Genomic DNA, 57,671 nt, shown 5'->3' on the forward strand with positions numbered 1-57,671 from the left:
TCGCGCCGCCCCTCGACCCGCACCTCGAGAGGCTTGCCGGTGACGCGTTCGACCGATTGGATGACGTCCTGCACCGAAGCGCCTTCGCCATAGCCGCAATTGAGCACCACGGAGGAACCGCCGCCGCGGAGATACTCGACTGCGTCGATATGGGCGTCGGCGACGTCCGCGACATGCACGTAATCCCGGATGGGCGTGCCGTCGGGGGTGTTGTAGTCGTTGCCGTAGATGATGAGCGGCCCCTTGCGCCTGCCTATGGCGATGCGGACCGCAGCCGTGATGAGGTGTTTCGGCGCGTCAGCCTCGCCCGCACGGCCATCGGGGTCGGCGCCCGCCGCATTGAAATAGCGCAGGATGGCCGAAGGCATGTTCTGTCCGCGGCAGACTTCGCCAACCATGCGCTCTGCGGCGGCGGTGGCTGCGCCGAGCGGGGAGATCGGCCTGAGGGCAGCCGTTTCGGGAACGGGAATGTTCTCAGGCGTTCCGTAGACAGATGCTGTCGAGGAGAAGACGAAGCGCTCCGGGGTTCCTTCCGCCGCGGCGCGGAGACAGGCCATGAGCGGGCAGAGCGTCCGCTCGAACGCGTCCAGGGGATCTTTGAGCGATTTTGCCACTGTGCCGCGCTCGGGCAGGTGGATGACGTCAGTCACGTCGCGACGGTCAAAAGCAGCGCGGAGCGCCTTCGCATCGGTGAGGTCGACGTGCTCGATCTTCGCGTCCACGTCGCTTCCGTGGTCCGCGAAACCGACATAGGGCAAGCCTCGATCGGAAAGGGACAGCAGCATCTGCCGGCCCTCGTAGCTTGCAGCTCCGACGACAGCGATCATCGCCATGGCGATCCACCCGGAAATTAACGGAGCTCCACCTCTGCCCCGATTATCCGGCGCTGGGAAGGGCAAAGCGGCTTTCAAAGGCCCGATTTTTACAGCGGCTGGCGGCGCCAGGCGTCGAGACGGGCGCGAACCGCGGCAAGTTCCGTCGGGCTGAGGCGTCCTTCGATCTCTGCTGCCTGTTCCGCAGCTCGGGTGTCACCCTGCCTCGCGGCAAGGCGGTACCAGTAGAGTGCCTCTGCTGCATCCCGCCTGTCCTCGGGGAGGTAGGGATTTCTCGGGTCATAGATCGACCCGAGATTGTACATGGATGCTGCAAGCCCTGCATTCGCCGAGCGCGTGAAGCCGAGGATCGCGCGGTTGGTGTCCACGGGTCCGCCTATGCCCTGAATGTCGAGATAAGCGACCCGATGCACGGCGCGGATATGCCCGCGGCGTGCGGCCTCTTCGAACCAGTCACGGGCGAGAACGCCGTTCTGGGGCACCCCGTCACCCGCGAGATAGAGTTCACCGAGTTCGTGCATCGCGACGACAGAGCCTGCTTCCGCGGCCTCGGTCATCAGGGCGATGGCGGCCGACGTTTCCTCGGGAGTCGCGGCGGTGGCAAGAAGCTTCTTAGCCTCCGCAAAGAGCGCGTCAGGATCCTCTTCGGCGGGTGCCGGCTCCGTCGCAGGTAGCGCGCGCGCTTCTGCGGGCAGTGGATCGACAATCACCGGGGTGTTGTCCGACGGGGTGCTGAGCCGGATGGCCGTGATGCCGATAGCCACCATGCACACCGCAATCAGGATCCATCCGAGTGCCGAATTGTTTTCGACCGGTTCGGCCACCATCCGGCGAAGGAAGGCAGAGAGGCGTTCGGTCCATGTCTCCGGTTCTGAGAAGTAATTATCGTCGGCAAAGGCGGTTGTTTGCCGCTGGCTTTCCTCAGTGAACGGATTGTCAAGCGAGGACGGGACATGCCACTCGTCAGGCGCGTCGTAGGTGGGACGGTGATAGGCTTCACGCCCTACCTCCGGCTCGGTCGGGGCAGGTTCGACCGGATCGGGCTGTGCTTGCGCCGGTTCGTCACGAAGCGAGAAACCCTCCGTGAACGCAGGGGTCGCGGGAGCTGTCGCAACGGGGGCGGGTTCGTCGCCGGGTGACGTGTTCGGATAGCCGGGGACCCCGAGGTCGAGCGGATCGCGCAGCCCGTCGTCTGGAGCGGGCTCGGGCACGACCGTGACCGCTTCCGGGGACCGCGGCTTGGCCGTGAAATTCAGCGGATCGTCGAAGACGCGGTCGAACTCATCCTCCGGGTCCGGCGTGTCGTTCCCCTTGGTGAAGTCATCGACATAAGCCTCTTGAGGCAAGGGGGGTGCAGCGAAGGGAACGCTGGCCGTGGTCTCGGTGGACCGACCCTCGAGGCGGTCGACCACGGCATCGAAAGCGCCCTTGAGTTGGCCAAAGCGGCAGTCTGCTTCTTCGGCGGCGGTCTTGATACGCTTGACCGGTGCATCCTCGCCGGAGACGAGGCTGTGGTCTTCCATCTCCCTGCGGAGGGTTTCGAGGGACTGCGCCACGCGGCTGATACCCTCAGCGCTGCGCTCCTCGCCAGCCTCGATTTTCTTGGAAAGCTGGCTCACCGAACTTTCCAGGGTGCGGATCTGGTCCGATGTGCGCTTGATCTCGCTGCCAAGGAGCTGGAGGCGCTGGCTCGTGCGTTCGATGAAGCTCTCGTCGCGGGACTCGGCAGCCTCGCGGGCGGCATCGAGGGCCGCCTGGACCTGGGCGTCGGTTTCCGTGAGCCGGTCGGTGGTCCGATCGATGGCTTCGAGCAACTGGTTGATCTCGCCGCGCAGAGCTTCATCTTCAGCCGAGAGACGGGACTGGAGTTCCTCGATCAGTCCTTCATTGCGAGCAAGACGCTTTTCCGTATCCTCGCGGGAGCTTTCGACCTGCTCGACGAGGGTCGAGAGAGCCTTTTCGAGGGCGACGAGACTTTTGACCCAGGAGTTTTTCTCCGCCGCGCCTTCAAGACGATCGAGACGTTCGGCTATCCCCTCAGCGTCCGACAGGCCTTTTGCTTCTTTCTCAAGGCGCTTCACGCGCTCGAAGACGGTCTCGAGGCCCTTGTTCAGGCCGCCCATCGCCTCACGGGAAGTAACCTCGCTGGTGCGGAGAGATTTTTCCGCAGCCTTCAGCCGCTCATTGAGACGGTTGAGCGTATCGACGACGGCACGCAGCTGGTCCGTGGTGACTCCCGAGACTACTTTTTCTGAGCCGGCGTGACCGGCATCCGATTCCGTGCCCGTGGCGTCGATGCCCTTTTCACGGATCATCTCGGTGATGAACTCGCCCAGGGTCTGGCCACGCTTGCGCGCCAGCTCCTTCGCCACCGAGCGGGCATCGGGGTCGATGCCTTTGACGCTCCAGGGGACATTGGACTTCGCGCTCATGCGACCCTTTTCGGTTTGCGGGGGCGAAACAGCCAACGCCCTGCCACGGCTAGATAAGTTTCCCGATGTTTACGGCGTTAAGCTGATTTCAACCCTTGGTGAAGATGCCTGCTTAACAAACTCCTAAGAAGATGTAGCCGATTCAACCAAGGCGTGCGCAGCATGCAGCACGCTCCTGCAATATTTTGCGACGCTAAGCGTCTTTGCCTTCCGGCCTCAGGCGGGATAGGAGCAGGGCAACTTGTGAAAACGGCGCCAAGCTTAGCACTGCGGCGCCCATTGGAGGACCGATATGCCCGTCTACGAGGCACCTATCCGCGACATGCAGTTCCTGCTGCACGACGTGCTCAAACTGCAGAACTATTCGAACCTCCCCGGCTTCGCCGATGCGGACAGGGACACCATCGACGCCATCCTGGAAGAGGCCGGCAAATGGCACCGCGACGTGCTCGCGCCGCTCAACCGTGTGGGCGACATCGAAGGCGCGCGGCGCAATGATGATGGCTCCGTGACGACGCCGACGGGCTTCAAGGAAGCCTATGAACAGTTCCGTGAAGCAGGCTTCGGCGCGCTTGCCATGGATCCCGAATATGGCGGCTCTGGCCTGCCGGTGACGCTGGCCTATGCGGTCAACGAGATGAGCTCTTCGGCCAACCAGGCGTGGGCGATGTATCCGGGACTCTCCGCCGGTGCATGGCGTGCCATCCACGCCGCCGCATCGGATGAGCAAAAACAGAAATACCTGCCGAAGCTGACCTCCGGCGAGTGGACCGGGACGATGAACCTGACCGAGCCGCAATGTGGCACGGATCTCGGCCTCATCCGCACCAAGGCGGTCCCGCAAGAGGACGGCACCTACAAGATCAGTGGCCAGAAGATCTGGATCTCGGCCGGTGAGCACGACATGTCGGAGAACATCATCCACCTCGTGCTTGCGCGTATCGAAGGCGCGCCGGAGGGCATCAAGGGGATCTCGCTCTTCATCGTGCCGAAGTTCATGGTCAACGATGACGGATCGCTCGGTGAACGGAACAATGTGAGCTGCGGTGGCCTGGAAGAGAAGATGGGCATCCACGGCAACGCCACCTGCGTCATGAATTATGACGAAGCGACCGGTTTCCTCGTCGGAGAGGAAAACAAAGGCATGCGCGCGATGTTCATCATGATGAACGAGGCACGTCTTGGCGTCGGCATGCAGGGCTATGCGGCTGCGGAGGTCGCCATGCAGAATGCTGCGAACTTTGCCCGTGAACGGCTCCAGTCGCGCTCGGTCTCCGGGGTCAAGGCACCCGACAAGCCTGCGGACCCGATCATCGTCCACCCAGACGTTCGCCGCATGCTGATGGACACACGCGCTTTCGTCGAAGGTGCTCGTGCCCTGACCTTCTGGGCCGCGCTCCATGAGGACCTGAGCCACAAGTCCCCGAACGACGAGGAACGTCAGCGTGCGAAGGACTACATGGCGCTGCTGACGCCGGTCATCAAAGCTTACCTGACGGAAAAAGGGTTCAAGGGTACGAACGACTCCCTGCAGGTCTTCGGTGGCTCTGGCTATTGCGAAGAGTGGGGCATGTCCCAGTTTGTTCGTGATGTCCGTATCGCTCTCATCTATGAAGGCACCAACGGCATTCAGGCCCTTGACCTCGTCGGTCGGAAGCTGATGGCCGAAGGCGGCCGCTACTGGCAGACCTTCTTCAAGGAAATTGATGATTGGTGTGCTGAGAACAAAGGCCAGAACGACGAGCTCGACGCCTATATCGAGAAGCTCCTTACCGCGAAGGGCGAGCTGACCGAGGCGACACAGTGGCTCGGAATGAATGCCATGCAGGACTTCGAGCAAGCCGCCGCTGCGTCCACGGACTACCTGCACCTCTTCGGTATTGTCGCTCTCGGCTACATGTGGGTGATGATGACGAAGGAAGCGCTGGCGCACGCCGAAGACAGCGACCCGTTCTACAAGAACAAGCTGATCACAGCGAAGTACTTCTTCGATCGGGTCATCGTCGAAGGTGCAATGCATCTTGCCAAGGTCAAGACCGGCACAAGTTCGATGATGGATCTTGACGCCGAAGCGTTCTGATCACGGACCAAGCGAAAAAACGAGAAAGCCCGGGCCGAAGCCCGGGCTTTTTCTTTGTGCGCTCCACTTGCACTTCGTGCGGGAGAGAGTGGACGGAGCAAGGGGGAAAGCGAAAGGCTTTCCCTGGTGCGTTATTCGTCGTCAGCCTCTTCGGCTTCGGTCGCCACGGGCTCTTGAACGGGTGCGCTCTTCTTGCCGTTGAAGAGCTCGAGAATGCCCGGGCGAGCTTCCTCGCCGGAAAAGACGCGGTTGATCTTTTCAATCCGCGACAGGGCCAGCGCAGCGGCGCGGGCGGCGGAATCGTCGTCAAGATTTTCGTCGATCTTGGTACGGATTGAGCTGTCAAGACGCTCGGTCAGGTCATCGAAAAAGTTACCGCGACGAGCGAGGGTGGCGCTGAAGTTGTCAAGCTGGGTGTTGACCCGGTCGATCCGTGCACGGGCCTCGTTGGTCAGGGCTTTCGCAGTCTCTGTGTCACCCTGGGCAAGGGCAATGCCAACCTTTTCGAGAAGGTCGGTGAAACCACCGCTCTTGAGCTTGGCTTCTTCGGAGACGACTTCGACATCGACAACGCGTTCCAAGGTCTCCGTGGTGTAGCCCACGACGGCGTTGAGCTGCTCTTCGGTCAGCGTCTCAAGGCGCTCAGTGATTTTTTCGATCCGCTCACCGATTACCTCCTGGCGTTCTTGAACAAGTTCAAGACGTTCGGTCAGGAAGGTTTCGCGTTCCTGGATACGTTCCAAGCGGCTCGTGATCCGCTGCTCGCGGACCTCGACGCGGTCCAGGCGCTTCTCGAGACGTTCGAGTTTGTCGAGCGAGATGGTGAGGCCAGCTTTCTGGGCCTCCTTCTCGGCACGATCAAAAGCCTTCTGAGCAGCTTTGGTGTTGCCCTTCGCAGCAAGTTCCTTGGCCTTGCTACGAGTGTCCAGGGCTTTCGCCAGCTCTTTCTGGTCTTTGGCATCGGTCGGGCGAGCGCCGCTATCCACAAGGCGGTCGGTGATCCGCTCCTCGATCCGGTCGAGGCGCTCGAGCCGGCTCGTCAGGCGCTCCTCGCGAGCCGTGAGCTTTTCGAGGCGCGAGGAGATCCGCTCTTCGCGGTTCTCCAAACGAACCTGGCGTTCGACCAGCTTCTCGATCCGCGCGGTGAGACGCTCCTCACGGGTGATCGGTGTAGAGACGACTTCAGTGATTGTCTGAGAAACCGTCTCGGTTTTCGTTGCAGCCTCGGTCGGGGACAGACCAACGGCTTCGAAATTCAGCTGGCGGAAGTCGAACTTGCCACCATTTGCATCAAAGCCGAGCGTTACCGTCAGGGTCTCGCCTTCTTTGAGAAGGTTCGTGCCACCGAAGCCCGCTGCTGCGACGATCTTGGCGGTGTCGCGCTCGAGGCTGTCGAGCTGGCCGGAGAAGGCCGTGCCCGGAGCACCGGCTTCGACGGCACCGATTACGCTGTCGACGCGATCAAGGACGCTGCCGAGGGAGTCCGTGCCCACTTTGGCGGCGGCGATCGAAGCGTTAGCCTTGCCAAGGCTTTCGCCCAGCGTGCGGAAGATCATGCTTTCGCTCTTCACCGCACTCGAGATCGAGAAGAAGCTCGACGAGGCCGAGATGCTGTTGTTCTTGAACGAGCCACCGACCACAGCCCCGAAAGGCTGGATATCCTGACCCTTGGAGCGGCGGAGCGCAAAGAGCGCGGACTTCGCCGAGATATCACTGACAAGCGCTGACATACCCATATTCCCTTACCTATGCGCCTCAGCGCACTGTCGAACATCAGTCAAAAATCCTAATAGATCGTATCTTATGAAAAGGCGGATCAAAAAAAGTGCGGCAAGTATGGGAACAGTTCGTTATGCTTAAATAAACTTTACCATATAAAATGATATATGGTGGGACTTTTCCTTATGGTTACTTGCTGAGAAACCATGTCGCGCGATCGCGCGCTGGCAGCTAGGAATCTTGAAAAGTCTGGAGACACGCCATGTCCATGCCCCTCGATCGCCGCCAGATGCTGGCTGGAACCGCCCTTGCTGCCGGTTTGGCCGGGACCGGTGCCTTCGCTTCCCAGTCGACGCAGACGGGTCCCGACCTCTCCGGCAAGTCGATCCTCATCACCGGGACCTCGTCGGGCTTTGGCCGCCTGGGGGCGGAGCACTACGCCCGGCTGGGAGCGAAGGTCTTTGCAACCATGCGCAACATCCCTCGGCCAGAGGCGGAAGAGCTGCGCCAGCTAGCCTCTGACGAGGGGTACGACCTTCACGTGATCGAGATTGATGTCACCGATGACGCGCAGGTCGACGCAGGGGTCAAGAAAGCCCTCGGGATGAACGAAGGCAGGCTCGACGTCCTCGTCAACAACGCGGGCATCTCGAACGCCGGGGCGATCGAGATGCAGGACATGGAGCAGACGACTCTGCTCTTCGACACGAATGTCTATGGTCCCCACCGCATGGCGCGGGCGGTGCTGCCGGCGATGCGGGCGCAGGGTAGCGGGCAGATCTTTCAGGTCTCATCCCAGCTTGGCCGGGTGATCGCGCCTGCCTACGGGCAATACTCGCCCACGAAGTTCGCTCTCGAAGCCATGAGCGAGCAGATGGCCTATGAACTTGTGCCCCACGGTATCGAGGTGACGATCATCGAGCCGGGCGGGTATCCCACGAAGATCTGGGAGAATGCGAGCCGCCAGACTGAGCGCCTCTTGGCACGGACGCCTGAGGAGCTTCAGGCACCCTATGCCGATCTCCTGACCGTGGTGCAGGCGTCCGGCGCGCGCGAGCGGCCCACCGATCCGATGGACGTGCCGCGCGCGATTGCCGAAATTATCGCGATGCCGGCAGGTGAGCGCCCGCTCAGGCGTCCGGTGCATCCGGCTTTCATCCCCCAGGAAGCGATCAACAAGGTCAGTGCGGAGACGCAAGTGCGCTTCTTGGGCGACAGTCCGCTCGGACCGCTTGTGCGGGCCGTGCATAACGTCTGAGGACGGATTACCGGAAGAGGCTGAGAACCAGCGAAGAGCGGCTGTTGGCGCTGACGAGGCTCTGGGTCGCGAGCTGCTCCTGCACTTGCGCTGCTTGCAGGCGGCTTGATGCTTCGGCGAGATCCGCTTCGACGAGGTCGGCCACGGCCCCTTCGAGATCGCCGGTCAGGCCATCGAGATAGCTCCGCTGACGGTCAATCTGCTTTTCATAGGCGCCGAGCTGGGCGCCATATCGGTTGAGCTTCGCGCGGGCGGAGTCGAGAACGAGCATGGCTGACTCAGGCGCAAGGCGCATGGCCTCGGGGTTCACGAGCTTCAGGAGCTCCATGAAACCTGCTTCGGCGCGGCGGCGCTCCCCTTCGACGGGATCGGTAAAGAACGGAAGGTCCGATCCGCCTATGGCGGTCACCGGGGGCAGGGGGGTGGCTCCGGACGGGATCGAAGGGTCATCGGTGAACTCGATCCCCTCGATCCGTGCGCCGTCCTCACGACCCCAGATATTGATCGTGTAAAGACCAGGGGTTGGAATGTCGATGAAGACGCGGTTGCCGGTACCGGTTTCCCGCGTGCCCCATCCGGGGCCACCCGTAGGCAGGTCGACCCCGCCATTTCCGGTCAGCACCGTGCCGTTGAAACCCACATGAATACTGTCCGACGTGCCATTATAGCCCATCCCGCGAACGTTGATGTAGTATCTGCCGGGATTGGTAATCTGTACACGGTAGTCAAGCCGTGGCGAGCTTGCGAGGACCTCCGCGGGTGTCCGGTTGATGATGTTCGGGCCCGGAAGGTCGACCCACTCCATGAAGCCGGGCGCTGTCGCCGAATCCGACCATGTCGCTGTCCCCGCATCGGCGCGCCCCGAGAAGTTGTTGGCACGCAGAACGAAGTAATTCGCAGTCTCGACAGTCGCATTGTTGAACTGCTTGCGCTTGAAGTCGCCACCTGCGACCCCCAGCGTCTGGAAGCGAAACTGCGAGCCTTCGCGGTTGAGCCCGATGACGGACGTTTCGATACCGCTATCGGCCAGAAGGTTCCGGCCTTGGAATCCAGCGGCGTCGATCGTGTCGATCGCCTGTTCGATGATCTCGTTGAAGGTGACGTTGAGCTGCTCGATGGCGACGCCGTTCTGGGCAACCGGCACCATGTCGGCGAGCTGCAGAGTCAGCTCGTTGAGCTGCCGGATCCCGGCCTGGGCCGCATTGATCGCACCTTCTGTGACACTGAGATTGTCCCGAAGACCTTTCAGGACGGAGATGTCACCGCGTGTCGTGTTAGCGACGAGGAAATAGGCAGGGTTGTCGTCTGCCGAGCGAACCTTGAGGCCTGTCGAGATCTGTGCCCGCACGTCGTCGCCGACGTCCTGCGCAGTCCTGAGCTGCTTCAATGCGGTCACCGCGGACAGATTTGTAAACACTGAGGTCAAAGCAACATCCCCACTGGAGCACCCGGCTAAGGGTGTTCTGATGTAACGGACTTCGCTGCAATTTGTGAAAATTGAGTCAAGACCGATAGCGGCAGACCGCCTGTTTTGACCGTGGCGCCTGGCTTCGGCGCGAAGACGCTGCCGGAGAACGCGCGGCAGCAGGACGCACCCCGCAGCAGTTTAAGTCGGCGTTAACCGTGCCGGGCGATAACTATCGTGCGAGAACCCGTCGGGCTTCAGTCCGGCAGAGCCGGAGAACCGGTTCCCTCCTCCATGAGGGTCGCGAGATAGAAAACGCCCGCGGGAAACCGCGGGCGTTTCGCTTTTCGGGCTGGGCCACCCAACAGGAATGGCCCTGTTCATAAGGCTCAGGCCTGAATCGGAACGAGCTTGATCTCGACACGGCGGTTCATGGCGCGGCCGCTTTCCGTGGAGTTGTCGGCGATCGGCTGGCGCTCACCGAAGCCTTGGGCTTCGATCCTGACGGGCGGCACGCCTTGGGCAACAAGGTAATTCCCGACCGCTTCAGCCCGGCGGACCGAAAGCTGGTCATTATAAGCGTCCGAGCCGGTCGAGTCGGTGTGTCCCTGAACAAGAACCATGGTCTTGTCGAATTCCTGAATGACCTTGGCGACCGAGTTGAGGGTGGCGTAGAAGTCCGGGCGGATCGTCGCTTCGTTCGTGCCGAAGGTGATGTTGCCGGGCATGATCAGGGTGATGTCGTTGCCGTTACGGACCACGCGGACGCCGGTGGCTTCGAGCTCTTGGCGCAGGCGCGCTTCCTGGCGGTCCTGGTAGACGCCGATCGCACCGCCGGTCAGGCCGCCGGTGGTGGCGCCGATGATGGCACCCTTGGTGGCGTCACCGCCCCCGGTGTTGTTGCCGATCACGGCACCCACGATCGCACCGCCAGCGGCGCCGATCACGGCGTTGCGCGCGGTTTTCGATGACTGTTGCTCACCGGTGTAGGGGTTGGTCGTACAACCCGCGATCACCATCGGAGCGGAGAGGGCAGCGGCAATGACAAGCTTCTTCATTCGAAATCTCCGTTCGAAAGCTGGCTAGAGTTCCAGCCTGACGCGCTTCTATATCAGCGTCGCGAAAGCGCGCACGTCGCAATCGCACCAAATTGTATCGGACAGGCGGACTTCATGAGCGAGAGTAACAGCGAACGTATTGCGAAAGTTCTCGCGCGGGCAGGAATTGCTTCGCGCCGGGAGGCCGAGCGTCTCATCGCTGAAGGCCGCATAACCGTTGACGGAGAGGTCCTGACGACCCCTGCGCGCAAGGTCACGGGAGCGGAGGATATCCGGTTCGACGGAGAGCGCATCGGCGCCCCCGATGTGCCGCGGCTGTGGCGATATTACAAACCCGTTGGCCTCGTCACGACGCACAAGGATCCGCAGGGCCGACCTACGGTTTTCGACAATCTGCCTCAGGAGCTTCCTCGGGTGCTCTCGGTCGGGCGGCTGGACCTTACCACGGAAGGGCTTCTCCTGCTGACCAATGACGGGGGCCTCAGCCGTGCGCTCGAATTGCCGAGCACGGGATGGAAACGTCGGTACCGCGTGCGGGCCTACGGACGCGTCAGCCAGGCCAAGCTCGACCGGCTGAAAGATGGCGTCGAGGTCGATGGCGTGCAGTATGGTGGGGTCCAGGCCAGGCTCGACAGCACCCAAGGCGCGAACAACTGGATCACGCTATCGATCACCGAAGGGAAGAACAGGGAGGTGCGCAACATCATGCGCCACCTGGGCCTGACCGTGAACAGGCTGATCCGCGTCGCCTACGGACCTTTCCAGCTCGGCGCTCTCAAGGAAGGTGCGGTGGAGGAAGTCCCCGGCAAGATCCTGAAGGAACAGCTTGGCAAAAAGTTGTCAGCCGAGATCGGCCTGTGAGCCGATTGTTCGACTGCTACATCGCAGTGGACTGGTCGGCCGCCAATGCCCCGGCCAGAGGCAAGGACTCGATCTGGGTCGCCGCACGATGGGCCGAGGGCGGCGCCGAGCATACGCTTTGCGAAAACATCCCGACACGGAGCGAAGCTTCCGAGAGGATCAGCAGTCTCGTCGGTGAGGGCATGGCACAGGGCCGTCGGGTCTTCGTCGGCTTCGATTTCGCCTTCGGTTATCCGGCGGGGTTTGCCGGGCGGATCGGCCGGAAGGGCTGGCAAGACCTCTGGTCGGGCATTGCGGAGGCCGTCGAAGATGATGATCGCAACCGCTCGAACAGGTTCGCAGTGGCCGGGGCCCTGAACGAAAGGCTCGGAGAGCCGGTTTTCTGGGGAAAGCCCCATCAGCATAAGGATCGATACCCATCCCTTCCTGCGAAGAAGCCTTCCCACAGTATGGCGGAAAAGCGTGTCGTGGAGCGCTTGGTCCCGACCGCAAAGTCGGTCTTCCAGATGGCCTACAACGGGGCTGTGGGTAGCCAGAGCCTGCTCGGGATCGCCCGGCTGGAGACGCTGCGCCGACAGGTGGGGGCGAAGGTCTGGCCCTTCGAGACCGGCTTTGTCGAGAAGCTTCCTTCCGGGCCATCGGCCATCTTCGCCGAGATTTATCCCAGCCTCGTCCTTTCCCGCGCGCCCCGCGGCGAGGTGAAGGACGCAGCCCAGGTCAAGGCTGTGACGGCCGGGCTGTCGCGCCGGGATCGCGAGGGCACGCTCCGCCCTCTCCTTGACGCGCCGCCGGGCGTGACGGAGGAGGAGCGCGCAGCGATGCTGCGTGAAGAAGGCTCAATCATTGGTGCGGGAGTCCTGTGAGATGCGCATTGTCGGCGGGGAATTCAGGGGGCGGAGGATCGCGGCGCCTTCGGGGCAGACCACGCGCCCGACAACGGACCGTACGCGGGAGTCGCTTTTCAATATTCTCGCCCATAGACCGGGTTTTGTCTTCGAGGGCGCGCGCGTGCTCGATCTCTTCGCGGGCTCCGGAGCCTTGGGTTTCGAGGCCATGTCTCGCGGAGCCAGTTTCTGCCTCTTCGTAGATACCGATGCAGCGGCACGCGGGGCGATCCGCGATAACGTCGAGGCCCTCGGCCTCTTCGGGAACACGCGCATTCATCGGCGCCCCGCCGACGCGCTCGGCACCAAGCCCGCAGGAGTCGGCGCGCGGTTCGATCTCGTCTTCATGGATCCTCCGTACAGGAAGGACCTGATCACGCCGACTTTGAAGACCTTGGCGGAGGGCGAATGGCTGGCGCCTGGTGCGCTCATCCTCGCCGAACATGCGAAGGGCGAAACCTTCGAGATGCCGGAGGGATTTGGGCACGAAGAGACGCGCAGCTTTGGCGATACGGAGATCGCGTTCCTTACCGCCCCGTCCGCCTGAACAGGACGACATGGTTGTTCGCCGGGACGCGCTCGACATGATCGAGGGTGAGAGCGAAGCGCGCACCCAGCGGTTGCAGCGTGTCGTCGAGGTCGCGAACACCCCATGCCGGATCGCGCATACGGAGCGATTCATCAAAGCGATGATTGCTCTCCTCCATCTCGCCACGCCTGCTCATCGGGCCGTAGAGGAACAGGGCGCCGTTTTCGGGCAAGAGTGCCGCGGCGCCCCGGAACAGGTTCTCGTAGCCGGCGATCGAGGTGATGTGGATCATGTTGATCGCGACTATGGTGTCGACCGGCCTTTCGACCGCCTGCCACCAGCCATCGCGGCGAGTATCAAAACCTTTCGCTTCAGGCTGTCCAAGCTCGGCCATGCGAGCGGTGCTGCTTGCGCGGGCCGCACCGTCGGGGTCTGAGGCTTGCCAGTGGAGATTGGGCATTCGTGCGAGAACGGCCTCGGCATGCTCGCCAGTTCCCGAAGCCAGTTCCAGAACCCGCTCCGCATACGGACAAAGCCGTGCAAAGGCTTCAGCGATGATCTCCTTGTTGCGCGCGGCGCTGGTCGAATAGAGGCGCGGGTCGTCGGTCATCATCTCTCCGGCGTTGACTTGGGCGTGGCCCGCGACCAAATTCGAAGGCCGCGGCGGGTATGATGTAATGGTAGCCTGTCAGCTTCCCAAGCTGAACGCGCGGGTTCGATTCCCGCTACCCGCTCCATTCCCTGACGGTTTCGCTTGTCAAAGCGCGGAGAGGACTGCGTCGAGAGCATCTTTCGTGCTGGCGGAGCCGCCGAGGTCATGGGTGCGGAGCCCGTCCGCGAGGCACCAGGCTACGGCTGCTTCGATGGATGCCGCAGCGGTCTCTTCGCCCGCTGAATGGCGCAGCAGCATCGCCGCCGAGAGGATGGCGCCTATGGGGTTGGCGATGCCCAGGCCTGCGATGTCCGGGGCGCTTCCGTGGATGGGCTCGTAAAGGCCGGGCTTGCCTGCCTCGCCCAGCGACGCGGAAGGCGCGAGGCCGATCGATCCGACCACCGCAGAAAGCTCGTCCGAGAGAATGTCGCCAAATAGGTTCTCGGTGACGACCACGTCAAAGCGTGAAGGGTGGGTGACGAGATGCATGGCCATCGCATCGACAAGGACATGCTCGAGCCTTACGTCGGGATAGCTCTTGTGGACGTCCTCCACCACGCCGCGCCAGAGACGGGACGTGGCGAGGACATTTGCCTTGTCGACCGAGGTCAGCAAACCCTTGCGGCCGCGCGCCGCTTCGAACGCCGTTCGCGCAACCCGCTCGACCTCTTCGCGGGAGTAGGGGAGGCGGTCGAGCGCCCTGTCGCTCCCTTCTTCACGTTCACCGAAATAGAGGCCTCCCGTCAGTTCACGGACGACCAGGATGTCTGTGTCCGCGACCACGCTCTTCCGGAGAGGCGAGGCTTCTTCCAGCCCCTCGAACAGGCGGGAGGGACGGAGGTTCGCGAAGAGACCCATCTCTCGCCTCAGGGCGAGGAGTCCGGCTTCGGGACGCGGGGCGCCTTTCTTCGCGGCCTCGTCGTAGCGCGGGCCACCGACGGCGCCGAGCAGGACAGCATCCGCCCCAAGGCACGCTTCGAGCGTCGCAGGCGGCAGGGGGTCGCCATACTGGTCGATGGCAGCACCACCAAAAGCATGTTCTTCTGTATCAAGAGCAATATTCGAGGATGCGCAGGCGGCGCGCAGGACCGTGACAGCTGTTTCGCAGACCTCGGGGCCAATTCCGTCGCCGGGCAGGATCACGACCTTCATGACATGGATCCCGCGCGTTGTTCGAAGGCTTCGATCTCGGGCAGGGCATCGAGCAGGACACCGAGCGGGTCCTTGCCTTCAAGGAGGCAAAGCCGGGCGAAGGCTTCGGTCTCGAACCGCTCGACATGGTTGCCAAAGCGGATCTCGTTGTCCTCGAGGTCGATCGTCACCTCGGTTGCCGGTTGCTCCATCAGCAGGGTGAGGGTCTCCGGGCTGACCTGCACGGGGAGAAGACCGTTCTTGAGGGCATTCGACCGGAAGATGTCACCGAAGGAGGTTGAGACCACTGCATCGAAGCCAAAGGCCTTGAGTGCCCAGGGAGCATGCTCGCGAGAGCTGCCGCAGCCGAAATTGTCGCCTGCCACAAGGATCCTTTCAGCCTCTCGGTCGGAGTGGTTGAGGGGGTGGTCCGTCTTCTCGCCGTCCTGGCCGTAGCGCCAATCGTGGAAGCAGTATTTCCCGAGGCCCTCGCGGCCGGTCGTCGTCAGGAACCGTGCAGGAATAATCTGGTCCGTATCGATATTGCTCTGGGGCAGGACGAATGTCCTGCTGGTGAGCGTGCGGAACGCCTCCATCAGGCAGCCCTCCTTCTGATCGCGGAAGCATCGCGAATGAAGCCTGCAACAGCACTGGCGGCCGCGGTTGCAGGGCTGGCCAGCACCGTTCTCACACCTTCGCCCTGCCGCCCCCGGAAGTTGCGGTTCGACGTGGAGACCACGAGCTGGCCCGGCTCTCCCTTGTCACCATTCATGGCGATGCACATCGAGCAACCGGGTTCGCGCCACTCGGCTCCTGCTTCCTTGAAGACGAGATCGAGCCCTTCGGCTTCGGCATTGCGCTTGACCTCTTCGGAACCGGGGACAACCAGCATGGTGACGCCATCTGCCACTTTCCGCCCACGGAGGATGGCAGCCGCGGCACGCAGGTCCTCGATTCGGCCATTTGTGCATGAACCCACGAAGACGCGGTCAACCGGAACGGAGCTGATGGGTGCGCCTGCGCTCAGCTGCATGTAATCGAGCGCAGACGCACTCGTTAGGTCACCCGGCAGAGGAACGAGGGACGATGCCGGGACCGCCTCATGGGGGCTGACACCATAGGTGACCATGGGCTGGAGCGCCGAGGCGTCTATCGTGATTTCCTTGTCGAAGACGGCGTCTTCATCGGTCGACAGGCTCAGCCATTCGTCACAGGCCGAGACGAAGTCCGCGGGAACGCCTTCACGTCCCTGAAGGTAGGCAAGGGTCACGGCGTCCGGCGCGATCATCCCGGCCCTTGCGCCAGCTTCGATCGACAGGTTGCAGAGCGTCATCCGACCTTCCATGGAAAGCCCCCGGACTGCAGGGCCTGCATATTCGATCACATGGCCCGTTCCGCCATCCATGCCGAGTTCGGCGATGACGGCGAGGGCCATGTCCTTTGCCGTGACGTCGGCAGGAACCTCGCCCTCGAACTGCACACGGAGTGTTTTCGGCTTGCGCTGGAACAGGCACTGGGTTGCCAGAACATGGCCGACCTCCGTCGTGCCGATCCCGAAGGCGAGAGCGCCGAAAGCGCCATGGGTGCTGGTGTGGCTGTCACCACAGACAACGACCATCCCGGGATGGGTGCGGCCGAGCTCCGGCCCGACCATGTGCACGATGCCGCGGCGCGGGTCGCCAAGGTCCAGAAGTTCGATCCCGTGCTCCTGGCAGTTCCAACGCAAACGCGCGACCTGCTCCTCCGCTGCCTTGGTCGTGTAGGCGAGACGCCCCTCCTTTGCAGGAAGGGTCGGTACGGAGTGGTCGATCGTGCCGAGTGTCAGATCGGGCCGCCTGACTTTGAGCTTGCGCTCAGCAAGCGTCGCGAAGGCCTGGGGGCTGGTCACTTCATGGATCAGGTGCAGGCCGACATGCAGGATTGCGGGCCGGTCCTCTCGTTCCTCCGCAACGACGTTCCGTTCCCAGACCTTGTCGAAAAGCGTCTTCCCGCTCATGCCGTTGCCACCACGCGGTTCGATGCACCCGCCACGAGCGTCCGCAACTGGTCGTCGGTGACCTCATGGAACTCGTCGGCCAGGTGCTTGAAGGCAATGAACAGCGCTTCGCGCGCATCCACAGGGACATCGTGCCCGAGCTCTTCCAGGCGGGCGAAGAGCGCATGCTTGCCGGAGTGCTTGCCGAGAACAAGGCTGCTGACCGGGGCGCCGACATCCTGTGGCTCCATGATCTCGTAGGTTCTCCGGTTGCTGAGCATGCCATGCTGGTGGATGCCGGCTTCGTGGGCGAAGGCGTTGCGGCCGACGACGGCCTTGTTGCGCTGGACCTTCTCCCCGGTGATGTCCTCAAGGGTGCGTGAGGCCTCGTAGAAACGTCGGGTGTCGATGCCTGTCTGGACCTCATAGGTATCACGGCGGGTACGGAGCGCCATGACAGCCTCCTCCATGGCGCAATTGCCTGCGCGCTCGCCGATGCCGTTGATGGTGCATTCGATCTGGCGAACGCCCGCCCGGACCGCAGCGAGGCTGTTGGCGACGGCCATGCCCAGGTCGTCATGGCAGTGGGTCGAGAACACAACGTCGTCAGACGGCTCCACAGCCTCGATGAGGTAGCGGAAGACCTCGAATGTTTCCTCGGGCGTAAAGTAACCCACCGTGTCCGGAACGTTCAGCGTGCTAGCCCCCGCCTCGGCTGCGGTCTTGAGGCATTCGGCGAGGAAAGTTTTCTCCGTCCGCATGGCGTCTTCGGCGGAGAACTCCACATCCTCGAACAGCTCTCTTGCGTAGCGCACGCCGTGGTCGATCGCGTCGAGGACTTCGCCCTTGCGCATTTTCAGCTTGTGCTCCCGGTGTGTGGGGCTCGTGCCGATGAAGACGTGGGCGCGCTTGCGCGGCGCTGCGGCAAGAGCTTCCGCCGCAATGTCGATGTCCCTTTCGGTCACGCGGGCGAGGGAGCAGACGATCGGGCCGTCCGCCTCTTCTGCGATCGCCTTGACCGCTTCGAGGTCGCCCGGCGAAGCCGCAGCAAACCCAGCCTCTATCACATCGACGTTCAGCGCCGAGAGCACCCTGGCCATCCTCAGCTTACCCTTCATGGTCATGGAAAAGCCGGGGCTCTGCTCTCCATCCCGGAGAGTGGTGTCAAAGATCCGAACGTGGGAGGGCGGGTGATAGGTCATGATCTCTCCTCAGTAGTTCGCAAGTTCGACATCGAGTCCTTCCGCACGCAGAGCGCCGATGATGCGGTCCATGTGCTCGGGTCCCGTGGCCTCGACGGAAATGTCGAGATGGGTTTCCTTGGCGGGCAAGTCGTTGAAGACCTTGTGATAGGCAACGTCGATGACGTTCCCCCCTGCCTCTCCAATGGCGGCGGAGACGCGGGTCAGCTGTCCGGGAACGTCCATCAGGGCGATGCGCAGGCGGGCAAGTCGTCTTTGGCGCGCAAGGTCGCGCATCAGGATTGATGACAGGAGTCGGGCGTCAATGTTTCCGCCGCAGATGACGCTGCCAACTTTCCGGCCAGTGAACAGGGTCGGGTGGGCGAGTATCGCCGCTAGCCCTGCGGCCCCTGCACCTTCGGCAAGGGTCTTCTGGGTGCTGAGGAGAATGGAGAGAGCCCGTTCGAGGTCGCGTTCCTCCACCATGACGATCTTGTCGACCAGTTCGGCCACCACCTGCCGGGTCAGGCGACCTGGGCGACAGACGGCGATCCCTTCGGCGAGGGTCATCCCCCCGCACGGCCTTGCCGCTCCGTGGACGGCATTGAGCATACCCGGATAGAGTGCGGCCTGCACGCCGATGATGCGGATATCGGGGTTGAGGCTCTTCGCCACCGACGCCATGCCTGCTATCAGGCCGCCCCCGCCAATCGGCACGACGAGGGTGTCGATGTCGGGCACCTGCGCGAGCATTTCCGCGGCGATGGTGCCTTGGCCTGCGCAGACGTGGGGATCGTCAAAGGGATGAACGAGGGTCAGGCCTTGTTCCTTGATGAGACGGTCGGCCTCCTCGCTGGCCGTGTCGAAGCCGTCGCCGTGCAGGATGACCTCGGCACCGAAGCGCCGGGTTTCCTCGACCTTCACGGAAGGCGTATGCGCAGGCATGACAATCACGGCACGGATGCCCAAAAGCTCCGCGTGCCGCGCAAGACCCTGGGCATGGTTGCCGGCAGAGGCGGCGATGACGCCGGCTGCGCGCTCGGCTTCGGTCAACGACAGCAGCTTTGCCAGCGCGCCGCGTTCCTTGAATGCCCCGGTGACCTGCATGTTCTCGTACTTGAAATGCAGGTCGCAGCCCGTGAGGGCAGACAGCTTGGTGCTTTTCAGGCACGGCGTCTGGGCCACACGGGACCAGGCCGGGTCATGCTTGCCGATGACCGCCAGCCAGTCGGCATCGTCCAGCCCGAGCGGGTTGGCAGGCGGCGCGGGCGCTACGGACGGCTCGGCGACCGCTTCAGATGACAGCCGCATGGGGGATCTCCTTCCAGCGACTCGGTTTCTCCCGGCTGCGGCGCTCGAGCTTGACGTGGCGGACATTAACGAGACGCTCGATCTGCAGGCGGAGGGTCTCGACAGACCGGCCCTTCCCGGTCGGTGAAACCTGCACGCGGGTCTCGACGCCACCTTCGGTCTCCTCGACCAGGAGTGAACGCACCGACCAGCCCCTCTGCTCAATGACTGTCCAGATCCGGCGAAGTGTCCCGTTCACGTCGTCCGAGATAATCGTGAAAGTCTCGATCGTTCCCCGGCGGGTGTTGGGGTTGATGTGCAGGCTCATCGTCCGCCCTCCATCATTTCGCTGTTTGACTTGCCCGGCGCGACCAGCGGCCAGACATTCTCGGCCGGGTCGATGATGACGTGCATGAAGATCGGCCCTTCAGCGGCGAGCAGCCGGTCGATCCCGGCTGCAACCTCCGAGCGCCGGGAGACCGTGAAGGCCTCTATGCCGAAAGCCTCCGCGACCTTCGCGAAATCAGGGTTATCGGACAGGTCGATCTCGGAGAAATTGCCATCGAAGAAAAGCTCCTGCCACTGACGGACCATGCCAAGGCGTGAATTGTTCAGAACGATAACCTTGAGGGGGATGCCGTACCGCCGGAGGGTGGCAAGCTCCTGGATGTTCATCATGATCCCGCCGTCGCCGGAAATCGACACGACCGTGCTGTCAGGTTCGGCAAGCTGGGCGCCGATGGCTGTTGGCAGGCTGAAGCCCATGGAGCCGAGCCCGCCCGAGGTCAGGTGAGCCTCGGGTCGGGAGAAATGGCAGTGCTGTGCCACCCACATCTGGTGCTGGCCGACATCGGGCACAGCGACGAAGCGGTCGCCCGCCGCGAGGGACAATTCGCGCAAGAGAGTGGGGGCATACACTCCCTCTCCCGGGGCGTCGTATCGGGGCGCAAACTCCTCGCGACGGGCAATTCCGAGCTGGACCCAGGCGGAAATGTCACCGGGCTCGGGGTTGAGGCTGCGAACGGCCGGGCGCATCGCGCCGTGTACGGACACGTCGGCGTGGCGCAGCTTGGAAATCTCGCTGGCATCGCAGTCGAAATGGATCACCTTGGCGTGGGGGGCAAAGGTATCGAGCTTGCCGGTGGCGCGGTCGTCGAACCGCCCGCCGATATTGATGAGGAGGTCGCACTCCTGCACCGCCAAGTTGGCTGCGCGAGCACCGTGCATTCCGATCATGCCGAGAAGCTGGGGGTGATCCGTTGGCAGCACGCCGTTTCCGTGGAGCGTGCACACGGCTGGGATGCCAGACCGCTCGACGAGGGCGCGAACATCACCCGTAGCGCCTGCGCGGGTGATGCCGCCGCCGAGGTAGAAGAGGGGCTTGTCCGCATCACGAATGGCAGCCTCGGCGCGGCGCAATCCGTCATCGTCAAGTTCGATGACCTGCGCCTCGCGCGCGGGGGAGGTGGCGGCTTTTGCCATCGCCTGCTGAACGTCCTTGGGCAGATCGATCAGGACGGGCCCTGGACGGCCGCTCTCGGCGACCTCGAAGGCCTCGGCGAAGACACCCGGAATATCTGCGGCATCCCGGACGATATAGCTGTGTTTCACGATCGGCATGGTGATGCCGAAAGTGTCGACTTCCTGGAAGGCGTCGGTCCCCATCACAGGCTGGGCAACCTGCCCGGTGATCGCAATCATCGGGACCGAGTCCATGTAGGCGTCGGCGATTCCCGTCACGAGGTTCGTAGCTCCGGGGCCGGAGGTTGCAAGGCAGACGCCGGCCTTCCGTGTCATCCTTCCGTAGGCGGCCGCGGCAAAGGCCGCGCCCTGTTCGTGGCGGCAGAGGATATGGCGCAGGCCCGAGCCAGGGAGGGCGTCATAGACCGGCATGATCGCGCCGCCCGGATAGCCGAAAACGGTGTCGACCCCTTGCGCAAGGATTGCTTCGACGACGAGCTGCGCCCCTGATCGCGGCGCGGCTTCGGTGTCGGCCTCTTCGCTCTCTGTCAGGGTTTCAGCGGCGGAACCTGTCACGGCGCGCTCCCCATGAAGAAAGCGAAGTCCGTGCCTTGGGCTTCACGGCGCGGCTTGGTGGCGCGCGCAGGCTTCAAAGGTTTGGCTGCCGGCTTTTTCGCCGACCGTTTTTCCTCGGCCATCATGCGGTCTCCGCATTGTTCGCGCCCGGACCAGCATTCAGCCAGCTCATCTGGGCGCGGAGCTGACGGCCGGTCTCCTCGATCGGATGCTCGAGATCGGCGCGCAGCATCTGGTTGTAGGACGGCTTCCCGGCCTGGTTCTCGATGATCCAATCGCGGGCGAAGTTGCCGTTCTGGATATCCTTCAGCACGGCGCGCATTTTCTCGCGGGAGTTCTCATCCACGACACGGGGACCCGATTTCAGGTCGCCATAGATCGCGGTCTCGGAGATGAACTCGTGCATCTTTGCGAGGCCGCCCTCGTGAAGCAGGTCGACGATCAACTTCAACTCGTGCAGGCATTCGTAATAGGCGAGCTCTGGCGGGTAGCCTGCCTCGGTCAGGGTTTCGAAGCCCATGACCACGAGTTCCGTCGCGCCGCCGCAAAGGACGGCCTGTTCGCCGAAAAGATCCGTCTCCGTTTCATCGCGGAAGCTGGTCTCAAAGAGCGCGGCTTCGGTGCCGCCGATCGAGTCGGCATAGGCGATGGCCTTGTCTTTCGCGGTGCCACTTGCGTCCTGATGGACAGCGAAGAGGCAGGGAACACCGCGGCCCCGCTCGTATTCGCGACGAACGAGGTCACCGGGGCCCTTGGGAGCAACGAGGATCACATCGATATCCCGAGGTGGCGTGACGAGACCATAGAGAACCGAAAATCCGTGGGCGAACATCAGTGTGTTGCCTGGCTCCAGGCCGGGAGCGACAGCATTCGCGAAGATTTCCTTGTGCGCCATGTCCGGCGCGGTGAGCGCGATGAAATCGCCTTCCTTCGCTGCGTCCTCGGGACTCATCACACGAAAGCCGTCCTCTTCAGCCTTGTGCCAGGAGGGGCCACCTTTCCGGGCACCGATGATAACCTCGCGTCCTGAATCGCGGGCATTCATCGCGTGGGCGCGGCCTTGGCTGCCATAGCCGATCACGGCGATGACCTTGCCCTCGAGAACGGGTTTCACGTCTTCTTTGGTGTAGGCCTTCAGGGTGTTCGCCATTGCTCAGTATCCTTCTGTTGTGGTGGCGCCGCGACTCGCAGAGGAGGCGAGGCGGGCATATTTGTCGAAGACGCCGCCGAAACGGCGCGGCTCGCGCTGGGGCTGCGCACCGGCGCGGGCATCCCAGTCGATGTCTGCATCAATGCGGCGGACGTCTGCATCGATCTCGATGATGTCGCCCTCGGCGAGGAGGCCGATAGGCCCGCCCATCGCCGCTTCGGGTGCGATATGGCCGATGACGAAGCCGTGGCTCGCGCCGGAGAAACGACCATCCGTCATCAGAGCGACCTTGCCAGCAAGGCCCTGTCCGGCGAGGGCGGCGGTCACGGCCAGCATCTCCCGCATTCCCGGACCGCCGCGCGGCCCCTCGTTCCGGATGACAACGACGTCGCCTTCCTTGATTTCGCAGGCCTGCACGGCGGCGAAGGCGTCTTCCTCGCATTCGAAAACGCGGGCCGGGCCACGAAAGACGGCATTGTCATAACCGGCCGTCTTGAACACCGAACCTTCGGGGGCGATGTCGCCATAGAGAATGCGGATGCCGCCCTGCTTCTTCACAGGGTTCGACACTGGACGGACGACTTGCTGACCGGGCGTTTCCTCAGCGAGATCCAGCTCGCCGAACAGCGACCGCCCACTGACGGTCGGGGTGTCCTCCAGAAGCCCCGCTTCACGCAGCTTCTGGCCGAACAGCCGACCGCCGCCGGCCGCGAAGAGGTCCTGGGCCAGGAACCGGCCGCCGGGCTTCATGTCGGCGATCACCGGGGTCTCGCGGCTCAGCCTATCGAAAATCTCGATATCGAAGGGTACACCCGCTTCGGTCGCGATGGCGGCGAGGTGGAGGACGGCGTTGGTGCTGCCGCCCGAGGCGACCACGGAGACGGCTGCATTATGCAGGCTCTCCTTCGTGACGTAATGGCGCGCGCCTTTGCCGAGCGCGTTCTCCGCGACCAGGCGGCCACAGCGTTCTGCTTCGGCACTTTTGCGAACGTCCGTCGCGGGAACATCCCCTGCGCCGAAAGGTGCAAGGCCAAGGAAGGCCAGCGCCATCGCCATGGTGTTGGCCGTGAACTGGCCACCGCAAGCACCTGCACCGGGGCAGGCTGCTTTCTCGACCTGCTCGAGTTCGGCGTCATCGATCTTACCCTGGCCGTGGGCACCGACGGCTTCGAAGGCATCCTGGATCGACAGCTGGCGTTTCCCAAGGCAACCTGCCGCTATCGTCCCGCCGTAGAAAATCACGCCGGGTACGTCGCATCGCGCCAGCGCCATGGCGGCAGCAGGAAGGGTCTTGTCACAGCCCACCATGACCATTGCGGCATCAAGGGCGTGACCTCGGACGACCAGCTCCACGCAATCCGCGATCACCTCGCGGCTGACGAGGCTGGCGCGCATCCCTTCATGGCCCATGGTGATGCCGTCCGAGACAACCGGGGCGCCGAAGGTCATCGGCCAGCCACCCGCCGCGCGGATGCCCTCGACCGCAGGTTCGGCCAGGGCGCCCAGATGCATGTTGCACGGTGTGACGGTTGAGTGGGTGTTGACCAGCGCGACCAGCGGACGGTCGAAATCCTCGTCGGTCATGCCCGTCGCGCGCAACATGGCGCGCGCTGCGGCCCTGTCGGGGCCTTTGGTGATCTGGTCGCTGCGTTTTCTCGTGGTCATTTGGGGCTTTGGCTGGGTTCAGGTCAAAAAAAAGCTCCCCGTCGGGGAGCTGGTGATCGGTTGCTGATGACAGTCAGTCCGATGCCGCTCCCGCAGGGCTGTTGCTAATAAGGAGTACAAGGACGATCGGCAGCACGCCTTCCGAAGAAGGGCCGGTGAGGTTCGAAACGGTCACGGTCGTCGCCATGGTCTTGGAGCCGCTCTTTTGCCGTCAGGCGCTGCGTTAGCCTTAGGTATCACCACTACTGCTGCGGCGCAACAGGAAACTGGCAGAAGCCTGCAAAAAGATGGTTAACACTGCATCTTTTTGCCATGCACATGATTTCGGTTGGCGTTATCCACTTACGCCTTCGCGCGCGCCGTGGGTTCCGCGTCATTCGCTGAGTTGCGCTCTTGTGCTTTAGGAAGAACAAGACGGAACAAGGACTTAGCCTCTTCCCAACGGCCCAGGAGCTCCTGGCCCAGTGTGCTTCCCGTCTCATTGACGTGGCGTTCCAGAAGGGCGCGGCAATCGGGCTCCATGTGACCGAGGGGCACCCAGACCACGTGCTCTGGATTGGCCAACGCATCGAGCGCTCCGTGTTCGTCATAGACGAAGGCACGGCCTCCGGTCATGCCGGCTGCGAAATTGTCACCGACCGGGCCGAGGATCATCACGGTACCACCCGTCATGTACTCGCAGCCATTGGCTCCACAGCCTTCGACCACTGCCGTCGCCCCTGAATTCCTGACCGCGAAGCGCTCGCCTGCACGGCCCGCGACGAAAAGCGAGCCAGAGGTCGCGCCGTAGAGGCAAGTGTTGCCTGCCAGGACGAAACCCTTGCCGCCTTCGCCCTTGAAGCCACGGATGACGATTTCAGCACCGGACAGGCCCTTGCCGACATAGTCATTGGCATCGCCCTCGACCTCGATCCTCAAACCCTCTGCACCGAAGGCTGCGAGGGACTGGCCAGCAGAGCCGAGCAACCGCACCGTCAGATGGCCGGCGGGAAGGCCGCCGAACTGGCTGACGATGTGATGACTCGTCCGTGTGCCAACAGCCCTGTGGGTATTCTTCACCGTGTAGGTGAGCTGCATCTTCTCGCGGCGCTGCCAAACCGGCGCTGCGTCGGCGACGATCTGCTCGTCGAGGGTCGGATCGACTTCCTTGCGGCCCTCGCGCGTGGAACGGGGAGGCCGGGGGCCCTCATCGGCGCGAACCAGGACCGGGTTGAGGTCGAGGTCGTCGAGGAAGTCGGGACCGCGGCTGAACTGGCGAAGGAGATCCGAGCGCCCGATCACGTCTTCGAGGCTCCTGACGCCGAGGCCTGCAAGGATTTCGCGCACTTCCTCGGCGATGAACGTCATCAGGTTGACCACGTGATCCGCGGTACCGACGAATTTCTCGCGCAGCGCCTGGTCCTGTGTGCAGACACCGACGGGACAGGTATTGGAGTGGCACTGCCGCACCATCAGGCAACCCATGGCCACGAGCGACAGGGTTCCAATGCCGAATTCCTCGGCACCCAGCATGGCCGCAATGACGATGTCGCGGCCTGTGCGCAGTCCGCCATCGGTCCGCAGGGTAACGTCTTCGCGCAGGTCGTTGAGGGTCAGGACCTGGTTGGCTTCAGCAAGACCCAGCTCCCACGGGCTGCCGGCGAACTTGATGGAGGTCTGCGGACTCGCGCCCGTGCCGCCGACATGTCCCGAGATCAGGATCGCATCCGCCTTGGCCTTCGCGACACCCGCGGCGATCGTACCGACGCCCGCCGAACTCACGAGCTTCACGCAGACGCGCGCCTTGGGTGCGATCTGCTTCAGGTCGTAGATCAACTGGGCGAGGTCTTCGATCGAATAAATGTCATGGTGTGGAGGAGGCGAGATCAGTGTCACGCCTTCGGTCGCATGGCGCAGCCGCGCGATATAGGCATTGACCTTGAAGCCGGGCAGCTGTCCGCCTTCGCCGGGTTTTGCGCCCTGGGCGACCTTGATCTCGATTTCGCGGCACTGGTTGAGGTATTCCGCCGTCACGCCGAAACGGCCGGATGCCACCTGCTTGATGGCCGAGTTCATGTTATCGCCGTTGGGCAGGGGGGTGTAGCGGTCGCGGTCCTCGCCACCTTCTCCGCTCACGGATTTTGCTCCGATGCGGTTCATGGCGACATTGAGAACGCCGTGTGCCTCCGGGCTCAAGGCGCCGAGGGACATTCCGGGCGTTACGAAGCGTTGGCGGATGGCGTTGATGCTCTCGACCTGATCGACAGGGACGGCGTCCCCGAACTGCCGGAACGTCAGGAGATCGCGCAACTGGATCGGCCCCTCTTCCGCTAGTGCTTCCGAGAACCGTTTGTAAGCGGTGTAATCATTTTCGCGCACGGCCTTCTGGAGGTCCGCGATCATCTTCGCCTGATAGGCATGGCGCTCGCTCTCGGCGCGCACCCGATAAAAGCCGCCAACCGGCAGCCGGGTTACGCCGCCATCTTCGGGCCAGGCCTTGGCGTGGAGAGCGAGACCTTTCTTCTCGAGACCTTCGAGCCCGATACCGGAAATCCGAGACGAGGCGTCGGGGAAGAACTCGGCAAGCAGGGTGCGCGAGAGGCCCAGCGTCTCGAAGTTACAGCCCCCTCTGTAGGCGGAGAGAACTGAAACCCCCATCTTGGACAGGATCTTCAGGAGACCGTTCTCGACGGCAGTCTTGTAGGCCAGGCATGCTTGCCCCAGCGTCTTGCCGGGGTAGCGGCCTGCGGCGTGGTGGTCCGCGATCGTGTCAAAGGCGAGGTAGGGACTGACGCAGGTCGTCCCCACACCGATCAGGACGGCAGCATAGTGGCTGTCGACGCATTCCGCCGACCGCACCGTGAAGGAGCATTCGGAGCGCAGGTTGGCCTCGATCAGGCTGCGATGAACGCCGCCTGCTGCAAGGATCATCGGCACGGGAAGGCGATCAGGGCCCTGCGCCTCATCCGAGAGCACCACGTGGCTGTGTCCGGCCCGGACGGCATCGCAGGCCTGTTCGCGGATGCGCTCGAGGGCTTCGTGGAGCGCGCGGCCCGAGCCGTCTGCATCCTTGTAGGTGCAGTCGATGACTTTCGCGCCGAGGCGCCGCTTCATCCGCTCATACATCCCGTTGGTCAGAATCGGGCCATCGAGAACGAAAACGTCTGTCTGCGTCTCATCCTGTGCAAGGATGTTTCCCAGGTTCTTGAAGCGTGTCTTCAGCGACATGACCCGGCCTTCGCGCAACGGGTCGATGGGCGGATTGGTCACCTGGCTGAATCGCTGGCGGAAATAGTGCGAGAGCGGACGGTATTGTTCGGATAGCACCGCGAGGGGCGTGTCGTCGCCCATTGACCCGATTGCCTCTTTCGCCTCCATGACCATCGGTTTGAGGATCAGCTCGAGATCTTCCTGCGTGTATCCGGCAGCAACCTGGCGGTGCCGGAGTTCGTCGGGCTCGAAAAGCCGGTCTTCGGGTCCAGGGCCGATCTCGCTGTCGAGCTCGGTGACATTCTTGAGCCATTCCTTGTACGGATGGGCCTTGGTCAGGAGGTCGCGCGTTTCTTCTGCGTCGTAGAAATAGCCTTTCTCAAGGTCGACCGCGATCATGCCACCTGCGGGAACCGCGCCCCGGTGGGTGATGGTCTTGCCATCGAGCGGACACATGCCGGTTTCCGAACCGACCGCGAGCAGGCCGTCTTCTGTCAGCGCATAGCGGAGCGGCCGCAGCCCGTTTCGGTCGAGCCCGGCCACCGCCCAGCGACCGTCGAAACCGCAAATGGCGGCGGGTCCGTCCCATGGCTCCATCACGGAGTTGCAATACTCGTAGAGCGCCTGGACCTTCGGGCTCATGGAGGAGCCGCGCTTCGACCAGGCTTCGGGGATCAGGAGCGCCTTTGCCATCGGCGCAGTCCTTCCCGCACGGACCAGAAGCTCGAAGGCCGCATCGAGCGCCGCGGAGTCGGAGGAGGCCGGCTGGATGACCGGCTTCACATCTTCACCATGCGGACCGAATGCTTCCGCGGTCATCTTGACTTCGTGGGCACGCATCCAGTTGGTATTGCCCTTCAGCGTGTTGATCTCACCATTGTGGGCAAGCATCCGGAAGGGTTGTGCCAGCCGCCATTCGGGGAAGGTGTTGGTCGAGTAGCGCTGGTGGAAGATCGCAAAGGAGCTGACGAAGCGCTCGTCCCGCAGGTCGTGATAGAACCTGTCGATTTCCTCGGCGAGGAACATGCCCTTGTAGATGATGTCCCGCGGGCTGAGTGAGCAGACGTAGAAGTCCAGCAGGCGCTCAGCAAGCGCCTGCTTCTCGATCCGCCGGCGGACGATGTAGAGTGTCCGTTCGAGTTCGTCGTTGGGCCGGCCTGCCGGGTCATGGAACAGGATCTGCTCGATTTCGGGGCGAACGTCGTTCGCCTTGCGGCCGATGACCGTGGAATCCACGGGCGTCTGGCGCCAGCCATAGAGCTTGAAGCCAAAGCGCAGGACCTCCGTTTCGACGATCGTCCTTGCGCGATCCTGCGCGTTGAAATCCGTCCGTGGAAGGAAGACCTGGCCGACGCAGACTGGCGCGCGTGTCGGCTCGTGGCCGCCCTGGGCGATCTTCTCCCGGAAAAATTCCTGTGCCACGTCGAGGCGCAGTCCTGCGCCATCACCGGTCTTGCCATCAGAAGCCACGGCGCCGCGGTGCCACACAGCCTTCAGTGCAGCGATGGCGCGGGTGACGACCTCTCGCCGGGGCTTGCCGTCGATGGCGGCGACAAGGCCGACGCCACAGGCATCGTGCTCATCACGGGGGTCATAAAGTCCGAAAGCGGATGGTCTGGTCATGGGGTCACCGGTTCGTAGGCGCGGGGGTCGTAGGATGGCTGCTGCTTGCCGACGGTCATGACGTCGGCAGCTGCGCTGCGTGCTGAGATGTAGTCGTGGATACCCGCCGCAGCCTTGCGGCCGTCGTGGATGGCCCAGACGACAAGGCTCGCCCCGCGGACGATGTCGCCGGCCGCGAAGACGCCGGGGAGGGAGGTCTGGAAACTGCGAGGATCGGCCTTGATGGTGCCGTGCCGGGTCAGGCGGAGGTCTGGCTCGCCGAACGCTGCCGGAAGATCCTCGGGCGAGAAGCCGAGCGCCTTGATGACGAGATCGGCCTCGAGATCGACTTCTTGGCCCGGAACCTCCTCAGGGGTCTGACGACCGGAGATGTCAGGCGGACCAAGGCGCATTTTCGCCACGCGGACGCCCTGGAGGCTCTCGGCATCGCCCAGCACCAGCTTGGGGTTCGACAGCCAGCGGAAGGCAACGCCTTCTTCTTCGGCATTCTGCACTTCGCGGGCGCTGCCGGGCATGTTGTCCTTGTCCCTGCGGTAGACACAGGTCACGGAAACCGCGTCCTGCCTGATGGCTGTCCGAACGCAGTCCATGGCGGTATCGCCCCCGCCGATGACGACGACCCTCTTGCCGCGGGCGTTCAACGAGCCGTCATCGAAGGCCGGGACATCATCGCCTAAGCCTTTCCGGTTGGACGCGGTGAGGTAGTCGAGAGCCCTGACGACGCCGTGGCCGCCTGCGCCCGGGACAGGAAGCTCCCGCGCCTTGTAGACACCGGTCGCGATCAGGACGGCGTCGTGTTTCTTTCGAAGCTCAGCAAACGGAACGGTGCCGCCGATGTCCTGGTTCTGGAGGAAGGTGACACCGGAGTCTTTCAGTCGCTGGACCCTGCGCGCGACAACGTCCTTTTCGAGCTTGAAACCGGGGATACCGTAAATCAGGAGCCCGCCCGCCCGGTCGTAGCGGTCGTAGATCGTCACCTGGTAGCCAAGATGCCGGAGCATGTCCGCCGCCGAAAGACCTGCGGGCCCCGCACCGATGATGCCGATCGTCTCCGTGCGTTCACGGCGCGGCTTGATTGGTCCGATCCAGCCTTCCTTCCAGGCATTGTCAGTGATGTATTGCTCCACCGCGCCGATCGTCACCGTGCCATGCCCGGATTGCTCGATGACACAGGAGCCTTCGCACAGGCGGTCCTGTGGGCAGATGCGGCCACACACTTCGGGCATCGACGAGGTCGAGGCGGATAGCTCGTAAGCCTCCCTGAGATCCCCGTCGGCGGCGAGGCGCAGCCAGTCGGGGATATGATTGCCAAGCGGGCAGCCTGACGAGCAGAACGGCACCCCGCATTGCGAACAGCGCGATGCCTGCGCCTCCGCCTGGCGTTCCTGGAAGCCTTTGTAGATCTCCTCGAAGTCTTCCTTTCGGAGATCCGCCGCCCTCTTTTCGGGCGTCGAGCGTGGGGTATCCACGAAGCGGAGCATGTCGGTCATGGCAAATCTCCTTGGGAGGATCGGCGTAGGGGGCGAGCGTGCGCGATAGAAAAATCTACGATCAAATGCAAGCTTGGCAAAAAACACTACGCAATTTTGCGTGCGCTGCAATCTGTTCCGGGCGTTGCGGCACCCTGCATAGCCGCGTATCAGCCGGGACAAGCCGTGGGAGACACCGTGATGACTGCCTTTGACCCGAGCCTGTGGCGTAGCCTTCTTTTCGTGCCAGGTGCCCGTTCTGACCGATTCGACAAGGCTGTCGCGGCGGGGGCGGACCTTGTCTGTATCGATCTTGAAGATGCGGTGGCTCCAGAGGGCAAGGACGAAGCGCGTTCCGCGACGCTTGGTTATCTTGCGGCCAAGGACGGGCGGCCTGCGCCGCTAGGCCTTCGCGTCAATGGCCCGGACAGCGCGTGGTGGGCTGATGATCTCGCCTCGCTCAGGGCTGCGGAAGGTGTCGATTTCGTGATGATGCCGAAGCCGACCGCCATCGCCGAGATCGACCAGCTGTGTGATGCCTTCGGCCAGGACAGGATCATCGTCGTCATGGAGACGGCACGCTCCTTAGGCATGGCGGAGGCGATCGCTGACCATCCCGCCGTATGCGGAGCTATCTACGGCGCTATCGACCTTGCCGGCGAGATCGGCTGCGACCTTTCCTGGGAGGCCCACCTTTACGGGCGATCGCGCTGCGCCGCGGCCTTTGGCGCCGCACGGAAGGTTCTCTTCGACGTGCCCTATCTGGACGTGAAGGACCCTGAAGGACTGAAGGAGTCGACCCGAAGGGCGCAGGCTCTCGGCATTCACGCGCGCGCTGCGATCCACCCCGCGCAGCTTGGCCCGATCCACGAGGCTCTCGCGCCGACTGCGGAGGAACTTGCCCAGGCACGGCGAGTCGTCGAGGCGTTCGAGAAGGCCAAGGGCGGCGTCGCTCTGCTTGACGGGAAGCTGCTCGAACTCCCCGTTGTCAAGGCAGCGCGGCGGAAAATCGCTGCCGCAGAAAGGGCTTAGTCCCTTCCGTCCACCTTGCGGAGAGGTGGCAGCGGCGCGAACTGTCCGGGCTGGCCGGTCTGCTTCGCCGCCATGGCCGCCATCAGCTCCGACGGCTGGAGCATCGACGCGTTCCACAAAGCGATGCGGTCGAGTGCTTCTGCGGTGGTGTGATCGCGCGAATAGGTGATGATGTCCTTGCATCCGTGCACGGCCATTGGTGCTTTGCTCGCGATCTCTGCTGCCATTTCCTTTGCCGCCGCGATGCAGGCCTCATGGTCAGGCAGGACGCGGTTCACGAGGCCGTGGCGCAAGGCTTCGTCGGCTAGCATCTTCCGGCCTGTATAGGCCAGTTCACGGACGATCCCTTCGGGCAGGTGGTTGAGGATCCGGGGGAAGGTCCCGACATCGGCAGTCATCCCGATATTGATCTCGAAGATCGTGAAGAACGCATCCTCCGTGCACAATCTGATGTCGCAGGCCGTGATGAGATCGACACCGCCGCCGATGCATCCGCCCTGGATGGCGGCAATGACGGGCATCCGTGCATCTTCGAGGGCGTTGAAGGCGCGCTGCATACGCAGGACCGTCCGGTAGAAATCGAGCCCCTTGGCCGGGCCCAGGTCGTCCTTCTGCACCGTGGTGAACATGCCCAGGTCGATGCCCGAGGTGAACACAGGCCCCTCCGAGGCAATCACCAGCGCGCGGCATTCACCTGACGCCGAGAGCGCGTCGACCTGGTCGGGAAGGTCTTCCCAGAAAGCCGCGCCCATGGCGTTGCGTTTCTCCGGATTGGACAGGGTGAGGGTGGCGACGGGGCCGTCATGCTCGAGGCGAAAAGCTTGGGTCATGCCTCGCTCTACCATGGAAGCCGCAGAGGGACAGCCTTGGTCCTGCGACAGCATGCCGGGACAGTCTCGGGTCAATGATGCTTGACAAACGGAATCGTGATAAGGAAAGTTTCCTTGTCATCAGGAAAAGGGAAGGCGACATGTTCGGGGCCAAGGCAGTCGGTCTGACACTTCTTGCGGGATCGGCGATGTCCGTTTTCGGAGCCGTGGCCCTTGGGGTGACGGCGGTTGAGCAACAATGGGAACCCGACCGCGTGCTGGCTGCCACGGCAGCGCTTGCCATGATCGCGGAAGCCTGTTTCTGGCTGGGCGGGGGGCTTGTCGGTCTCTCGATGATTCGCCGGCGCCGGGTGGCGGTGGCAGGCTGGGCCGGCCGTGTTGCGTTCCTTGCGCCTATGCTGTCCCGAAGCGGTTCGCATGAGGAGAAACAAAATGCGATTTCTGAATAAGGCGCTGGGGATCAGCGTGCTCGCCCTGATGGCGGCCTGTGGTCAGCAGGCAGAGGAAGCCGCGGAGGCGGACAGCACCGGGACGATGGTCGCGGATACCATGTCGGCCGGCGCACCATTTTGGGTCGTCTCCGACGAGGACAGCAAAATGGTGCTGTTCCCGACAATCCACGTCTTGCCCGAGGACCTCGAGTGGAAGAGCGAAGCCTATGAGGCCGCCCTGGCGGAAGCCGACGAGGTCTGGTTCGAGATCCTTCCAACAGAGATGAACGACCAGGCGCAGATGCAGCAACTGGCCCTGCAATACGGCATGTCGCCGGACAAGCCGTTGTCGGAACGTCTGAGTCCGGAACTTTACGCGGAACTCGAAGCAGCAGCGACGGAAGTTGGCCTGCCGATGCAGGCGCTCGAGCCAATGCGTCCGTGGTTCGCGGCCGTGAATCTCAGCGTGATGGACCTGATGGGCGACGGTTTCACCCCCGGCGCAGGTGTCGAGACCGTTGTCGCCGCAGAGACGCCCGACGAGAAGGAACGGGGCCTTGAAACCGTGGCGCAGCAGCTCGGTTTCTTCGGCAGCCTGCCGGAGGATGTCGAGATCATGTTCCTCGAGGCGACCCTCGAACAGATGGAGAGCGGCCAGAAGGAGCTGAAGGAGTTCGCGGAGGACTGGGCATCCGGTGATGTCTCTGGCCTTGAGGAGTTCGTCATCGGCGGAATCCGCGATGTCTCCGAAGAGCTTTACCAGGTCCTCCTCGTGAAAAGGAACCAAGATTGGGTCGAGCAGCTTGCCGAGGAACTCGAGGGAAGCGGCAATGACTTCGTCGCCGTCGGTGCGGGCCACCTGGTCGGTGCGGATGGCGTGCCACAGCTTCTCGCTGCGCGCGGTTACAAGGTCGAAGGGCCGGGTTTCTGATCAAATCCGTGGCCCGGCATTCACCGGGTCACGCTTCGCGTGCGTAGGGACAGGATGGACAACACGCTCCGTGTGCTGCGCGCCGAACGGCGCTGGACCCAGGCTGACCTGGCGAAGGAACTCGGCGTGTCTCGGCAGACGGTCAATGCCATCGAAGTCGGCAAGTATGATCCAAGCCTCCCGCTCGCGTTCAAGATTGCGCGCGTCTTCGGCCGACCTATTGAAGACATTTTTCACGACGGGGAGGATCAGTCATGCCCCATCGAACCAAGCTGAAATGGATTTTCGCAGTCATCCTGTTCATCCTCGGCGGGATGATGGCGTCGTTGCAGGAAGGCGAGATCTCCGGCAGGTGGCTGGTCCTTGCCGGGCTGGGCATCATCGTGGTGACGATCCCGGCGACATGGATTGATTGGCAGGGCCTCGATGAGCTCGTCAGGCAGGCCCGCAAATCCGCTTGGATGTGGGGCGGTTCGTTCGACATGCTGATCCGGTGATGATCCTTGTCGAGCGCATCCAGAACCGGCGCTACGATTTCACGGGGCTCGATCCCGAGATCGCCTCGCTGCTGGGGTTCTCCGCAGGTGCGGGGATCACGATCTTCGGGGCCGTGGCCGGGTATAGCCTGGCCTGGATCATCTATTGGATGCGCAAACGATAAGGGGGCCCCGAGGCCCCCTTTTTTTGATCCGTGTCCGGGAGGCTCACTCCGCTGCGATCAGCGGGGTTTTCGGTGTCAGCGTCTCCGAGCACTCGCTCATGATATCCGAAGCTCGGGCCACCGGGTTGGTCTTGTAATAGTCCTCGAAGACCGGCCCGAAGACATCACTCGACAGCTCGCCTGCGCCCTCCCAATCGGAAGCGCTGGGTGCATCACCGATATCGACCTGGTCAAGGCCGGCAAAGCTCGGCGCATCTTCGATCATGGCCTGACGAAGGGCGAAGAGGTCGTCATAGGGCAGGGTCTTGCCGAGCCGCTCGGAAAGCGCCCGCAGGATCGCCCAGTCGTCTTTCGCTTCGCCGAAGGGGAAATAGGCACGGTTCGCCATCTGCACCCGGCCTTCCGTGTTCACATACAGGCCCGGCTGTTCCGAATAGGCGGCACCCGGAAGGATGACATCGGCGACCCTCGCGCCTGCGTCCCCATGGTGGCCCTGGTAGATGACGAAGGCATCGGCGAGGCCCGAAAGGTCCGCTTCGTCACAGCCCAGATTGTACACAACCTCGATCTCGCCGGTCCGCGCGCCGTCGAGGATGGCGTGGAAGTCGCGGCCGTTCTCGCCAGGCAGGAAGCCGAGGTCGAGGGCACCGACCCGGCCCGCCGCGTTGTGCAGGACGCCGAAGCCGTTCCATTCGCCGCCAAGCGCACCGACGCTCTCAGCCAGCTTGAGGGCGGATGCCATCACCGCCTGGCCATCTTTCCGGGCCAGTGCACCGGCACCGACGACAATCATCGGACGCTCGGCCTTTTTCAGCGTCTCAAGGAAGCTGTGCTGGCCATCGGTAAGCGTTTTCAGGCTGTCCGCACCTGCTCCGATATGTGTCGTGTCGTAGGTCAGGTCCCGGCGCTCGCCGATGACACCCACCTGCAAGTCTATCTTGGCGAGCCAGTTCTTGCGGATCCGGGCGTTGATCAGCGGCGCTTCGATTCGCGGATTGGTTCCTATGAGAAGGATCGCGTCCGCCTCGTCGATACCGGCGATCGTCGGCGCGAAGGTATAGGAAGCGCGGGGCGCTCTCTCGCCATTGGGCTTCACGCCGATTGTCGAGCCGTCCTGCCGACAATCCGTGTGCGGCGTCCCGATTGCAGCCATCAGGTCCTTGAGGGCTTTCACCGGCTCGGTGGCGACGAGGTCGCCCGCGATTGCCGCAACCTTCTCGGGCGCGGTGTTCTCGAGGCGGGCGGCGATGGCGTCAAACGCCTCGTTCCAGCTCGCAGCACGCAGCTTGCCGCCTTCGCGGATATAAGGACGGTCGAGGCGGCGCTTGGCGAGGCCGTCCCAGATGAAGCGGCTCTTATCGGCCAGCCATTCCTCGTTCACGTCGTCATGGATGCGCGGAAGAATGCGCATGACCTGGCGGCCTTTGACATCCATGCGGATGTTCGAGCCGACAGCATCCATGACGTCGATCGTCTCGACCTTCTTCAGCTCCCAAGGGCGCGCCGTGAAGGCGTAGGGCTTGGAGGTGAGCGCACCCACCGGGCAAACGTCGATCAGGTTGCCGGTCAGTTCCGAAGCGACGGCCTTCTCGAGATAGGTGGTAATCTCTGCATTCTCGCCGCGATTGACGAGGCCGAGGTCATCCACGCCCGCCACTTCTGTCGCAAAGCGGACGCAGCGGGTGCACTGGATGCAGCGGGTCATGATCGTCTTGATCAGCGGGCCCATGTATTTCTCTTCGACCGCGCGCTTGTTCTCTTCGAACCGGGAGTCGTCCCGGCCATAGGCGACGGCTTGGTCTTGCAGGTCGCATTCGCCGCCCTGGTCACAGATGGGACAGTCCAGCGGGTGGTTGATAAGCAGGAACTCCATCACACCTTCGCGGGCCTTCTTGACCATCGGGGTGTTGGTGAAGAGCTCCGGCGGCTGGCCTTCCGGACCGGGGCGCAGGTCGCGCACGTTCTGGGCGCAGGATGCCACGGGCTTGGGCGGCCCGCCCTTCACCTCAATCAGGCACATCCGGCAATTGCCCGCGACCGACAGCCGCTCATGGTAGCAGAAGCGGGGGATTTCCTCGCCCGCTTCCTCGCAGGCCTGGAGCAGGGTGAGGCGCGGATCGACGTCGATCTCGCGGCCATTGACTTTGATGGTGCGCAGTTCGGTCATTCGAGAAACAAATCGCTGAAGCTTTTCCGAGGCGAGCTAGAGGATGAGACGCCCGAGCGCCAGAGGTTTTAGGGTCGCTCCTGACGGTGGCGTGACCATCGGCAATGCCAGTCGCGCTGGATAGCGCATCGGCGCCAGACCAAGTGGTGCGCTGCTTGCACCGGGCCAGGCGAGATTGTGTTGAGTTGCCTGTCCTTATCGCTTCGCTTACGCAATTTCCGTAACGAATTTCGCGAACGTTCTGGGGCGGGAAAGCGTCGAGGGTCCTGTGAGTACAACTGTCCAAACGCCGTCTCGCATCGAGCGCGATGGGCCCGTCTACGCGGTTTCCGCAGGGCTCGTCCTGGCCCTCGTGTTCCTGTTCCATGAGTCGCTGGCCAATCTGTGGCTTCGCTGGGGCAATCAGAAAGAACTCAGCCACTCATACTTTATTCCTCTCATCACGGCCTGGATGCTGTGGGACAGGCGCGATGCGATCCGGCAGAGCATGGGCCCGTCGAGCTGGCTTGGCGTGGCGATCCTCGCCTTCTCGGTGATCCTCGTCTGGGGCTACCAAACAACCCACATTCACCTGCTCCAGCATATCGGCCTGTTCGTCAGCTTCTTCGGCGTGGCGCTCGTTGTCGGCGGCGTTTCGCTCCTGCGCCTCTGTTTCTTCCCGCTCGCCTATCTTGTCTTCATGATCCCGCCGCCCTTCTGGATCATCACGGTCACCTCGTGGCAGTTCCAGCTCTGGTCGTCGGAGCTCGGCGTCGCGATGATCCGCATGTTCGATGTGCCGGTGGCGCTGTCGGGCAACGTCATCGAACTGCCGACCCTGAACTTGCAGGTCGTCGAGGCGTGCTCCGGCCTGCGTTATCTTTTCCCGTTCCTCAGTCTCGGTGCGCTCGCGGCCTATTTCTACAAGGGGCCATTCTGGCAGCGGGCCATCATCATCCTGTCGACGATCCCGATCACGATCGTGATGAACAGCTTCCGGATCGCTATCACCGGCGTCCTGTCGGAAAACTACGGCAGCCAGCATACCGAAGGGTTTCTCCACTTCTTCGAAGGCTGGGTCGTTTTCCTCCTCTGCATCGCGATCCTTCTGTTCGTCGTTTGGTTGGTCGCGCGTCTCTCTGGCCAGAAGAACGTTCTTGGGACGCTCGGCCTGCCTGAAGCAAAGCCGATCCGTCCCGCGCAGCCGTTCGAGCGCAACCGTTTCATGGTGGTGGCCGGTGTCGCCGCTGCCGGTGTCGCGATCTCCGCCGTCCTGCTCCACACCAGCGAGGACGAGCTTCGCGTGCCGGAGCGCGAGCGCTTCGTCAGCCTGCCGCTCGAATTCCCCGGCTGGCAGGTCCAGGAATCACCCCTCGATGTCGAGACCGAGCAGGCGCTCGGTGCGGACGACTACATCGTGCTCAATCTCGTCAACCCCGAGAATGAACAGTACAATCTCTACGTGGCGTGGCTGGACTCCCAGCGCGATGGCAACAGCTGGCACTCGCCGCGGCAGTGCCTGCCGGGTGGCGGATGGGAATTCCAGCAGCAGGGGATCGTCAGTGATGGCGAAAACAACCCCCTCGGCCATCCCTACAACCGCATCGTGATGAAGAACGGACAGGTCCGTTACCTCGTCTACTACTGGTACGATCAGCGCGGCCGCTACTACGCCGACGAGATCAACATGAAGCTCGGACTGATCTGGGATGTCGCGACCCGTCAGCGTTCTGACGGTGCCATGGTGCGCCTGATGACGCCGATTGACCCGGAGGAAAGTGTCGCTGACGCCGATGCCCGCCTCATCGAGATGGCGCGGAAGACGGAAGAAATCCTCCAGCCCTACATCCCCGATTAAGGAGCGCTCGGATGCGCGTGCTCCTTGTCGCACCCAACGCCAGTGCACGCATGGGCGGAGAGGCGATCCTGCCGCTCCACTGGCTGCGCGAGCTTCGGGCGCTGGGCGTCGACGCCCATCTGCTGACCCATGAGCGCTGTCGCGCGGAACTCGAAGACTCTCCTTATGCGGAGATGCCGATCTCCTATGTCGCTGACTCCAGCGGTGAGAGAGCGGTCTGGCGCTTCCAGAAAGGCGCCAAGGGGTTCGCCTGGCGCGCGAGCGGGTTCCTCCTGTCGCTCCTTTCGATGATGCGCCTTGGCAAGGAAGTTCGGCGCAAGGTGGATGCTGAAGGGTTCGACCTCATCCATCAGGTGATCCCGGTCTCGCCGCGGCTGGCGTCACCGGTAACGCACAAAACCGTGCCAGTCGTGATCGGCCCTCTGAACGGCAACATGAGGTTCCCTGACGGTTTCGCGAAAGACTATGGCGACGGATCAGAGGCCGCCGAAGAGATGGCAAGGGGGCTGAGCGCCTTCACGCACAGGCTGCTGCCCGGCAAGCCGAATGCCGCGCGAATCCTGGTCTCCAATCAGCGAACGGAAGAAGGCTTGCCCGAGGGCGTAAACCGCGGGCGGGTGACCCATTTCATCGAGAACGGCGTCGATCTCGACCAGTGGCAGGCGAGCAGCCCGCTGCCTGAAGGCCCGGCGCGGTTCATCTTCGTCGGGCGGCTCGTCAACTGGAAGGCCGTCGACATCCTGCTCGATGCCTTTTCCCGCCTTGATGCCGGCGAGACGCTGACGATCTGTGGCGACGGGCCGGAGCGTGGCAGGCTCGAACGCTTTGCCAAGGCGCGAGGGCTCGAGGACCGCGTGACCTTCACTGGCCGGGTGCCTCAGGACGAAATCACGGCGCGGGTCGCGGACAGCCATGTCCTCGTCCTGCCAAGCCTCTATGAATGCGGCGGTGCCGTCGTCCTCGAGGCGATGGCGATGGAGCGTGCCGTGATCGCGAGCGACTGGGGCGGGCCGTCCGACTATGTGACGCCGGAGACCGGAATCCTCATCGAGCCGACCAGCAGGCAGGGTTTCTCCGACGCCCTTGCCAACGCCATGCGCGACCTCGGCGGCGACATGGACCGTATCAAGAGCATGGGCCAGGCTGGCCGCAAGCGTGTCGAGCAGCACTTTGCCTGGAAGAAGAAGGGTGAGGCCATGCTCAGGATCTACAAGGAGATCCTTGGCGGTAGCTAGGCGATCGCGACGGCTGCTCGGTGGCGACCAGCCTCAAAGCCCGCAGGTGACTGGATGCCGGTGTCCCGGAACCCGCGACGGTCGTGTCGCGCCGCCCCGGGACGTGGAACAAGGCTATTCAGCCGCTACGTGGGGCAGCGCCACCTGTCCGGGGCTGCGGCGGTAGTTCGTGATCTTCTCTTCGATCTCGTGGCGGAAATGCTTGATAAGGCCCTGCACCGGCCATGCAGCAGCATCGCCCAGCGCGCAGATCGTGTGACCTTCGATCTGGCCAGCCACATCCAGCAGCTTGTCGATCTCGTGCATTTCCGCATCGCCTTTCGCCATGCGGGTGAGGACGCGCCACATCCAGCCGGTGCCTTCGCGACATGGCGTGCACTGACCACAGCTCTCGTGTTTGTAGAAGTACGCAATGCGGGCGATCGCCTTCACCATGTCGGTGGATTTGTCCATGACGATGACGGCGGCAGTACCAAGACCAGAGCCATGCTCGCGCAGGGCGTCGAAGTCCATCAGGACATCGTCGGCAATTTCCTTGTTGATGCAGCGTACGGACGATCCGCCCGGGATCACAGCCTTGAGGTTGTCCCAGCCGCCACGCACGCCGCCGCAATGCCGGTCGATCAGTGTGCGGAGCGGGATCGACATCTCTTCTTCCACGTTGCACGGCTTGTTCACGTGGCCCGAGATGCAGAAGAGCTTCGTGCCGTGATTGTTCGGTCGGCCGAAGCTCTTGAACCAGTCGGCGCCTCTGCGGAGGATCGTCGGGACGACCGCGATCGACTCCACATTGTTCACCGTGGTGGGGCAACCATAAAGGCCGGCACCCGCCGGGAAGGGCGGCTTCAGGCGCGGCTGCCCCTTCTTGCCCTCTAGGCTTTCGAGCAGTGCCGTTTCTTCACCGCAAATATAGGCGCCTGCACCGTGAGCGATATAGAGATCGAACGGCCATCCATGGATGTTGTCCTTGCCGATCAGCTTCGCCGCATAGGCTTCGTCGATGGCCTTCTGGAGCTGCTCGCGTTCGTGGATGTATTCGCCGCGGATATAAATGTAGCAGGTATGCGCCTTCATCGCGAAGGAGGCGACGAGACAGCCCTCGATGAAGAGGTGCGGATCGTGCCGCATGATCTCTCGGTCCTTGCAGGTGCCGGGCTCCGACTCGTCAGCATTGACGACGAGGTAGTGCGGACGGTCCTTCACCTCTTTGGGCATGAAGGACCATTTGAGACCAGTGGAGAAGCCTGCGCCCCCGCGGCCGCGCAGGCCGGATTCCTTCACCTGCTCGATGATCCATTCGGGACCCTGGTCGAGCATCAGCTTCGTCGCGTTCCACGCGCCGCGCTGCTTGGCGCCTTCGAGGAACGGGTCCTTCAGGCCATAGAGGTTCTGGAAGATGCGGTCTTTGTCCTGGAGCATAGGGTCTCGAACACTCGGAGAAATCTGTCCGGCAGCTGCTAAAGCGCCGGGGCGCGGGACGCAAGGCGGTCCGTGGGCGCAGGGGCCAGTTCGCCTGTGCATAGGACGCTTGAGAACGGAAAAGTTCCACTCTAACGCGCCGCCGACAGGGAGTTCTGCGATGAAACGTCTGGTTTTTTCGGCCTTTACGGCCCTCTCTCTGAGCGCTTGCGGCGACACGCTGGCGCCGGATGTCGCTGCTTGGGAGGTGCCGGTGCTCGACGCGACCGGACACCCCACGGCGGCCTCTTTCATGTCCTGCATGGAGGGGAAGGCCGCGATTGTCAGCGCGCACCGCGGTGGGCCAGCGCCCGGCTATCCCGAAAACGCTATCGAGACCTTCCTGCATACCCTGTCGGAGGTCCCCGCGCTTATCGAGACGGATGTGCGCGAGACCGCGGATGGTGTCCTGATCCTGCTCCATGACGACACGGTGGACCGGACGACCAATGGTACGGGCAACGCGTCGCAGATGACGCTGGCTGAGATCAAGGCGCTCCGCCTTGTCGACGCTGACGGTCGCTTGACGGAGTATAGGGTACCGACCCTCGACGAGGCGCTTGAAGCCATGCGGGGCCGGACCATCCTGCAGCTCGATGTCAAGCGCGGGGTGGGCCTTGCCAAGGTCGTGCGCGCGGTCGAGCGGGCTGGGGCGGAAAGCTACGCGGCGATCATCACCTATAACGACAATGGCGCCGTGATCGCCGCCGAGGCCGGTGACAACATCACTGTGATCGCGGGGATCGATGAATATTCCGACGTCGCCTCCCTCGGCAGCCGTGGCCTCGACCGAGAGCGGCTGATCGCGTGGACCGGCATCATCGACGAACTCGAACCGGATCTCTACGAGGCGCTTGGCGAGCTCGACATTTCGGCCTCAGGCGGCGCGCTGAGAAACATCGACCGCCGCGCGGCCGAAGGGGAGGTCGGGCTCTATAAAGTGCTCGAGCAAGCAGGTCTCGATGTCATCGCCACGGACATGCCGGTGCGCGCCGCGCGCTATCTCGGCATGTCCGGCATCAGCGAAGCCATTGAATTATGTGCGCTTTGACGGAAATCATCAACCCGGCTGAATAATACTGTTCGGCTGCCAGAATGTTGGAAGTATAGAACTCGCGAGTTCTATCAGATAATGTCAGCACCTCTTGATTGGAGGGCTGACAATGTCCACCACGCTCCGGCTAGACCACAAACCGACTGACGTCATTCGTGCGCCGCGCAAATGGATGTTCCTCTTGGGCATCCCCAGTGCGATGGTTCCGACAATATGCGTCGCGGCCTATTACGCGTTCGGGCAGCAACCCTGGATCGCTGTCCTTCCCTTCATCTGGTTTTTCATCTGTATACCGATCCTTGATGCGGTGGTCGGCGAGGACCTGACCAATCCTCCGCCGGAGGATTTCGAGCGCTTGGCAGCGGACCGTTTCTACACGAACATCATTTTCGCCTCCCTGCCGGTCTACTTCCTGAATTTCGTCTTCGGCATCATGCTTCTCGTAGACGGGCTACCGGTCTGGGCGATGTTGCCGTTCCTCTACACGATTGGAATTGGCGGCGGGCAAGTCCTCATCATCGCCCATGAGCTGGGTCACAGGACCAACAGGCTCGACCGTAACATCGCCAAGCTGGCGCTCGGCCTGATCGGCTACGGACATTTCTGCATCGAGCACAATCGCGGGCACCACGTGAATGTCGCCACGCCTGAGGATTGCTCGTCGGCGCGAATGAACGAGACCGTCTATGCCTTCATGTTCCGTGACATCATCGGCGCCTTCGTCGGCGGTTGGAAGCAGGAGGCCAAGCGCCTCAGGAACCGCGGGCAGCCGGTCTTCTCCCATCACAACGAGATCCTGCAGTCCTACGCCATCACCGTGCTGATCGCGGCTGCGATGGTCGCTTGGCTCGGCTGGGCCGCGCTGCCCTTCATCATCGCCCACCACTTCCTTGCATTCTTTGCACTGACGATGGTGAACTATATCGAACATTACGGCCTCAAGCGCGAGAAGCTTCCGAACGGCCGGTACGAGCCTTGCCAGCCGCACCACTCGTGGAACACCAACCACACCGTTTCGAACCTCCTCGAGATCAATCTCCAGCGCCACTCGGACCATCATGCCAACCCGATGCGACCCTATCAGTGCCTGCGGAATTTCGAGGAGCTGCCGCGCCTGCCTTCCGGCTATCCCGGCTGCATCACGATGAGCCTGATCCCGCCATTATGGTTCAGGGTAATGAACCCCAAGGTTTTGGCCTGGGCTGGCGGCGACAAGTCGAAATTGAACTGGGGCTAGCGCAACCCCCGGAACTTCCCGCCCGCGCCGTCCGTTGGCTGGGCATGAGCGAGCCGATCCAGGGAGTGGAGGATGCGCTCGACCGTCTCGAGCAGGCGGTCGCATCCAGCAGCGACGCCGGAACCGGCAAGGTTTCCGTCGCCACGGTCCTCGATGCCTTCGGGCGCAGGAGTTATGGTCCGCTGCTGCTCGTTCCCGCACTCATCGAGCTGACGCCGATCGGAAGTATTCCCGGCGTTCCGACCCTGATCGCTTTCCTGATCCTGACCACCGCGCTGCAGATCCTCGCAGGCCGCGATCATGTCTGGGTACCGGGCTTCATCGAGAGACAGCGTTTGCGCGGCGACTGGATCGAAGCGGCGGACAGCAAGATCCGCCCCGTCGCGCGATGGCTCGACCGGCATACCAAGGCGCGCTTCCGGCCGCTGGTCCGGAACCCGGCGGTCAAGCTGGCCGCGTTCCTTATTGTCTGTCTCTGCCTGACAGTTCCGCCGCTGGAGCTTGTCCCCTTCGCAAGTTCGATACCGATGGCGACGGTCGCGCTTTTCGGTCTCGCCCTTCTTGTCGGGGACGGTCTCTTGATGCTCATCGCCTTCCTGGGCGTTGCGGCGGCGGTAGGCGGAATCATCGCCATGGTCTAGTCGGAAAAGACGCCGCGCTCCTCGAGCTTCGCGTCGATGGCCGCTTCGTCCGCTGACCAATGGTCAAAAACCTCCGCCCCGGATGCACCGCGGTCCGCGGCCAGCGCAGCCACCCGGCCCATGCCGGAGAAAGTCGTTTCCGGCAGCTCGTCCGCTATCGGATCGTCATAGGCTTCATCGGGAGAGATGATCTCCCATCCCGCCTGCCGCAGGGCCTTTACCGCGTCGCCAATGAAGAGCGCTGCGAGGTCGTTTTCATGCAGCAGGAGAACATGCGCAGGCTGACGATCCAGCCATTCCTCCGCCATGGCATCGTAATGCTCGGCAGCGTCGACGATCATGCTGACATAGACCTCGCGCAGGGCTGCGAGGTTCACGGATTTGCCTTCCGCCGCCGCTTGTCTCCATCGCCGGTCGATATGCCAGTCATAGGTATCGACGGTGACATAGCCTGACATCAGGCCGCGCTCAGCCAGTGCTTCGCGCACGGCATCGCGCTTTTCGACGTCCTGGCGCCCTTCATCGAGAAAGGGATACCGGAACCAAGGACGCCGGTTCTCGAACCGCGCGAGTCGCCGCTCTGCCTCGTCGATGTCGGCAAGATAAGTCTCGACGTCCGTCTGATGCAGCCACGGATGACTGTGCGAGTGATTGGCGATCAGGTGTCCTGCCGCCGCATAGGTCTCGATCCGCTCGACCCCGTCGAGGCCCTCCTCGAAGCCCTTGGTCGTGACAAAGAAGGCCGACGGCACTGCGCGAGCCTCGAACAGGCGGCGGACCAGCATATCGGTCCGCATGGCGCCGGACAGGACGGGTCCATCACCGCGGGGGGCATCATCGAAGGTCAGCGCAATCCTCTTCTCCGCCGAGGCTGATCCCACGAGGACGAGAGCGGCAATGAGAATACTCAAAAAACGGATCATCGGTGGCCTTACTGGTCCTGCCTGATGAAGACCTTCTGCACGATCTTCCACTCTCCATCGATCTTCGCGAGGGTCAGGGCGTCGAAGAAGCGGCCATCGCTATCGAACATGACCGTGGCGAGGCGCCCGTCTGCGATGTTCATCGACAGGATCTCTCCCTTGCGCTCTGCGGTCGATGGTTCGCCCTCGGACCAGCGCGGTATCGTCTCGCGCATCGCCCAGCTGCGAATCTCTGTCCCGCCGTCCTCGGCGCTCAGCACGCCGACCATCTGCGCGGTCTCTGCATGGAAGGCACGGTTGAGGCGCTCGGCGCTCCGCTCGCCCTGGCCTTCGAAATAGTCCATGACGGCGGCTTCGATCGCTTGCCTATCGGCCTCCATGGTGCGTTCCTCTGCCAGGGCCGGCGCGAGAAGGCTCACCCAGCATGCGGCAGTGGCCAGTGTCATCAGCATCGGTGTTTTCTCCCATCAGGCGGAGGGATCGTTGCCTGCCTGGCGAACGAAGGCCCGTTTCCACTTGTTCAGAAAGGCCCGAGAGTGCCCGTCCTGCGGCAAGGTGACGCAACTGTAATGCCGTTTGACCACAGATGTAGTCTTTTTGTCAGCTGCGCCGATGGATGATGGTTCCAATCGGTGATACCCCGACCATATCGGAAAACGGTAAGGCGCCCGGTCGGGGCGCGACGAGGACTTCGGAGCTATCACATTGAACGCACGCAAGTTTTTTGCGGCGGCACTGCCCCTGTGCCTGCTGCTAACAATCGCGCTCGCCCAGACGGAGGTCGATGGAAGGCAGGTCTTTGAACCGCGCTTCTTCGAGCGTTTTGCGCCCCAGACGGCCCTCGACATGCTGCGCCGGGTGCCGGGTTTCTCCGTTCGCAACAACAGCGATGGCCGCGGCCTCGGGCAGGGCGGCACCAACGTCCTGATCAATGGTCAGCGTGTCACTGCAAAGGATACCGGCCCGCTCGAAATCCTCGGCAGGACCCCGGCGAGTTCTGTCGTCCGTATCGAGATTTCCGACGCCGCGAGCCTCGGCGTCACCGGCCTGACCGGGCAGGTCGCGAATGTGGTGACCGAGCAGGACAAGCTGACGGGCAATTGGGAGTGGAACCCGCAGTTCCGCCACGGCCTGCCGCCACGCCTCCATGCAGGTTCAGTGTCCTTCAGCGGCAAGGCAGGCGGAATGGCGTACACGGTGGGCCTCGAAAGCAGCCCCTTCCGCAACGGTAATCGAGGCCCCGAATACGTCTTCGGGCCAGATGGGGAGCTGACCGAAACCCGGTATGAGGACGGGCAGTTCTTCGGTGACCGACCGTCGATCACGGTGAACCTCTCCGGCGGCAAGAAGGAGACGCTTCAGTACAACTTCACCGGCTCGGGGGTTCTCTTCGAGTTCGACGGCCGGGAAATTTCCCAGCGTCCCGACGATTTCGTCCGTGTCAACCGCAACAGTGAGGACGAGTGGAACGCTGAAGTGTCAGGCGATCTTACCAAGACGATTGGCCCCGGGGATGCGAAGATCATTGCCTATCACCGCTACGAACACAGCCCATTCGTCAACGAGTTGCAGGCATTCGACACCGGGACCCTTCTGCAGACGGATCACTTTTTCCAGACCTCTGACGAGACAGAGACCATCGCGCGCGTGGAATACGCGATCCCGCGGCCCAAGGACCGGTCATGGGAGCTGGCGGCCGAGTACGCCTTCAACAGCCTCGATAACGAAAGCGCTTTCGCGACGGATGGGAGCGGGACGGTGGTCCGCACGGATTTCGACGATGTCGAAGTGACCGAGGACCGGATCCAGTCATCCGTCACTTACAGCCGCAAGATCGGCCCGAAACTCGCGTTCCAGGGCTCCCTCGGCTCTGAATATTCCGAGATCCAGTCCCGGACGGGGACGGTCGAGGGTGAGCCGCGCAGCTTCTTCCGCCCGAGGGGGTTCGTCAGCCTCGCCTATCCATTTGGAGAGGACATGGACATCAGGGCGCGGATCGAACGCTCTGTAGGCCAGCTCAATTTCTTCGCTTTTGTCAGCTCCCAGAACCTCAATGACGAGACGACGCAGGCAGGGAACACCAATCTCGTCCCACAGCAGTCATGGGATGGCGAACTGGAGGTCGAACGCCGCTGGGCAGAAGAGGAAAAGGTTGTCTTCCGCACCACGTTGTCTCTCATCGAGGACCGCGTCGACAATATTGTCATCGACGGTGAGGAGGCTGTCGGCAACATCGATGAGGCGCGCCAACTCTCGCTCGAGGTTGAAGGCACGACGCTGCTCGACCGTTGGGGGATCGAGGGTGGACGCGTTGATTTCCGCGGTGAGCGGAACTTCAGCGAGATCGACGACCCACTGACCGGTGAATCGCGACCCTTCTCGGGCCAGCTGCGCTACTTTGCAAACATCGGCTTCCGCCAAGACATTCCCAATACGGACTATGCCTATGGCGCGGAGATCACCCACCTCGAGTTCGAGAACCGCCCGCAGGCGCTGCAGACCAGCTTCCAGAGCTTCAGCCAGCCGCAGACCGAGATCTTCATCCAGCACAAGGATTTTTTCGGGCTGAACGTGACTGGCTACGTGGTAAACCTGCTCGACATGGACGAGCGGTTCGAGCGCACGGTCTATGACGGCTTTCGCGACCAGTCACCCGTGCTCTTCCGTGAAGCGCGTTCACGGGATTACAAAGCCATCGTCGGGTTCAATGTGCAGGGGACGTTCTAGCGTCCCCCGCGCTTACGCTGCGTCGGTGTTCGGCAGCTTGGTGAGCGGTTTCGCCTGCTCACCCTTGTAGATTTCGTCGCTGGTCAGGGTCGTGTTCTCGCCCTCGGGGTCGGAGGTGTGACGGCCATCATTGAAGACGCCCGGCTCCACATATTCGCCGCGGTCAAGCTTCATGAGGATATCCCGGAAAATCTCGGGCGTGAGGTCCTGGTAGTAGTAGTCGTTGATCTGGACCATTGGCGCGTTGCAGCAGGCACCCAGGCACTCGACCTCTATCCATGACAGATTGCCCGAGGGAGTGATCGTGTTCTGGGGGCCGATCACGTCCTTGCAGACCTCCACGAGGTCCTCCGCGCCGCGGAGCATGCAGGGCGTCGTGCCGCAGAGCTGGACGTAGTATTTCCCGACCGGCTTGAGGTTGAACATCGTGTAGAATGTCGCGACCTCGTAGACCCGGATGTAGGGCATATCGAGCTGCTTGGCGATCGTTTCCATCGCCGCGATCGACACCCAGCCTTCCTGCTTTTGCGCACGCCACAGGAACGGGATCACTGCCGAAGCCTGTCTGCCTTCGGGGAACTTCTTGATCTGTTCCTCGCACCACGACTTGTTCTCGGGGCTCCATTCGAAGCTGTCGGGTTGTTGGCGCGAAGGGGTGCGTTCAGCCATCTTGAAAAGCCGTCTCCTACTCGAAGCCTGCCTAAAGCCGGACACGGGCGAATTGTCCAGATGCTGCGGCGAGAACCTTGCTCGCGAGGGCTGCCATCTTACTTGGACGAACGATGCCGCAACACAGTTTTCGTTACGCAAGCGTAAGCTTGGAGCGGCCAGATGACCGGTGTTATTGGCTCCCAGTTATGAACCAGAAAGCGCCGGGACGAAGCGCGTCGGTTCACCGGAGGAAAGTCTTGCCGAACGCCGCACTCCTGAGCGCTGTTGCGCTGCTCGCCTTTGCACCGATGGCCGCGTCCGCGCAGGGCGACGGGCAATCTGGAGGCTTTCAGGTTTTCGAACCGGAATATTTCGAGCGCTTCGCTCCCCAGACCGCCAGCGACATGCTCGAACAGGTGCCGGGTTTCTCGATCCGCCAGACAGGTGGCGGACGCGGCCTCGGCCAGGGCGGCACGAACGTCTTGATCGATGGCGAGCGGGTGACGTCCAAGGACACGAACGCGCTCGACATCCTGAACCGCACGCCCGCCAGCGCGGTCGTCAGGATCGAGATCACCGATGCCGCGACGCTCGGTGTGACCGGCCTCACCGGTCAGGTGGCGAACGTGGTGCTCGACCGCTCCACCGTGAGCGGGAGCTTTGAGTACCGTGCGCAGTTCAGGAACGGCGCGCGCCCGAACCTGACACAGGGTTCGGTTTCGGTGTCGGGCACGAAAGGCAATCTCGCTTACACGCTCGGCTTCGAGAACAATGCCCGGCGCGGTTTCGAAGAGGGTCCCGAGCTGCTCCTCGACCCCAATGGAAACCTCATCGAAGAGCGTTTCGAGCATGAAAGCGTGCGCGCGGAATCGCCGCGCCTCACCGCGGTTATCGATTTCGACCTCAGTGAGGGCACCTCGCTGAACGTGACCGGCTCGGCGCAGTCTCAGTCCTTCGAATCGCAGGAGCGGTCCGAGCGCTCCACCGGTGAGTTCCGCCGGGCCCTCAATGGCGAGGACGAGTGGAACGCGGACCTTTCCACTGAACTCAGCCGCAAGACGGGCCCCGGCACGCTGAAGCTCATCGGCTACCAGCGGTTCGAGCACAGCCCATTCTCCAACGAAGCCCTGACGGTCTCTCCAGCCGGGGCGGTCAGCGTCGTGTCTTTCGACCAGACCAATGACGAGGGCGAGACCATCGGCCGGGTGGAGTATTCCTGGGCACCTGCCGAGGATGTCAGTTGGGAGATCGCTGCAGAGACCGCCTACAACTTCCTCGACCGCGAGGCCGTTTTCACCGTCGGACAAGGACCCGGCGCCGTGGCGACGCCTTTTCCCGACACCAAGGTCGAGGAACTGCGCAGCCAAGGCTCCATCACCCGCGGTTTCGTCCTCGGCGAGAAACTGTCCGTGCAGGCATCGGCGGCGGCGGAATGGTCCCGCCTGACCGTTTCCGGAGATGCGAGCAACCGGGAGCAGGACTTTTTCCGGCCCAAGGGCTTTGTTTCCTTTGCCTATCCCGTATCTGAGAGCTTCGACATCAGGGCACGGATCGCCCGCGAGGTCGGCCAGCTCAACTTCTTCGATTTCGTCGATTCGGTGAACCTGACCGAGGACCGCGCCAATGCGGGCAATGCCGGCCTCGTCCCGCAGCAGTCTTGGGACGGCGAGATCGAACTCCAGAAGGAATTCGGCGACGACGAGAAGATCATCTTTCGTCTGAGCGGCTCGCTGATTGAGGACCGGGTCGACCGTGTGCTGATCGAGACTGATGACGGGAACGGGAACATCGTCCTTCAAGATGCCGTCGGCAACATCGACGAGGCCCGATTCGCCTCTGCCGCGGTCGAAGGAACCCTTCTCACGGATCGCTGGGGGCTCACTGGTGGCCGTTTCGACTTCTCCGGTGAACGCAGGACCTCGGCCCTCGACGATCCCCTGACCGGGGAAAGCCGCAATTTCAGCCGCCTTGCCGAATGGAACTACGATATCAATTTTCGCCAGGATATTCCGAACACCCCCTATGCTTGGGGCACCGGCCTGAGCGACCGGGCCGAAGAGGTGCTCATCCGCTTTGACGAGGTCACGGTTTTCGACCGGACCGATCCCTGGGTCAGGGCGTTCGTCGAGCACAAGGATGTCTATGGGCTGAACCTGCGCCTCTGGGCGAGCAACTTGGTGAACACGGAGTTCACCGTCGACCGTACCCGTTATGCCGAATTCCGCGATGGCCCCGTGCAGGAGATCGAACGGCGTTCCCGAATCGATAACCGGCGGTTCTCGGTGACTCTATCCGGGACTTTCTGACCGGATTCCTCATGTAATTTCTGAGATGTGGCGAAAACCACACTGGCATTGGCTTGTTTTTACCGGGGCATCGGTCCACCCTTCTTGCCGGGCAGCGCTCTTGTTTGAGCGGCAAAGGACGGCGGGGCACGCCGCGGAGGACGACAGTGAGCAATTTGGTGCGGCAGGGGTTGCTCGCAGGGGCAGCGGTATTGGCCCTGACCGGCGCGGCGGCGGCGCAGGAAGACAGCGGGCGGCAAGTCTACGAGCCTGCGTTCTTCGAGCGTTTCGCGCCGCAGACCGCCTTCGACATGATCGAGCAGATTCCGGGCTTCTCGATCCGCGAGACTGGCGGCGGCAGGGGCCTCGGCCAGGGCGGTACGAACATCCTCATCAACGGCGAGCGGGTGACCTCCAAGGATACCGACGTGATCGAGATCCTTGAGAACACCCCTGTCCAGGCGGTGAAGAGGATCGAGATCGCCGATGCCGCAACCTTGGGCGTGACGGGGCTGACTGGCCAGGTCGCCAATGTGGTTCTCGAGCGCAACGAGATGAGCGGCAGCTTCCGCTGGAGCCCCGAGTTCCAGCACGGCGCCAAACCTCTCTTCACGCGCGGATCGGTTTCGGTCACGGGCAAGCGCGGCGATCTCAACTATACCCTCGGCCTGTCGAATGGAAGCTCCCGCAGCTTCGAGGAAGGGCCCGAGGTCGTCATCTTCGGTGATGGTCGTCCGGATGAAGACCGTTTCGAGAGGACGCGTGTTGCGACCGAGCTACCGTCGATCACTGCAGCGCTCGAATTTCCGGTGGGCGAGCGTACGACCCTGAACCTGCGCAGCTCTGCCGGAACCCTGTCGCTCGAGCAGGAGGAGACTTCGCTCGGCTTTGATGGCGGCGTCCGGATATCAAAACTTTCCGCAGACCAATGGTTCGCAAACGTTGCAGCCGAACTCACGAGGCGTGTGGGCGATGATGCGAGCCTCAAGGTCATCGCCTCGCAGAACTATACCGAAGCGCCTCTCGTCAATGACATCAACGCCCTGGCCCGCCCCAATGCCGCCGACCTCACCGCCCGTTTCGTCAATGACGACAAATCGGGCGAAAGCATTCTGCGCACGGAATATGCGTGGAAGACGAACAAGAAGGTCAGCTGGGAGCTAGCAGGCGAGGTTGCCTACAACTTTCTCGACAACACCAGCAGCCTCGTCATCAACAACGGCACACCGACGTTAACGCCGCCGACCTATGTTGACGAGATCCGGGCGCAAAGCTCGATCACGCGCGGCTTTACTCTTGGCAAGAAGCTTGCGGTCCAGGCATCGCTCGGCTCGGAATGGTCACAGATCGAGGCGGATAGCGAAGGCAACGTCCGTTCGGACGAGTTCTTCCGCCCCAAGGGGCTTCTGACCGTTGCCTATCCGTTTACAGATGACCTCGATTTCCGCGCCCGTATCGAGCGCAGTGTCGGTCAGCTCGATTTTTCTGATTTCGTGGACTCGACAGACCTGACCGAGGAACGGATCCAGGGCGGCAACGTCAACCTCGTGCCGCAGCAGGCATGGGAAGGCGAGGTCGAACTCGAACGACGTTTCTCCGACAAGGAGAAGATCATCTTCCGTCTCGAAGGCGCCCTCATCGAGGACCGCGTGGACCGGATCGTGATCCTGACTGACGTGAACGGAACATTGCAGCTGACCGATGCCGTCGGCAACATCGACGAGGCCAGCTCGGCCAAGGCAACGGTCGAAGGGACTGTCTTCACCAAACGATGGGGCCTCGATGGTGGCCGCATCGACTTTCGCGGCACCCGCGAGACTTCCCGCCTTGAAGACCCGCTGACTGGCGAAGACCGGAATTTCAGCCTCGTTCAGCAATGGACCTACTTCGTCAATTTCCGCCATGACATCCCGGGCACGCCGTATGCGTGGGGGACCGGTGTGGTCAACGCGGCGCCGCGGACTGTCTACCGGTTCAACGAAGTGTCCCGCGCAGAAACGCCTCAGCCGAACCTCAGCCTGTTTGTCGAGCACAAGGACTTCTACGGCCTCAACCTGAACATCCGTGCAGGGAACCTGCTGAACCAGGAAGACGTCCGGGACCGGACGATCTTCGTCGATCGCCGCGATACCAGTGCGCTCAACCGTATCGAGTCGCGGGAGCGGATCGACAACCAGGTCTTCCGCATCACGCTGTCCGGCACGTTTTGATCGCAGGCAACACCTGCTAGGCGGCGGCCATGACTGCTGCCGCCGACAAGACCCTCGACGCCGAACCCGGCCTCGTTGACCGATCGCCAAGCTGGCTTCGTCCCTATCTCAGGCTGATGCGCGCTGACCGGCCGATCGGGGTGTGGCTTCTGTTCCTGCCCTGCAGCTGGGGCGTGATCGCCGCGCGGCCGGACGGTATGGATGCAGGCCGTTTCTGGTGGCTGCTCCTGTTGTTCGCCGTGGGCAGCTTCGTCATGCGCTCGGCGGGTTGCGCCTACAACGATCTCGTGGACCGTGACCTCGACCGTTCGGTGGAGCGGACAAGGAACCGGCCGATCGCGTCGGGTGCGGTCTCGCCGAAAGCCGCGACCGCCCTTATCGTCGGGCTCAGTCTCGTGGGTCTTGCCGTCCTCCTGCAGCTTGGGCTGCCAGCCATCCTCATCGGCATCGGAAGCCTTGCGCTTGTGGCAGGCTATCCTTTCATGAAGCGGATCACGTGGTGGCCACAGCTCTGGCTCGGCCTCACCTTCAACTGGGGCGTGCTTGTCGGCGCGGCTGCGGTCAGCGGCGGCGTGCCGCTCCCCGCCGCGCTTCTCTATGCGGCAGGCATCTTCTGGACCCTTGGCTATGACACGATCTACGCGCTCCAGGACATCGAGGACGACGCGCTTGCGGGCATCAAGTCCAGCGCCCGAAGGCTCGGCGGCGATGTCAGGAAAGGCGTTGCGCTTTTCTACACGGCCACGATCCTGCTCGCGGCGGGTGCGCTCGTTGCCGGGGGGCGAGGCGAGTGGATCTGGCTGCTTGCACCGGCTGCTCTTCACTTCGCGTGGCAGGTCGCCTCGATCGACCGCGACGATCCAGCGCGTAACCTTCGCCTCTTCAAGTCGAATATCTGGCCGGGTGTCTTCATCGCCGTGGCGATGTTGCCGCTGTGATGGACCTTCCCGGACCGGGAGCCATCTTAGGGGAGAAGACGATGATAAAGTTCGACCGCCGCTGGTTCCTGACCGCCTCCGCCGCAGGGCTTGTCCTGCCTACGGCGTCCTGTGCCCGCGTGCAGCCATCATCCAAGGAGAGCCCGATGTCCGATATCAAGCCTGTCCCGCTCGGCGAGAGCGATGTCGACTGGGATGCCATGACCGAGCGCGAATGGCGCGAGCGCCTCACCGACGCCGAATTCAGGGTCATGCGCAAGGAAGGCACCGAGCGCTCAGGCAGCTCGCCTCTCAATGACGAGAAGCGCAAGGGCGTATTTGTTTGCCGCGGCTGTTACCTGCCGATCTTTCCATCCGAGTACAAATACAACTCAGGCACCGGCTGGCCGAGCTTTTTCGACTACAATGAAGGCACGCTGGGCTTCAAAACGGACTACAAGCTGATCTACCCGCGCAAGGAATATCACTGTATTCGCTGCGGCAGTCATCAGGGCCACGTCTTCAAGGACGGCCCGGAGCCGACGGGCCTGCGCTACTGCAACAACGGTGTCGCACTGGCCTTTGTTCCGGACGAGGCGTGATCAGGGCGTGTTGGGAAAGCTGACCGCGCCAGTCTGACGGTCGATGACGATGGCGTCGCGGAACGTGCCGCCATCATCGGCTACCTTGATCGAGAAATCATCCGTACCCGCAAGGCCAAATTCGGCTTTCCCGGCCCAGCCCGACTGGAACACCAGCGTTGCGGTGTTACCGCTCCCGCTTTTGTTCAGCACGAACCGCACGTCGCCCGATCCGGGCGTCACGTCATCATGGCTGACAAGGACCGCGTCTGATTTAACAGCGAGACGGTTTGTCGCGTCGGGAGATGCATTGACCCCGAGCTTGGAAGGCTCGCTGACAGGCTTCCAGCCGGTGCCATCGAAATAGCGCAAAATGCCGTCATCCTCTGTATACGCGCTCATGCCGGAGGCCGGGGCAATGGCGATCCAGGCACCCTCTTGAAACACCATGAGTGTGCCCTCAGGCTGGCCGCCCCAGTCGGTCCCCGTGGCGCCCGCAGGCAGGATGTAGGCGTCGCCGTCGCTGGCGGCGGGCTCAGCGACGATCGAGACGCTCTTCACACTGAGGTGCACCAGCGCATCGAGCCGCCGGAAGCTCTCATTGACGGTGACATGCTTCTGGGCCTGCGCCTCGGCAAGGTAGGACAGGCTGAGGCGAGCGGAGGTGAGGCTCATGGTCTGGCTCCTTGTATCAGGAGGCCAGTATCTCCCGGCCGCGCGGCGCGGGGATAACTATTCCGAGGGCGTTACGTCGCCGGGCGCATAGCCGAGGCCGTCCGATCCCTGACCGACATCGAAGCTATGCAGGATATCGAAGCTCTCCATATCGATCTCGAAGACCTTCTCCGCGCCGGTCGCAGCCGCCCAGAGGACGTCACCTTCAGGGGAGAAGAGTAGGGTCACGGGCACTGTGCCCTCGCCAAGTTCCACCGTCGCCGCGGGTTGCAGGTCACCGACCTGATAGATCACGACATTGCCCCGGTCGGGCTGGCTCACCGCGAACAGCGTGCCGTCCGGGCTGATCTCGATGCGGATCGGAATCCCCTCCGTCTCCACCGTATCGCGCAGCTCCAGCGTCTCGGCATCGAAGATCATGACGCTTTTCGAGCCATTGTTGCCGACAAAGATTTCCTGTCCGCTCGGGCTGATCGCGATAGCTTCGGTCTGCTCTCCAGCCTTCACGTCGCGAAGCTTTTTCGCGGCCGGGATGTCGATCACCGTGAAGGTGCCCGAGCCGATATTCGCGACATAGGCCCTCAGACCGTCCGGGCTCACCGCCACCATGTGCGAGCCTTGCTGGTCGGTCTTCACCCTGTCGCGGATGCGGCCCCGCTGGGGATCGATAATCACGACGTCCTCGGTGATCTCGGTCGTCACGATCACATGATCCGTGTTCGGGATCCATTTCAGCCCGTGAGGCCCTTTCGAGCCGTCGAGAGACACGGGACCCAGCGGCTCGGCCGTGCGGGCGTCGAAGCGATAGAGCTCGTCACCATCGAAGCCCGGACCGCGGTAGCTGACCACGACCACCTGTTCCCCGTCCGGCGAGACCACGATCTCGTGGGGGAACCGGCCGGTCTCGCGCCGGACCACTTCTTCCCCGCTCTCGAGATCGACGAAACTGACCGTGTGCTCGGCCTTGTTACCCACGATGAGGGTCTGGGCCGAGGCGCTGCCGAGAAGGGCTGCGAGGATGAAAGCGAGGCGCATGGCGGGCTCCGGGGTTGGCATTGCCAAATGACCGACCGTCTTTCGGGAGGAGTCAATCATCCAGCGCAGCGATCCGCCTCAGTTGAGCCGCGCGCGCTGACGCATACATTTCCTTCGTGAAGCCGAGTGAACTCCTGCATCCCACGCCTGCCGGGCTCTACTGCCCGCCGGGAGATTTCTACATTGACCCCGTCCAGCCTGTCGGACGGGCGATCATCACCCATGGCCATGCCGACCACGCGCGCGCAGGGCACGGTGCCGTCCTTGCTACGCCGGAGACACTGGCCATCATGGCCGTGCGCTACGGCGAGGTGTTCACCGAAAAACGCCAGCCCTTGGCCTACGGAGAGGTGGTCGAGGTGAACGGTGTGACCATCTGGCTCGTGCCCGCCGGCCATGTCCTCGGTTCCGCCCAGGCCGTGGTGGAGCATCGCGGCATACGGATCGTCACGACCGGCGACTACAAGCGTCGCCGCGACCCGACCTGTGCCGCCTTCGAGCCGGTGGAATGCGACGTCCTCATCTCCGAGGCGACCTTTGGCCTGCCGGTCTTCATCCATCCGGACACGGCAGGGGAGGCGCGCAAGCTCATCCGCTCGACCGAGCAGTTCCCCGAGCGCGCGCACCTCATCGGTGCCTATGCGCTGGGCAAGGCCCAGCGGCTGATCTGCCATCTGCGCGAAGAGGGCTACGACAAGCCGATCTATATCCATGGCGCGATGAAGCGGCTCTGCGATCTCTATGAGGAACTCGGCGTCCCTCTCGGACCGCTGCTCCCCGCGACGATTGAGAAGGAGAAGGGTGAGAAAGACCGCTTCGCCGGCGAGATCATTATCTGCCCGCCCTCGGCCATGCAGTCGACCTGGGCCCGGCGATTCCCCGATCCTGTCCCGGCTTTCGCCAGCGGATGGATGCGTGTTCGTCAGCGTGCGAAGCAACGCGGTGTCGAGTTGCCGATCATCATGTCCGACCATGCCGACTGGGAAGAGCTGACCAACACGGTTCGCGAGGTCGACCCGGCCGAGCTTTGGGTCACCCACGGCCGGGAGGACGCGCTCGTCCGCTGGGCAGAGCTCGAGGGCAGGCGGGCCAAGGCCCTTCATCTCGTCGGCTATGAGGAGGACGCTGAGTGAACCGCTTCGCCGAACTCCTCGACCGCCTGATCTTCACGCCTTCGCGAAACGGGAAAATCCGGCTACTGACTGAGTATTTCCGGGAGGTGCCGGACCCGGAGCGCGGCTGGGCCGTTGCCGCCATCACGCGCGACCTCGAGATCAGGTCGGTGAAGATGGCGGCGATCCGCGGGGTCATCGCTTCGAGAGTGGACGAGGTCCTGTTCGACCTCTCCCGCGACTATGTCGGTGACACGGCCGAGGCTGCAGCTCTCATTTGGCCTGCTGAGCACGGAGCGAACCGCCAGCCGTCGCTTTCAGAGGTGATCGAAACCCTGAACAGCGCCAGCCGGACCGAAGCGCCCGCAATTGTCGAACAATGGTTCGATGCCCTGGACGCGAGTGGCCGCTGGGCGCTTATCAAGCTCATCTCCGGCGGCCTCAGGATCGGCGTCGCTTCCCGGCTTGTGAAGCTTGCACTCGCAGAGTTTGGCGGGAAGGAGCCGCAGGAGCTCGAAGAGCTCTGGCACGGTCTCAAGCCGCCCTATACGGAGCTCTTCGCCTGGCTCGAAGGCGGTGCTGAGAAGCCGGTCAATGCGATGAAGGCCCCGTTCCGTCCG

The 57,671-nt window shown here is 62.9% G+C and carries 47 protein-coding genes, 1 tRNA gene and 1 pseudogene (2 of these 49 cut by a window edge); 24 read left to right on the forward strand and 25 right to left on the reverse strand.

The annotated features are described in order from the left end of the window. On the reverse strand, positions 1-833 hold the 5' portion of the coding sequence (gene galE / locus IE053_RS00290) for a UDP-glucose 4-epimerase GalE (protein WP_189570334.1). Its footprint begins 148 nt before the window's first position; 833 of the gene's 981 nt are visible here — the first part of the coding sequence; the start codon lies at positions 831-833; its stop codon lies off the left edge, out of view. A gap of 89 nt (positions 834-922) precedes the next feature. Beyond that, positions 923-3,265 (reverse strand): tetratricopeptide repeat protein, encoded by a 2,343-nt coding sequence (locus IE053_RS00295; RefSeq protein ID WP_189570336.1) that lies wholly within the window; start codon positions 3,263-3,265, stop codon positions 923-925. Between the two features lie 292 nt (positions 3,266-3,557). On the opposite strand from IE053_RS00295, the gene IE053_RS00300 reads away from it, so the two are divergent. Continuing rightward, complete coding sequence (locus IE053_RS00300; RefSeq protein ID WP_189570338.1) at positions 3,558-5,345, forward strand: acyl-CoA dehydrogenase C-terminal domain-containing protein; 1,788 nt, start codon at positions 3,558-3,560, stop codon at positions 5,343-5,345. 131 nt (positions 5,346-5,476) lie between these two features. Here the strand turns inward: IE053_RS00300 and IE053_RS00305 are convergent, their stop codons facing one another. After that, complete coding sequence (locus IE053_RS00305; protein WP_189570340.1) at positions 5,477-7,075, reverse strand: hypothetical protein; 1,599 nt, start codon at positions 7,073-7,075, stop codon at positions 5,477-5,479. A gap of 251 nt (positions 7,076-7,326) precedes the next feature. Here IE053_RS00305 and IE053_RS00310 point away from each other — a divergent pair, with 251 nt between their 5' ends. Next, the gene (locus IE053_RS00310; RefSeq protein ID WP_229785991.1) at positions 7,327-8,322 is read left to right on the forward strand and encodes an SDR family oxidoreductase; all 996 of its coding nucleotides are present in this window, start codon (positions 7,327-7,329) and stop codon (positions 8,320-8,322) included. A gap of 7 nt (positions 8,323-8,329) precedes the next feature. On the opposite strand, the gene IE053_RS00315 is transcribed toward IE053_RS00310, so the two are convergent. Continuing rightward, positions 8,330-9,739 carry a flagellin gene (locus tag IE053_RS00315; RefSeq protein ID WP_268249049.1) on the reverse strand — a complete coding sequence of 470 codons (1,410 nt, stop codon included), beginning with the start codon at positions 9,737-9,739 and terminating at the stop codon, positions 8,330-8,332. 377 nt (positions 9,740-10,116) lie between these two features. After that, the gene (locus tag IE053_RS00320; protein ID WP_189570344.1) at positions 10,117-10,785 is read right to left on the reverse strand and encodes a YiaD family glycine zipper/OmpA-like lipoprotein; all 669 of its coding nucleotides are present in this window, start codon (positions 10,783-10,785) and stop codon (positions 10,117-10,119) included. Between the two features lie 126 nt (positions 10,786-10,911). Here IE053_RS00320 and IE053_RS00325 point away from each other — a divergent pair. The 3 genes and pseudogenes from IE053_RS00325 to rsmD form a co-directional block, all read left to right on the forward strand. Next, positions 10,912-11,634: pseudogene (locus IE053_RS00325) on the forward strand (pseudouridine synthase); the annotation flags it as partial. A gap of 8 nt (positions 11,635-11,642) precedes the next feature. After that, positions 11,643-12,509, forward strand: a complete 867-nt coding sequence (locus IE053_RS00330; protein WP_189570348.1) for a hypothetical protein — start codon at positions 11,643-11,645, stop codon at positions 12,507-12,509. A gap of 1 nt (position 12,510) precedes the next feature. Further along, a complete protein-coding gene (gene rsmD / locus IE053_RS00335) occupies positions 12,511-13,077 on the forward strand; it encodes a 16S rRNA (guanine(966)-N(2))-methyltransferase RsmD (protein WP_189570350.1) in 567 nt (188 codons plus the stop codon). On the opposite strand, the gene IE053_RS00340 is transcribed toward rsmD, so the two are convergent. Then, the gene (locus IE053_RS00340) at positions 13,058-13,672 is read right to left on the reverse strand and encodes a DUF938 domain-containing protein (RefSeq protein ID WP_189570352.1); all 615 of its coding nucleotides are present in this window, start codon (positions 13,670-13,672) and stop codon (positions 13,058-13,060) included. The two genes, rsmD and IE053_RS00340, sit on opposite strands and share 20 nt — an antisense overlap. Positions 13,673-13,722: 50 nt before the next feature. Here IE053_RS00340 and IE053_RS00345 point away from each other — a divergent pair. Beyond that, positions 13,723-13,796: transfer RNA gene (locus IE053_RS00345), tRNA-Gly, on the forward strand. A gap of 20 nt (positions 13,797-13,816) precedes the next feature. On the opposite strand, the gene leuB is transcribed toward IE053_RS00345, so the two are convergent. The 11 genes from leuB to IE053_RS00400 form a co-directional block, all read right to left on the reverse strand. Continuing rightward, positions 13,817-14,863, reverse strand: coding sequence for a 3-isopropylmalate dehydrogenase (gene leuB, locus IE053_RS00350; RefSeq protein ID WP_189570354.1), 1,047 nt, complete (start codon positions 14,861-14,863; stop codon positions 13,817-13,819). Then, positions 14,860-15,438, reverse strand: a complete 579-nt coding sequence (gene leuD / locus IE053_RS00355) for a 3-isopropylmalate dehydratase small subunit (RefSeq protein WP_189570356.1) — start codon at positions 15,436-15,438, stop codon at positions 14,860-14,862. The genes leuB and leuD overlap by 4 nt, the downstream gene beginning before the upstream one ends. Beyond that, entirely contained in the window at positions 15,438-16,838 is a 1,401-nt protein-coding gene (leuC, locus tag IE053_RS00360; protein ID WP_189570358.1) for a 3-isopropylmalate dehydratase large subunit, read from the reverse strand. Before leuC ends, leuD begins: the two co-directional genes overlap by 1 nt. Further along, positions 16,835-18,019, reverse strand: a complete 1,185-nt coding sequence (locus IE053_RS00365) for a 2-isopropylmalate synthase (RefSeq protein WP_189570359.1) — start codon at positions 18,017-18,019, stop codon at positions 16,835-16,837. Before IE053_RS00365 ends, leuC begins: the two co-directional genes overlap by 4 nt. 9 nt (positions 18,020-18,028) lie before the next feature. Then, positions 18,029-19,309: a threonine ammonia-lyase gene (locus tag IE053_RS00370; protein WP_189570361.1), complete on the reverse strand. Its 1,281-nt coding sequence runs from the start codon at positions 19,307-19,309 to the stop codon at positions 18,029-18,031. After that, positions 19,293-19,616 (reverse strand): ACT domain-containing protein, encoded by a 324-nt coding sequence (locus IE053_RS00375; RefSeq protein WP_189570363.1) that lies wholly within the window; start codon positions 19,614-19,616, stop codon positions 19,293-19,295. The genes IE053_RS00370 and IE053_RS00375 overlap by 17 nt, the downstream gene beginning before the upstream one ends. After that, positions 19,613-21,325 carry an acetolactate synthase 2 catalytic subunit gene (gene ilvG / locus IE053_RS00380; RefSeq protein WP_373302860.1) on the reverse strand — a complete coding sequence of 571 codons (1,713 nt, stop codon included), beginning with the start codon at positions 21,323-21,325 and terminating at the stop codon, positions 19,613-19,615. Before ilvG ends, IE053_RS00375 begins: the two co-directional genes overlap by 4 nt. Before the next feature lie 121 nt (positions 21,326-21,446). Then, positions 21,447-22,475, reverse strand: a complete 1,029-nt coding sequence (ilvC, locus tag IE053_RS00385; protein ID WP_229785993.1) for a ketol-acid reductoisomerase — start codon at positions 22,473-22,475, stop codon at positions 21,447-21,449. 3 nt (positions 22,476-22,478) lie between these two features. Further along, a complete protein-coding gene (gene ilvD, locus IE053_RS00390; protein WP_189570365.1) occupies positions 22,479-24,140 on the reverse strand; it encodes a dihydroxy-acid dehydratase in 1,662 nt (553 codons plus the stop codon). Between the two features lie 342 nt (positions 24,141-24,482). Further along, the gene (gene gltB / locus IE053_RS00395) at positions 24,483-28,952 is read right to left on the reverse strand and encodes a glutamate synthase large subunit (protein ID WP_189570367.1); all 4,470 of its coding nucleotides are present in this window, start codon (positions 28,950-28,952) and stop codon (positions 24,483-24,485) included. Continuing rightward, positions 28,949-30,433: an NAD(P)-dependent oxidoreductase gene (locus tag IE053_RS00400; protein WP_373302864.1), complete on the reverse strand. Its 1,485-nt coding sequence runs from the start codon at positions 30,431-30,433 to the stop codon at positions 28,949-28,951. Before IE053_RS00400 ends, gltB begins: the two co-directional genes overlap by 4 nt. A gap of 189 nt (positions 30,434-30,622) precedes the next feature. Between IE053_RS00400 and IE053_RS00405 the strand changes: the two genes are divergently transcribed. Next, positions 30,623-31,453, forward strand: coding sequence for an HpcH/HpaI aldolase/citrate lyase family protein (locus IE053_RS00405; RefSeq protein ID WP_189570371.1), 831 nt, complete (start codon positions 30,623-30,625; stop codon positions 31,451-31,453). On the opposite strand, the gene IE053_RS00410 is transcribed toward IE053_RS00405, so the two are convergent. After that, positions 31,450-32,283 (reverse strand): enoyl-CoA hydratase-related protein, encoded by an 834-nt coding sequence (locus IE053_RS00410; RefSeq protein WP_189570373.1) that lies wholly within the window; start codon positions 32,281-32,283, stop codon positions 31,450-31,452. The two genes, IE053_RS00405 and IE053_RS00410, sit on opposite strands and share 4 nt — an antisense overlap. Positions 32,284-32,423: 140 nt before the next feature. On the opposite strand from IE053_RS00410, the gene IE053_RS00415 reads away from it, so the two are divergent. From IE053_RS00415 to IE053_RS00435, 5 genes are read left to right on the forward strand one after another with little or no spacing between them, the layout of a single operon-like run. Next, positions 32,424-32,732 (forward strand): hypothetical protein, encoded by a 309-nt coding sequence (locus tag IE053_RS00415; protein ID WP_189570375.1) that lies wholly within the window; start codon positions 32,424-32,426, stop codon positions 32,730-32,732. Continuing rightward, positions 32,716-33,645, forward strand: coding sequence for a TraB/GumN family protein (locus IE053_RS00420; RefSeq protein ID WP_189570377.1), 930 nt, complete (start codon positions 32,716-32,718; stop codon positions 33,643-33,645). Before IE053_RS00415 ends, IE053_RS00420 begins: the two co-directional genes overlap by 17 nt. A gap of 54 nt (positions 33,646-33,699) precedes the next feature. Continuing rightward, on the forward strand, positions 33,700-33,921 hold the full coding sequence (locus IE053_RS00425; protein WP_189570379.1) for a helix-turn-helix transcriptional regulator: 222 nt from the start codon (positions 33,700-33,702) through the stop codon (positions 33,919-33,921). Further along, a complete protein-coding gene (locus IE053_RS00430; protein ID WP_189570381.1) occupies positions 33,900-34,142 on the forward strand; it encodes a hypothetical protein in 243 nt (80 codons plus the stop codon). The genes IE053_RS00425 and IE053_RS00430 overlap by 22 nt, the downstream gene beginning before the upstream one ends. Beyond that, positions 34,139-34,306 (forward strand): hypothetical protein, encoded by a 168-nt coding sequence (locus tag IE053_RS00435; protein WP_189570383.1) that lies wholly within the window; start codon positions 34,139-34,141, stop codon positions 34,304-34,306. The genes IE053_RS00430 and IE053_RS00435 overlap by 4 nt, the downstream gene beginning before the upstream one ends. A gap of 43 nt (positions 34,307-34,349) precedes the next feature. Here IE053_RS00435 and nuoG read toward each other — a convergent pair whose 3' ends face one another. After that, the gene (gene nuoG / locus IE053_RS00440; protein WP_189574586.1) at positions 34,350-36,464 is read right to left on the reverse strand and encodes an NADH-quinone oxidoreductase subunit NuoG; all 2,115 of its coding nucleotides are present in this window, start codon (positions 36,462-36,464) and stop codon (positions 34,350-34,352) included. Between the two features lie 277 nt (positions 36,465-36,741). On the opposite strand from nuoG, the gene xrtD reads away from it, so the two are divergent. Both xrtD and IE053_RS00450 read left to right on the forward strand, forming a co-directional pair. Beyond that, on the forward strand, positions 36,742-38,310 hold the full coding sequence (gene xrtD / locus IE053_RS00445) for a VPLPA-CTERM-specific exosortase XrtD (RefSeq protein WP_189570385.1): 1,569 nt from the start codon (positions 36,742-36,744) through the stop codon (positions 38,308-38,310). Between the two features lie 11 nt (positions 38,311-38,321). Further along, positions 38,322-39,545 carry a glycosyltransferase family 4 protein gene (locus tag IE053_RS00450; RefSeq protein ID WP_189570387.1) on the forward strand — a complete coding sequence of 408 codons (1,224 nt, stop codon included), beginning with the start codon at positions 38,322-38,324 and terminating at the stop codon, positions 39,543-39,545. 114 nt (positions 39,546-39,659) lie between these two features. Here IE053_RS00450 and nuoF read toward each other — a convergent pair whose 3' ends face one another. Next, on the reverse strand, positions 39,660-40,964 hold the full coding sequence (nuoF, locus tag IE053_RS00455; protein WP_189570389.1) for an NADH-quinone oxidoreductase subunit NuoF: 1,305 nt from the start codon (positions 40,962-40,964) through the stop codon (positions 39,660-39,662). A 160-nt stretch (positions 40,965-41,124) separates the two neighbouring features. On the opposite strand from nuoF, the gene IE053_RS00460 reads away from it, so the two are divergent. From IE053_RS00460 to IE053_RS00470, 3 genes are all read left to right on the forward strand, one after another. Then, a complete protein-coding gene (locus IE053_RS00460) occupies positions 41,125-42,054 on the forward strand; it encodes a glycerophosphodiester phosphodiesterase family protein (protein ID WP_189570391.1) in 930 nt (309 codons plus the stop codon). A gap of 112 nt (positions 42,055-42,166) precedes the next feature. Further along, positions 42,167-43,294 (forward strand): alkane 1-monooxygenase, encoded by a 1,128-nt coding sequence (locus IE053_RS00465; protein WP_189570393.1) that lies wholly within the window; start codon positions 42,167-42,169, stop codon positions 43,292-43,294. Positions 43,295-43,338: 44 nt separating this feature from the next. Continuing rightward, complete coding sequence (locus IE053_RS00470; protein ID WP_189570395.1) at positions 43,339-43,935, forward strand: exopolysaccharide biosynthesis protein; 597 nt, start codon at positions 43,339-43,341, stop codon at positions 43,933-43,935. Here IE053_RS00470 and IE053_RS00475 read toward each other — a convergent pair. Then, a complete protein-coding gene (locus IE053_RS00475; RefSeq protein WP_189570397.1) occupies positions 43,932-44,858 on the reverse strand; it encodes a polysaccharide deacetylase family protein in 927 nt (308 codons plus the stop codon). The two genes, IE053_RS00470 and IE053_RS00475, sit on opposite strands and share 4 nt — an antisense overlap. Positions 44,859-44,866: 8 nt before the next feature. Continuing rightward, on the reverse strand, positions 44,867-45,310 hold the full coding sequence (locus IE053_RS00480) for a nuclear transport factor 2 family protein (RefSeq protein WP_189570400.1): 444 nt from the start codon (positions 45,308-45,310) through the stop codon (positions 44,867-44,869). A gap of 253 nt (positions 45,311-45,563) precedes the next feature. Between IE053_RS00480 and IE053_RS00485 the strand changes: the two genes are divergently transcribed. After that, positions 45,564-47,585: a TonB-dependent receptor plug domain-containing protein gene (locus tag IE053_RS00485; RefSeq protein WP_189570401.1), complete on the forward strand. Its 2,022-nt coding sequence runs from the start codon at positions 45,564-45,566 to the stop codon at positions 47,583-47,585. 12 nt (positions 47,586-47,597) lie between these two features. Here the strand turns inward: IE053_RS00485 and nuoE are convergent, their stop codons facing one another. Further along, positions 47,598-48,254, reverse strand: coding sequence for an NADH-quinone oxidoreductase subunit NuoE (nuoE, locus tag IE053_RS00490; RefSeq protein ID WP_189570403.1), 657 nt, complete (start codon positions 48,252-48,254; stop codon positions 47,598-47,600). A gap of 239 nt (positions 48,255-48,493) precedes the next feature. Between nuoE and IE053_RS00495 the strand changes: the two genes are divergently transcribed. The 4 genes from IE053_RS00495 to msrB all read left to right on the forward strand — a co-directional run bounded on the left by IE053_RS00495 (position 48,494) and on the right by msrB (position 54,250). Then, a complete protein-coding gene (locus IE053_RS00495) occupies positions 48,494-50,542 on the forward strand; it encodes a TonB-dependent receptor plug domain-containing protein (protein WP_189570407.1) in 2,049 nt (682 codons plus the stop codon). A 146-nt stretch (positions 50,543-50,688) separates the two neighbouring features. Continuing rightward, positions 50,689-52,731 carry a TonB-dependent receptor gene (locus tag IE053_RS00500; protein ID WP_189570409.1) on the forward strand — a complete coding sequence of 681 codons (2,043 nt, stop codon included), beginning with the start codon at positions 50,689-50,691 and terminating at the stop codon, positions 52,729-52,731. A gap of 29 nt (positions 52,732-52,760) precedes the next feature. Further along, positions 52,761-53,669 carry a 4-hydroxybenzoate octaprenyltransferase gene (gene ubiA / locus IE053_RS00505; protein ID WP_189570411.1) on the forward strand — a complete coding sequence of 303 codons (909 nt, stop codon included), beginning with the start codon at positions 52,761-52,763 and terminating at the stop codon, positions 53,667-53,669. Between the two features lie 41 nt (positions 53,670-53,710). Next, positions 53,711-54,250 (forward strand): peptide-methionine (R)-S-oxide reductase MsrB, encoded by a 540-nt coding sequence (msrB, locus tag IE053_RS00510; protein ID WP_229785995.1) that lies wholly within the window; start codon positions 53,711-53,713, stop codon positions 54,248-54,250. Here the strand turns inward: msrB and IE053_RS00515 are convergent, their stop codons facing one another. Then, positions 54,251-54,904 carry a DUF2793 domain-containing protein gene (locus tag IE053_RS00515; RefSeq protein ID WP_189570413.1) on the reverse strand — a complete coding sequence of 218 codons (654 nt, stop codon included), beginning with the start codon at positions 54,902-54,904 and terminating at the stop codon, positions 54,251-54,253. 57 nt (positions 54,905-54,961) lie between these two features. Continuing rightward, positions 54,962-55,939 carry a YncE family protein gene (locus IE053_RS00520; RefSeq protein WP_189570415.1) on the reverse strand — a complete coding sequence of 326 codons (978 nt, stop codon included), beginning with the start codon at positions 55,937-55,939 and terminating at the stop codon, positions 54,962-54,964. A 116-nt stretch (positions 55,940-56,055) separates the two neighbouring features. Here IE053_RS00520 and IE053_RS00525 point away from each other — a divergent pair, with 116 nt between their 5' ends. Continuing rightward, positions 56,056-57,072 carry a ligase-associated DNA damage response exonuclease gene (locus IE053_RS00525; RefSeq protein WP_189570416.1) on the forward strand — a complete coding sequence of 339 codons (1,017 nt, stop codon included), beginning with the start codon at positions 56,056-56,058 and terminating at the stop codon, positions 57,070-57,072. Next, positions 57,069-57,671: the 5' portion of a cisplatin damage response ATP-dependent DNA ligase gene (locus IE053_RS00530; RefSeq protein WP_189570418.1), read on the forward strand. It continues 993 nt past the right edge of the window; only the first 603 of its 1,596 coding nucleotides appear in the window; the start codon lies at positions 57,069-57,071; its stop codon lies beyond the right edge, outside the window. Before IE053_RS00525 ends, IE053_RS00530 begins: the two co-directional genes overlap by 4 nt.

Origin of the sequence: Parvularcula lutaonensis (assembly GCF_014651915.1) — a bacterium.
GTDB lineage: Bacteria > Pseudomonadota > Alphaproteobacteria > Caulobacterales > Parvularculaceae > Parvularcula > Parvularcula lutaonensis.

What these genes read in the sequence shown, in the direction of transcription:
- rsmD (WP_189570350.1), top strand. Translation starts at nt 12,511, where the DNA reads ATGCGCATTGTCGGCGGGGAATTCAGGGGGCGGAGGATCGCGGCGCCT.
- ilvC (WP_229785993.1), bottom strand. Translation starts at nt 22,475, where the DNA reads ATGGCGAACACCCTGAAGGCCTACACCAAAGAAGACGTGAAACCCGTT.
- IE053_RS00300 (WP_189570338.1), top strand. Translation starts at nt 3,558, where the DNA reads ATGCCCGTCTACGAGGCACCTATCCGCGACATGCAGTTCCTGCTGCAC.
- IE053_RS00415 (WP_189570375.1), top strand. Translation starts at nt 32,424, where the DNA reads ATGTTCGGGGCCAAGGCAGTCGGTCTGACACTTCTTGCGGGATCGGCG.
- IE053_RS00405 (WP_189570371.1), top strand. Translation starts at nt 30,623, where the DNA reads ATGACTGCCTTTGACCCGAGCCTGTGGCGTAGCCTTCTTTTCGTGCCA.
- IE053_RS00375 (WP_189570363.1), bottom strand. Translation starts at nt 19,616, where the DNA reads ATGAGCCTGCACATCAACCCCAACACCCGCCGGGGAACGATCGAGACT.
- msrB (WP_229785995.1), top strand. Translation starts at nt 53,711, where the DNA reads ATGATAAAGTTCGACCGCCGCTGGTTCCTGACCGCCTCCGCCGCAGGG.
- leuD (WP_189570356.1), bottom strand. Translation starts at nt 15,438, where the DNA reads ATGGAGGCGTTCCGCACGCTCACCAGCAGGACATTCGTCCTGCCCCAG.
- IE053_RS00370 (WP_189570361.1), bottom strand. Translation starts at nt 19,309, where the DNA reads ATGCGGCTGTCATCTGAAGCGGTCGCCGAGCCGTCCGTAGCGCCCGCG.
- IE053_RS00295 (WP_189570336.1), bottom strand. Translation starts at nt 3,265, where the DNA reads ATGAGCGCGAAGTCCAATGTCCCCTGGAGCGTCAAAGGCATCGACCCC.
- IE053_RS00340 (WP_189570352.1), bottom strand. Translation starts at nt 13,672, where the DNA reads ATGATGACCGACGACCCGCGCCTCTATTCGACCAGCGCCGCGCGCAAC.
- IE053_RS00465 (WP_189570393.1), top strand. Translation starts at nt 42,167, where the DNA reads ATGTCCACCACGCTCCGGCTAGACCACAAACCGACTGACGTCATTCGT.
- IE053_RS00480 (WP_189570400.1), bottom strand. Translation starts at nt 45,310, where the DNA reads ATGCTGATGACACTGGCCACTGCCGCATGCTGGGTGAGCCTTCTCGCG.
- leuB (WP_189570354.1), bottom strand. Translation starts at nt 14,863, where the DNA reads ATGAAGGTCGTGATCCTGCCCGGCGACGGAATTGGCCCCGAGGTCTGC.
- nuoE (WP_189570403.1), bottom strand. Translation starts at nt 48,254, where the DNA reads ATGGCTGAACGCACCCCTTCGCGCCAACAACCCGACAGCTTCGAATGG.
- IE053_RS00460 (WP_189570391.1), top strand. Translation starts at nt 41,125, where the DNA reads ATGAAACGTCTGGTTTTTTCGGCCTTTACGGCCCTCTCTCTGAGCGCT.
- IE053_RS00320 (WP_189570344.1), bottom strand. Translation starts at nt 10,785, where the DNA reads ATGAAGAAGCTTGTCATTGCCGCTGCCCTCTCCGCTCCGATGGTGATC.
- IE053_RS00470 (WP_189570395.1), top strand. Translation starts at nt 43,339, where the DNA reads ATGAGCGAGCCGATCCAGGGAGTGGAGGATGCGCTCGACCGTCTCGAG.
- IE053_RS00425 (WP_189570379.1), top strand. Translation starts at nt 33,700, where the DNA reads ATGGACAACACGCTCCGTGTGCTGCGCGCCGAACGGCGCTGGACCCAG.
- IE053_RS00520 (WP_189570415.1), bottom strand. Translation starts at nt 55,939, where the DNA reads ATGCGCCTCGCTTTCATCCTCGCAGCCCTTCTCGGCAGCGCCTCGGCC.
- IE053_RS00515 (WP_189570413.1), bottom strand. Translation starts at nt 54,904, where the DNA reads ATGAGCCTCACCTCCGCTCGCCTCAGCCTGTCCTACCTTGCCGAGGCG.
- leuC (WP_189570358.1), bottom strand. Translation starts at nt 16,838, where the DNA reads ATGAGCGGGAAGACGCTTTTCGACAAGGTCTGGGAACGGAACGTCGTT.
- IE053_RS00305 (WP_189570340.1), bottom strand. Translation starts at nt 7,075, where the DNA reads ATGTCAGCGCTTGTCAGTGATATCTCGGCGAAGTCCGCGCTCTTTGCG.
- gltB (WP_189570367.1), bottom strand. Translation starts at nt 28,952, where the DNA reads ATGACCAGACCATCCGCTTTCGGACTTTATGACCCCCGTGATGAGCAC.
- ilvD (WP_189570365.1), bottom strand. Translation starts at nt 24,140, where the DNA reads ATGACCACGAGAAAACGCAGCGACCAGATCACCAAAGGCCCCGACAGG.
- nuoF (WP_189570389.1), bottom strand. Translation starts at nt 40,964, where the DNA reads ATGCTCCAGGACAAAGACCGCATCTTCCAGAACCTCTATGGCCTGAAG.
- IE053_RS00475 (WP_189570397.1), bottom strand. Translation starts at nt 44,858, where the DNA reads ATGATCCGTTTTTTGAGTATTCTCATTGCCGCTCTCGTCCTCGTGGGA.
- ubiA (WP_189570411.1), top strand. Translation starts at nt 52,761, where the DNA reads ATGACTGCTGCCGCCGACAAGACCCTCGACGCCGAACCCGGCCTCGTT.
- IE053_RS00410 (WP_189570373.1), bottom strand. Translation starts at nt 32,283, where the DNA reads ATGACCCAAGCTTTTCGCCTCGAGCATGACGGCCCCGTCGCCACCCTC.
- IE053_RS00400 (WP_373302864.1), bottom strand. Translation starts at nt 30,433, where the DNA reads ATGCTCCGCTTCGTGGATACCCCACGCTCGACGCCCGAAAAGAGGGCG.
- IE053_RS00450 (WP_189570387.1), top strand. Translation starts at nt 38,322, where the DNA reads ATGCGCGTGCTCCTTGTCGCACCCAACGCCAGTGCACGCATGGGCGGA.
- IE053_RS00420 (WP_189570377.1), top strand. Translation starts at nt 32,716, where the DNA reads ATGCGATTTCTGAATAAGGCGCTGGGGATCAGCGTGCTCGCCCTGATG.
- IE053_RS00310 (WP_229785991.1), top strand. Translation starts at nt 7,327, where the DNA reads ATGTCCATGCCCCTCGATCGCCGCCAGATGCTGGCTGGAACCGCCCTT.
- IE053_RS00430 (WP_189570381.1), top strand. Translation starts at nt 33,900, where the DNA reads ATGCCCCATCGAACCAAGCTGAAATGGATTTTCGCAGTCATCCTGTTC.
- IE053_RS00365 (WP_189570359.1), bottom strand. Translation starts at nt 18,019, where the DNA reads ATGACCTATCACCCGCCCTCCCACGTTCGGATCTTTGACACCACTCTC.